The organism is Kitasatospora sp. NBC_01539 (genome assembly GCF_045040525.1).
Taxonomy (GTDB): Bacteria; Actinomycetota; Actinomycetes; order Streptomycetales; family Streptomycetaceae; genus Kitasatospora.
Genome location: NZ_CP109390.1, coordinates 686,099 through 743,769, shown reverse-complemented (window position 1 = coordinate 743,769; position 57,671 = coordinate 686,099). Strand labels below are relative to the sequence as shown.

Sequence of the window (57,671 nt, the reverse complement as noted above, 5' to 3'; positions counted from 1 at the left end):
CAGCGCGTCCGCTCACGTGCGAGGCCATCGCCTCCTCCCAGGGCATTCCGTTCCGGTTCCTGAAGTCCGTCGTCGGCGACCTGCGCCGGGCCGGGCTGGTGCGCAGCCAGCGCGGCTGCGAGGGTGGCTACTGGCTCGGGCGTGCCGCCGACCAGATCACCCTGCTCGACGTGGTGCAGGCCGTGGACGGCGAGGTCATCACCCTCAGGGGCGAGCCGCTCGGCGGCCTCGACTACCCGGGCCCCGCCGACGCGCTGCCCGCCGTCTGGCGCACCGTCGAGGAGCACGCCCGGGCGATTCTCGCCGACACCACGGTCGCCGGACTGGTGCACGCCACCGGCCCGGCCGCCGGCCGCCCCCGGGTGGGGGAGCCGGTGTGAGCGGGCCGCACGAGGGGACCGCCGGGCCCGCCGCGCCGCCTGGGCCCGCCGCGCCTCCGGCTCCCGCCGTGCCTGCCGGCCCTGCCGCGGCCGGCGAGGCCCTGGAAGTCGTCGAGTACACCGACCCGCTCTGTCCGTGGGCGTGGGGCTCCGAACCCGTGCTGCGCCGGCTGCGCCGCGCGCTGGCGGGCCGCGCCCGGCACCGCCGCGTCTTCGGCCTCCTCTTCGAGGACGAGGACGACCCGGCTCCCGATCCCGCCGCCGAGACGGCCTGGTACGCCGCCCGGCTCGACGGCATCGCCACCCACACCGGCGCCCCGCGCGCCGCGGAGCTGCGCTGGGTGGCGGCGAGCAGCGTGCCGTCCTCGCTCGCCGCGGCCGCCGCCGAACTCCAGGGGGAGCAGGTCGCGGAACGGGTGCTGCGTCGGCTGCGCGAGACGGTGTTCGTGCTCGGCGAGCCCGCCGACACGCCGGCCCGGGTGCGGGCCGCGCTGCGGGGCGTACCCGGGCTCGACCTCGACCGGCTGTGCGCCGACGCCGACGGCCCCGCCGCGCGTGCCCGGATCGCCCGGGACCGCGCCGAGACCCGCCGCCCGGTGCCCGAGGTCGTCGGGCTGCGGGCGGACGGCCCGCACCCGGGGGCGGCGAAGGAGACCGAGGACGGCCACCGGTACGCGCTGCCGACGCTGGTGTTCCACGGTCCCGCGGGCCGCCGGGCGGTGCCCGGTTGGCGACCGCTCCCGGCGTACCTGGCGGCGGCCGAGGCGGTGTGTCCGGGGCTGCGCGCCGCCGTGCCGGAGCCGTCCGTGCCGTCCGCCGGGGAACTCCTCGACCGGTACCGCAGCCTGACGGTGCAGGACCTGCCCGGGGGTGGCGGGGCCCGGCCGAGCGGTGCCGTCGAGGTGCCCACCGCCAACGGCCCGCTGTACCTGCACCCGGGGGAGGCAGCCGGCTCGCTGCTGCTCGCCGGCCGTGACCCGTCGCCGGTGCGGGGCTGACCGCCCGTGGGGAACGACCGTCCGTGGGGAACGACCGTCCGCACGTACGGTCCCGGCCTCCGTGCGGGACCGGCCGCGCGGCGCCGGTGCCCGGTGCGGCGCGGGTGCTCCGCGCGGTGCCGCGGCCCGCGGGGCGTCGCGTGTCCGTACGCCTCTGAGCAGCAAGGACCGTTCGCAGTCGGTGGATCGGGGCGGTGCGGGGCGGCCGTACCGCCCAATGAGACACCAATTGGTGTCCATTGACAGTCGGGCCCCGCACTGGCCAGGATGAGCGCATGCTCTCCACACACCCCAACGTGGTGTGCCGCTACGTGGACTTCCGGCGCACCAGCAGCGACCTCTGTCGCTGAGCGCCCTGCTCTCCCCGGCGGCCTCCTTGCCCGCCGCACCCGCCGACCCGCCTCGCCGCGCCTCTGAGCGCCGGGCCCCGTCGGCCGAAATTCCCGGCCCGGCCGTTCACCGCACCCTGCTCTGAGCAGGCCTGCGCCGGCCGCCGCCTCCCCAGACTCGGCCCAGAACCGTCGGTGCCCGCCGACGCCCGTGCCCAGACCCCTGCCCGTGGCCCCCGTGCCCCGGAGCGGAGGCCTGCCCCGGGCCTCCCCGGTGTGCCCGCGAAAGGTGACGCACGCTCATGAACCGACTTCCCGAGACCGCACCGAACCTCGCCAGACGCTCCTTCCTCGGCCTCGGCCTGGGCGCCGGGGCTGCGCTCGCGCTCGCCGCCTGCGGCAGCGCCGGCACGGTCGCCACCGGTGCCGGAGGCACCTCGGGAACGCTCAAGTGGGGCTGGGCGCTGCCCACTTCGTGGGACCCGGTGTTCTCCTCGGCCGGCTGGGACGTCCACGTGCTGTCGCTCGTCTACGCCGGTCTCACCAAGCTCGACGAGAAGGGCACCGCGGTGCCCGCCCTCGCCACCGGCTGGACGTACAGCCCCGACGGCACCTCGGTCACCTTCAAGCTCCGCGCCGGCCTCACCTTCAGCGACGGCACCCCGCTCGACGCCGCCGCCGTCAAGAAGAGCCTCGACCGCGGCCGCACCGCCGCCAAGTCGCTGGTCGCCCCGCAGCTCGTGCACGTGAAGGAGGTGTCCGCGCCGGACGCCACCACCGTCGTGCTCCAACTGACCCAGCCCGACTACCAGTTGCCCAACCTCCTGGCGGGCAAGACCGGACTCGTCGTCAACCCGAAGGCCTTCGAGGCCGACGCCGCCGGCATCGCCACCAAGCCCGCCGGCGCCGGACCCTTCACCCTCACCTCCTACACCCTCAACACCAAGGCCGTGCTGCGCCGCAACCCCGTCTACTGGGACGCCGCCGCCATCAAGGTCGAGAACTTCGAGGTGTACCCGCTGCCCGACGCGGCCACCGTCGTCGGCGGCCTGCAGTCCGGGCAGTTCGACGTCGCGCAGATCCCCGGCAGCCAGGTCGCCGCCGCCAAGGCCGCCGGCCTGGAGGTGCAGGTCATCCCGTCGCTGGTGGTCGCCGTGCTCGACGTCAACACCGCCAAGGCGCCGTTCGACAACCCCGACGTCGTCGCCGCGGTCAAGTACGCCATCGACCGCGAAGCCCTCGTCAAGACCCAGCTCTTCGGCTACGGCGAGGTCAACTACCAGCCCTTCCCGAAGGGTTACGTCGGACACGACCCCGGCTCGGAGGACCTCTTCGCGTACGACCCCGCCAAGGCCAAGGAGTTGCTCGCCCGCGCCGGCCACGCCGACGGGATCGACCTCACCATCACGACCTCCGCCGCGCAGGGCCTGCCCGAGCAGATCCAGGCCCAGCTCAAGGCCGTCGGCATCCGCGCCACCATCGAGGTCGTCCCGGCCGCGCAGGCCACCCAGATCATCTACATCCAGCACTCCAAGGCGCTGTTCACCGACCAGTTCGCCGGCCGCGACTCCGCCGCCCAGGCCTTCCAGGTGCTCTTCGGCGAGCAGGGCCTGATGAACCCCGGCCGCACCACCCCGCCCGACCTGAAGGCCGCCGTCGAGAAGGTCTCCCGCACCCCCCTCGACTCGCCCGACTACCCGAAGGTGCTGCAGGCCGCCACGGCCCTGGCCGTGCGCACCATGCCCAACGTCTTCCTCTACAGCGTGCCCCGGCTGCTCGCCCGCCGCCGCTCCATCTCGAAGATCCCCGAGTTCACCGTGGTGCAGCGCTTCGAAGGAGTGACCGCGTCATGAGCGCCGCGGTCGCCTCCCTCCCGGCCGCCCGGTGGACGGCGGCCGGGAGGCTCGCCCGGCGGGCCGCGCGGGCGCCCCGTTCGGCCGGCCGGGTGCTGGCCGGCACCGCCACCGTCTTCCTGCTCTCCTCCGTGCTCACCTTCGGCCTCGGCGCGGTCTCCGACGCCAATCCGGCGGCCGCCGTCCTCGGCGAGACCGCCACCCCCGCCGACATCGCCCGCCTCGACCACGAGTTCGGCCTCGACCGGTCGCTCGCCGCGCAGTACGGCAGCTGGCTGACGCACGCCCTCGGCGGCGACCTCGGCCGCTCCTGGTTCACCACCGTGCCGGTCTCCGACAGCATCGCCGCCGCGCTGCCCGTCGACCTCTCCATCGCCGGCCTGGCCCTGGTGTTCGCCGTACTGCTCGGCTCGGCGGCCGGCATCGCGGCCGCCCTCAGCAACGGCGGCCGCACCGACCGGGCGGTCACCGCCGTCTGCACCCTGCTCGGCACCCTGCCCGCCTTCGTCATCGCCATCGGCCTGATCACCCTGGTCTCCGTCCAGCTCGGCCTGCTGCCCTCCGGCGGGTACGTGCCGTTCGGCCAGGACCCGGGCCAGTGGCTGCAGTTCGCCCTGCTGCCGGCGCTGGCCCTCAGCCTGGACGCCGCAGCCGGCATCGCCCGGCAGCTGCGCACCTCGCTCGTCGGCGCCCTCCGCGAGAACTACGCCACCGGCGCCGTCATGCGCGGCCTCTCCCGGCGCCGCGTCCTCTTCGGCCACGTGCTGCGCAACGCGGCCGGACCGGCCGTCACCGTGCTCGGCATGAGCGTGCCGATGCTCATCGGCGGGGCCGTCGTCACGGAGCGGATCTTCAACCTGCCCGGCATCGCCCAACTCTCCCTGCGGGCGGCGGAACAGCACGACGTGCCGGTCATCCAGGGCACCCTGCTCGTCACCGTCGCCGTCGTGCTCGCCGCCAACCTCGCCGTCGACGCCGGCCTGTTCGCCCTCAACCCCGCCGCCCGCCGCCCTGCCGCCCGCACGGAGGTACGACCGTGAGTGCCACCCGCGCCGTCCTCCGGCAGCCCGTCGCCCGCGTCGCCCTCGCCGTGCTCGTCCTCATCGCCCTGCTCGCCGTCCTCGGCGGGGCGGTCGCCCCGTTCGACCCGCTCGCCCAGGACGTCGCGCACGTGCTGCAGGGCCCGGGCGGCGGCCACCTGCTCGGCACCGACTACCTCGGCCGCGACGTCCTCAGCCGACTGCTCTCCGGCACCGGCCTCTCCGTGCTCGCCGCGGTCGAGGCGGTCGGCGCGGCGATGCTCCTGGGCGTCGTGCCCGGCATCGTCTCCGTCCGCCTGGCACCCGCGCTCACCTGGGTGTCGCTGCGCGCCGTCGACGCCCTGATGACACTGCCGTTCACCCTGTTCGCGATCGCCGCCGTCGGCATTCTCGGCAACGGCCTGCACCAGGCGATGCTGGCCCTCGGAGTGCTCCTCGCCCCGCTGTTCTTCCGCGTCACCCGGGCCGCCTCACTCGGCCTCGACCGCGCCCAGTACGTGGAGGCCGCGGAGCTGATGGGCGCCACCCGGGCCCGCATCCTGCGCACCCACATCTGGCGCAAGGTGCTGCCGACCGTCGCCGTCACCACCGCCCACGCCCTCGCCACGGCGCTGCTCACCGTCGCCTCGCTGACCTTCCTCGGCATCGGCGTCCAGCCGCCCGCACCGACCTGGGGCGGCATGCTCGCCAGCGACCTGGGCTTCCTCGCCCAGCAGCCCTGGGCGCCCGCCCTGCCCGCCGCACTGATCATGCTCACCGTCGGCGCGCTCAACCTGCTCGCCGACGCCGTCCGCGACGCCGACCCGGCCGACGTCCGGCACCCCGGCACCGCGGCCACGGCCGACAACCCCGCAGCGATCACTCCCGGCGCCACCGCTCCCGGCAACAGCGCCACCGGAGCAGCGAAGGAGAAGGCCGATGCCCACGCCTGACCAGCCCGTGCTCGCCGTCGAGGGCCTCCACATCACCGTCGGCCACGGCCGCACCGAGGCCGTCCGCGACGTCTCCTTCGCCGTCCGCGCGGGCGAGGCCGTCGGCCTCGTCGGGGAGTCCGGCAGCGGCAAGACCCTGACCTGCCGTTCCGTGCTGGGCCTCCCGGCGCCCGGCACCGCGGTCTCGGCCGGCCGGATCACCCTCGGCGGCACCGAGCTCACCACGCTCGGCGAGCGCGGCTGGCAGCGCGTCCGCGGCGACCGGCTCGGCGCCGTCTTCCAGGACCCCGGCTCCTACCTCAACCCGTCGCTCACCGTCGGCCGGCAGCTCGCCGAGCCGCTGCGGCTGCGGCTCGGCCTCTCCCGGGCCGAGGCCCGCCGCCGTGCGGTCGCGCTGTTCGCCGCGGTCGGCCTGCACGACCCCGAGAGCGTCCACGACCGCTTCCCGCACGAGCTGTCCGGCGGCATGCTGCAGCGCGTCCTCATCGCGATCGCGGTCTCCGGCGAGCCCGAACTCCTCGTCGCCGACGAGGCCACCACCGCCCTCGACACCGTCGTCCAGGCCGAGGTCCTCGACCTCCTCGACCGGCTGCGCCGCGACCGGGGCCTCGCCCTGCTGCTCGTCACCCACGACCTCGCCGTCGTCGCCGAGGTGACCGACCGCCTCCTCGTCCTCTACGCCGGCGAGATCGTCGAGGACGGCCCCACCGCCGAGGTCATCGCCGCCCCGGCCCACCCCTACACCGAGGCGCTGCTGCGGGTCGCCTCGCTCGGCGACCGGCACCGGCGCGAGCTCGCGGTCATCCCCGGCCGCCCGCCCGAGCCCGGCACCGCGGGCGCCGGATGCCGCTTCGCCGACCGCTGCACGTACGCCACCGACGCGTGCACCGCGGCCCCGGTGCCGCTCACCGCCGTGCACAGTGCCGCCGACGGCACCCGCGCCGTGCGCTGCCTGCGCGCCGACGAACTCGCCCTGCAGGGAGCCCGATCCACCGACCGTACGGAGGTGCCCGCATGACCGTCACCACCGAGCTCCGCGCCGCAGCCCCCCTGGCCGTCGCGCCCGGCGCACCGCTGCTGCGGATCCGCGGCCTCGACGTCCGCCACCCCGGCGGGCCCCTCGTCCTCGACGGGATCGACCTCGACGCCCGGGCCGGCGAGATCCTCGGCGTGATCGGCGAGACCGGCTCCGGCAAGACCACCCTCGCCCGGGCCGTCGTGGGCCTCGCCCCCGTCACCGCGGGCCGCATCACCGTCGACGGCGAGGACCGCACCGCGCTGCGGGGCCGTGCCCTGCGCCTGACGCGGCGCGGCGGCGCCGTCCAGTACATGTTCCAGGACCCGCTGCGCTCCCTCGACCCCGACCTGACCGTGCGCCGACTCGTCGGCGAACCCCTCGCCGTCGCCCGGGTCGCGCGGGAGGAACGCGAACCCCGCGTGCTGGAGGCACTGGACCGGGTCGGCCTCGACCGGGCACTCGCCGACCGCACCCCCGGCCGGCTCTCCGGAGGCCAGCGCCAGCGCGTCGCCCTCGCTCGGGCCATCGTCACCCGCCCCCGGCTGCTCATCGCCGACGAACCCGTCAGCGCCCTGGACGCCTCCAACCGCAACCACGTGCTGCGGCTGCTCGACACCCTCCGCCGGGAGCTCGGCCTCGCCGTCGTCGTCATCTCCCACGACCTCGACTCGCTCGCGGGCATCGCCGACCGCATCGCCGTCCTCTACCGCGGCCGCCTCGTCGAGCACGGACCGGCGGAGGCCGTGCTGACCGACCCGCACCACCCGTACACCGCGCTGCTCACCGCCTCCGCGCCCAGCCTCGACCGGGCCCACCGTGCCGACCTCGCGCTGCTGCGCACCCCGGCGGCCCGGCCGCCGGCGGCCTCCGGCTGCGCCTTCGCGCACCGCTGCCCGTTCGCGGACGCCGCCTGCACCGGCCGTCCCGCCGTGCAGCCGGCCGGTGCCGACCGGGCCGTGGCCTGCGACCACGCACCGCACTGGCGGGCCCGCCTCTCCCGGCCCGCCGCCCGCTGACCCCGCAGGCCGGCCCGTCCGCGCCGCCGCCCCGAACCCCTCCCCGCTCAGCTGCACCGATCCCAGGAGCGCCCCCGTGTCCGTCGAGTTCATCGGCATCACCGCCACCCAGCCCGTCAGCGAGACGGGCAACGCCTCCGGCGCGGCCGACGCCGTCTCCACGCAGAGCGAGTCCGGAGCGCCGAGCGGCGCCGTCATCCAGCCCGGCTACCTGAAGGCGCTCGCCACCGCCCACGAGGAGGCCGGCTTCGACCGGGTGCTGGTGGCGCACACCTCCGCCAGCCCGGACGGCTTCACCGTCGCCGACCAGGTGCTCACGCACACCGAGCGGCTGGGCGTGCTGCTCGCGCACCGCCCCGGCTTCGTCGCCCCGACGCTGGCGGCCCGCAAGTTCGCCACCCTCGACGCCTTCCACCCCGGCCGCGTCGCCCTGCACGTGATCACCGGCGGCGACGACGCCGACCAGGCCCGCGACGGCGACCTCACCGACAAGCCCACCCGCTACCGGCGTACGGACGAGTTCCTGCAGATCGTCCGCCGCACCTGGGAGTCCGCCGAACCCTTCGACCACGAGGGCGAGTTCTACACCGTGCGCGGCGCCCTCTCCGGCGTCCGCCCGGCGGAGCCGATCCCCGTCTACTTCGGCGGCGCCTCCGACGACGCCGTCCGGGTCGGCGGCCGGCACGCCGACGTGTACGCCTTCTGGGGCGAGCCGCTCGCCGGCATCGCCGACCGTATCCGGCAGGTGCGCACCGCCGCCGCACCCCACGGCCGCGACCCGCGTTTCAGCGTGAGCCTGCGGCCGATCCCCGCCGCCACCGAGGCCGAGGCCTGGCAGCGGGCCGCCGAGATCCTGCGGCTCACCCGGGAGCGGGTCGGCGACCTCCGGAAGCAGTTCAACCTCGACCACTCCGCCCAGCAGGGCTCGCAGCGGCTGCTGGACTACGCCGACCAGGCGGAGGTGCACGACAAGCGGCTCTGGACGGCCATCGCCAAGGCCACCGGCGCCGCAGGCAACTCCACGGCACTCGTCGGCAGTTACGAGCAGGTCGCCGAGTCGCTGCTCGACTACACCGCGCTCGGCGTCTCCACCCTGCTGATCCGCGGCTTCAGCCCGCTGGAGGACGCCCGCGACTACGGGGCGCTCGTCCGCCTGGTGCGCGAGCAGAGCGCGGACACGGACGCGCTGGTCGGGGCCGGCCGGCCGTGACCACGCCCACGACCTCGCACTGGGGCGCCTTCCGGGTCCGCACCCGGCCCGGCGGCGCGCTCACGGTCGAGCCCCACCCCGCCGACCCCTCGCCGTCGCCACTGCTCGCCGGCGTGCCCGGGTCGCTCCGCCACCCGACCCGGGTCGCCCGCCCGGCCGTCCGGGCCGGCTGGCTGGAGCACGGGCCCGGGCCGTCCGCGCGGCGCGGCGACGAGCCCTTCGTCGAGGTCGACTGGGACACCGCACTCGACCTGGTCGCCGCCGAACTCGCCCGCGTCCGCGCCGAACACGGCCCGCAGGCCGTCTTCGGCGGCTCCTACGGCTGGGCCAGCGCCGGGCGGTTCCACCACGCGCAGAGCCAACTGCATCGGTTCCTGGCGCAGTTCGGCGGCTACACGGGCTCCCGCAACTCCTACAGCCTCGGCACCTCGCTCGTGCTGCTGCCGCACGTCGTCGGCGACGCCGAGACGGTGCTCCGCGCCTCCACCTCCTGGCCGGTCATCACCCGGCACACCCGGCTCATCGTCGCCTTCGGCGGCATCCCCGCCAAGAACGTGCACGTCACGCCGGGCGGGGTCACCCGCCACGGCACCCCCGGCCACCTCGCCGAACTCGCCGCCGCCGGGGTGGAGGTGGCACTCGTCAGCCCTCTCCGCGACGACCTGCCCGACGGCCCCGCCACCGACTGGCACCCCGTCGCCCCCGGCACCGACACCGCCCTCATGCTCGCCCTCACCCACACCCTGCTCACCGAGGGCCTGCACGACCGCGCCTTCCTCGACCGCTGCACCACCGGCTGGGACACCCTCGCCGCCTACCTCGACGGCAGCACCGACGGCACCCCCAAGAGCGCCGACTGGGCCGCCCCGATCTGCGGACTCGACGCCGACCGCATCCGCACCCTCGCCCGCCGGATGGCCGCCACCCGCACCCTGGTCACCGTCACCTGGTCGCTCCAGCGGGCCCGGTACGGCGAACAGCCCGTCTGGGCCGCCATCGCCCTCGCCGCCGCCCTCGGCCAGATCGGCCTGCCCGGCGGAGGCTTCGGCCACGGCTACGGCTCCATGGGCGACGTCGGCGACACCGGCCCCGCGCTGCGCCTGCCCTTCCTGCCCCAGGGCCCCAACCCCGTCGACGAGTTCATCCCCTGCGCACGCATCGCCGACCTGCTGCTGCACCCCGGCGAGACGTACGACTACGACGGCACCCGCCGCACCTACCCCGACATCAGGCTCGTCCACTGGGCCGGCGGCAACCCCTTCCACCACCACCAGGACCTCGGACGGCTGCGCCGCGCCTTCGCCCGCCCCGACACCGTCGTCGTGCACGAGCCGCACTGGACGGCCACCGCCCGCCACGCCGACATCGTGCTGCCCGTCACCACCGCCCTCGAACGCGAGGACCTCGGCGGCGGCCGCCGCGACACCCACCTGATCGCCATGCACCGCGCCGTGGCCCCGTTCGGCGAGGCCCGCGACGACCACGCCGTGCTCGCCGGCCTCGCCGAACGCCTCGGCTTCGCCGAGGAGTTCACCGAGGGCCGCAGCCCGCGCGAATGGCTCGAACACCTCTACGGCGGATGGGCCGACAGCCTGCGCGCCGAAGGCGCGGGCGACCCGCCGCCGTTCGCCGAGCTCTGGGCCGCGGGGGAGTGGCAGCTGCCCGAACAGGCCCAGGAGCGCACGTTGTTCGAGGCGTTCCGGGCCGACCCGGCCGGCCACCCGCTCGCCACTCCCAGCGGCCGGATCGAGCTCCACTCCGCCACCGTCGCGGCCCTCGGCCTGCCCGACTGCCCCGGCCACCCCACCTGGCTCGACCCGCCCGAACGGCTCGGCACCCGCGCCGCCGAACGCCACCCGCTGCTGCTCGTCGCCAACCAGCCCGCCACCCGGCTGCACAGCCAACTCGACGTCGGCGCACCGAGCCTGGCCGACAAGGTGGCCGACCGGGAGGCCGTCGAACTGCACCCGGCCGACGCCGCCGCCCGGTCGATCGCCGACGGCGACCTCGTCCGCGTCTTCAACGACCGCGGCGCCTGCCTCGCCGGCGCCCGGCTCACCGACCGGCTGCGCCCCGGCGTCGTCCGGCTGCCCACCGGCGCCTGGTTCGACCCCGTGCCCGGCACCGAACCGCCGCTCTGCGCGCACGGCAACCCCAACGTGCTGACCGCGGACGAGCCCAGCTCACGCCTCTCGCAGGGCTGCACCGGCCAGCACGCGCTCGTCGAGATCGAACGCTGGGCCGACGGCGAACCGCCACCCGTCACCGTCCGCCACGCGCCCGTACTGCTGCCGCACCGACCGCCGCCGCCCGTCCTGGAGAACACCCCGTGAACGCCCTCGCACCACCCCCGCCCGCACTCGCCCCGCCCGACCTCGACCGGCTGCCCGAGCTCACCGCGGCGCTCGCCGCCCGCGCCGCCGACCACGACCGGCACGCCACCTTCCCGTACGAGGGCGTCGAACTCGTCCACGGGGCAGGGCTGCTGACCGCCACCGTGGCCCGGCGCCACGGCGGCCCCGGCCGCGGCCTCGCCGACACCGCCCGCATCCTGCGCGCCCTGGGCGAGGGCGATCCGGCGGTGGCGCTGGTCACCGCGATGACCCTCTTCACGCACGCCGCCGAGGCCCGCGCCCCGCACTGGCCCCCGTCGGCGCTCACCGACCTGCTCCACGAGTCGGCCGAACGGCCGGTGCTGGTCAACGCGCTGCGGGTGGAACCGGAACTCGGCACGCCCGTCCGCGGCGGCCTGCCCGCCACCGTCGCCCACCGGCGCGGCGACCACTGGGAGCTGACCGGCCGCAAAATCTTCTCCACCGGCGCCGTCGCGCTGCGCTGGATGCTCGTCTGGGCGCGCACCGACGAACCCGAGCCGCGCGTCGGCTCGTTCCTCGTCCGCTCCGACAGCCCCGGCCTCACCGTGCTGCCCACCTGGGACCACCTCGGCCTGCGCGCCAGCCGCAGCGACGACGTGCTCCTCGACGCCGTACCCGTGCCGCTGGACCGCACCACGCACCTCGCCGTACCCGGCGCGGACGGCGGGCGCGACGCGACCGGCGGCGCCTGGAACTCCCTCGGCCTCACCGCCCTCTACCTGGGCGTCGCCCGCGCCGCCCAGCACTGGCTCACCGGCTTCCTGCACGAGCGCATCCCCACCGCGCTCGGCGCCCCGCTCGCCACCCTGCCGCGCTTCCAGAGCGCCGTCGGCGAGATCGACATCGCCCTCTCCGGGGCCGAACGCCTCGTCGGCGCCCTCGCCGCCGCCGTCGACGCCGACGAGCCCGGGGCGGCGGAGGAGTCGGCCGGCGCCAAGCTGCTCGGCACCCGGGCCGCGATCGACGCCGTGCAGCAGGCCGTCGCCCTGGTCGGCAACCACGGACTCACCCACCACCACCCGCTCCAGCGCCACCTGCGCGACGTGCTCTGCAGCCGCGTGCACACCCCGCAGGACGACATCGTCCTGCTCGCCCTCGGCCGAGCGGCCCTCGCCGCCGCCACCCCTTCCCACGAAAGAGGCTGACCCGTGCCCGTCGAATTCATCGGCATGATCTCCACCCACGACGTCTCCGAGACCCGCGCGGCCCACGGACCCGTCGTCGACGCCGACTACACCCGCCGCTTCGCGCAGGCCCACGAGGAGGCCGGCTTCGACCGCATCCTCGTCGCCCACTCCTCCGCGAGCCCCGACCCCAACCAGGTCGCCGCCTACGCCGCCGCGCACACCGAGCGCCTCGGCCTGCTCATCGCGCACCGGCCGGGCTTCATCTCCCCGACCGTCGCCGCCCGCACCTTCGCCACCCTCGACCAGTTCTCCGCCGGCCGGGTGGCCGTGCACATCATCACCGGCGGCCACGACGCCGAGCAGCGCCGCGACGGCGACTACCTCACCAAGGACGAGCGGTACGCCCGCACCGACGACTACCTCACCGTGCTGACCCGCGCGTGGACGGAGGAGAAGCCCTTCGACCACGAGGGCCCCTACTACCGCTTCGCCGACTTCCGCTCCGAGGTGCGGCCGTTCCAGCAGCCGCGCATCCCGCTCTTCTTCGGCGGCTCCTCCGAGGCCGCCTACCGCGTCGGCGGCAAGCACGCCGACACGTTCGCGCTGTGGGGCGAGCCGCTCGCCGAGACCGCCGAGCAGATCGGCCGCGTGCGGGCCGCCGCCGAGGCCGCGGGCCGCACCACCCCGCCGGGCTTCAGCGTCTCCTTCCGCCCGATCCTCGGCCGCACCGAGGACGAGGCGTGGGAGCGCGCGCACCGCATCCTCGAAACCATCCGCGGCCGGGCCGACGCCTTCGGCGGGCGCCGCGCGATCCTCCCCACCGGTCCCGGCGCCGCACCGCAGAACGTCGGCTCGCAGCGGCTGCTCGCCGCCGCGGCCAAGGGCGACCTCCACGACCGCGCCCTCTGGACGGCGCCCGCCGCCGCGACCGGCGCGGCCGGCAACTCCACCGCCCTGGTCGGCACCCCGGAGACCGTGGCGCAGGCCCTGCTCGACTACGTCGACCTCGGCGTCACCACCCTGCTCATCCGCGGCTACGACCCGCTGGAGGACGCCCTCGACTACGGCCGCGAGCTGCTGCCGCTGGTCCGGCAGGAGGTCGCCCGCCGCGACGCCGCCGCCGCACGTCCCGCCGCGCTCGCGGGCGGTGCCCGGTGACCGCCGCCCCCGCCCTGCGGTCCGCCGACACCTGGCACCCCGCCGAGGGCGTCGTCGTGCGCGGCACCGTGCTGCTGCTCCCCGGACGCGGCGAACACCCGGGCGTGTACGGCCGGTTCGGCCGACGCCTGGCGTACGACGGCTACCGCGTGCAGGCGTTCGCCGACGTCGGCGCGCTCGCCGACGCCACGCGCCTCGCCGAGCAGGTCGACACCGCCCGCGAGGCCGGCGCCCCGGTGGTGCTCGCGGGCTCCGACACCGGGGCGCTGCTCGCCCTGGCGGCGTCCGCGGGCGCCGCCCGCCCCGACGGCGTCCTGCTCGTCGGAGCCCCGGCCACCCTGCCCGCCGGCGGTGCGGCCGAGGAACGTCCCGTCTGGCACGACGAGTTGACCGCGCGGACGGCCTGCCCGGTGCACCGCGGACTGCTCGCCGCCGACCCCGACTTCCGCCCCGGCCGGCTCGGCGTGCCCGTACCGGCCGAACTCGCCGCCGCCGCCGAGGCCGCCACCCCCGACCTGCCGGTCCTCGTGCTGCACGGCCTGGCCGACCCGGTCGCCCCGCCGGCGGCCGCCCGCCGACTCGCCGCCCGCCTGAAGCGCGCCGAACTCGTGCTCGTCACCGACGGGTTGCACGACGTGCTCAACGACGCCGCGCACCGCAGCGTCGCCGCACAGATCGTCCAGTGGCTCGAACGGCTCCGCGCCGACCGCACCACGCTGCCCCACCTGCTCACCGCGTCCTCCTCCTGGGAAGGAACCACCTCATGACCGCCGTCGACGAACGCCCCGTCAGCGCACGCCCGGTGGAGGACACCGAGCGCGCCGACCTGCTGCGCCGCACCCTGCGCCGGCACGCGGCCGGGGTCACCGTCATCACCGTGCCAGGCCCGGCCGGATTCACCGCGACCTCCTTCACCTCGGTCAGCCTGGAACCGGCCCTGGTCTCCTTCTACCTCGCCGGCACCGCCTCGGCGGCCCCGGCCGTCCGTGCCGCGGAGGCGTTCACCGTGCACGTGCTGAGCCGCGAACAGGAGGCGCTGGCCCAGCGGTTCGCCACCAGCGGGATCGACCGCTTCGCGGGCACCGGCTGGCGGACAGGCCCGCACGGCACCCCGCTCCTCGACGGCGTCGCCGCCCGGCTGACCGCCCGGCCGGTGCTCCTCCAGCAGGTCGGCGACCACCTGCTGGTCGTCGGCGAGGTGCTCGACGCCGACGCGGACGGCGGCTCGCCGCTGCTCCACCACGACGGCGCCTTCGGCGGGTTCGTCGCCGGGGCGGCAGGCCGGGCCGCACGGTGACGGCGACCTTCCACTGGTTCCTGCCCACCACGGGCGACAGCCGCCACGTGGTGGGCGGCGGCCACGGCTCCACCCCGGGCGAGGCCGGTTCCGACCGGCAGCCGAGCATCGCCTACCTGGGCCAGATCGCGCGCGCCGCCGAGCAGTCGGGGTTCTCCGGTGCGCTGACCCCGACCGGTCCCTGGTGCGAGGACGCCTGGCTGACCACCGCGATGCTCACGCAGCAGACCGAACGCCTCCGCTACCTGGTGGCGTTCCGGCCCGGCCTGATCAGCCCGACCCTGGCCGCGCAGATGGCGACGAGCTACCAGCAGCAGTCCCGGGGACGGCTGCTGCTCAACGTCGTCACCGGCGGCGAGTCGGCCGAGCAGCGGGCGTACGGCGACTTCCTCGACAAGGACGGCCGGTACGCCCGGACGGGCGAGTTCCTCGACATCGTCGGACGCCTCTGGCGCGGGGAGACCGTCGACCACCACGGCCCGCACCTGCGGGTCGAGGGGGCCCGGCTCAACCGGCTGCCCGACCCGGTGCCGGAGGTGTACTTCGGCGGGTCGTCGCCCGCGGCCGAACAGGTCGCGGCCCGCCACGCCGACGTCTACCTCACCTGGGGCGAGCCGCCGCCGCAGGTCGCGGAGAAGATCGAGCGGATCCGCACCCTCGCCGCCCGGCACGGCCGCACCCCGCGCTTCGGGATCCGGCTGCACACCATCACCCGCGACACCTCCGAGGAGGCCTGGGGGGAGGCGGCCCGGCTGCTCGCCGGGATGGACCCGGAGCGCATCCGCACGACCCAGCGCGCCCTCGCGGAGAGCGAGTCGGAGGGCCAGCGCCGGATGCGGGAGCTGCACGGCGGGGCCACCGACAGGCTGGAGGTGTACCCGAACCTGTGGGCCGGCATCGGCCTCGTCCGCGGTGGCGCGGGCACGGCCCTGGTCGGCAGCCACACGGAGGTCGCCGACCGGATCGAGGAGTACCACCGCCTGGGCGTCGACGAGTTCGTGCTCTCCGGTGTCCCGCACCTGGAGGAGGCGTACCGGGTCGGGGAGGGCGTGCTGCCGTTGCTCGCCCGGCGCGGGCTGTGGCACCGGCCGGGGGCGGGCACCTGACACACCCGCTCGGCATCCCCGCTCCGGTGCCGGTGCCGGTGCTGTCGGGCCCGGCGTCCGGCGCGGCACCGGCCGGGCGGGGGGACGGTAACGGGCAGGATGGGAACGGGCGGGACGGGGGAGCCGCGGACGGGCGCGGGGCGGCTCAGCCGGTCCGGCGGCCGAGGCTGCCGACGCGGCCGAGCGAGCGGTCCGCGAGGGTGGTCGCGAGGAAGAGCGCGGAGACCCCGAGCAGCAGCACGGCGAGGTGGTGCAGGCCGCCGGTGTCGGCGCCCTGCCCGTAGAACGCGGCGGTGGCCGCGGAGGCGCCGAGCGCGCCGAGGTACATGAAGGTGCGGAGCAGGCCGGCGGAGGAGCCCATCCGGGCCGGGTCGGCCTGGGCGTAGAGGGCGTTCTGGTTGGCGAGGCCGTTGAGGCCCTGCGGGATGCCGACGAGCGCGCCGAGTGCCACGAGCAGCCAGACCGGGCTGCCCGGGCCGAGCAGCAGGAGCAGACCGCACGCGGCGAGCTGCGCGAGCCCGCCCACGAGGAGCTTGCCGCGGACGCCGGCCCGGCGGCCGGTGGCCGCGGTGACGGCGATCGCGCCCGCCGACATGGGCAGCAGGACGAGCCCGGCGGTGGAGGCACCGAGCGACCTGCCCTCCTCCAGCCACTGGGTGTAGCCGTAGAGGAAGGCGTACGAGGTGGTGTAGGCGAGGAACTGGCGGCCGTACGTCGCGAGCAGTGGTGGGTTGCCGCTCAGCACCCGCAGGTCGACGAACGGGCGGGCGGTGCGGAGCTCGCGGGCGGTGAAGCCGGTGCCGGCCGCGGCGCCGACCAGGAGCAGCGGCCGGTGGGCGGCCTGCGGCTCCATCAGGAACACCATGAGGGCGGTGAGGGCGGCGGCGAAGAGCAGCATGCCGGTGACGTCGACGCCGCCGGACCCGCCGTGGCTGTCGGTGCTGTCGGGGCGGACCGTCCGGGTGGCCCGCCGGGGCAGTCGGCGGGCGCCGAGTACGAGGCAGGCCGCGGAGAGCGGCACGTTGATCGCGAAGATCAGGTGCCAGCCGCCTGCGCCGATCAGCAGCCCGCCGAGGGTGGGGCCGACGACGGCGACGACCTGGTTGGCGATCGAGAGTGCGGCGAGCACCCCGGCGGGGCTGTCGGCGCCGGTGCGGTCGGACTCGCTGCGCAGCAGGTGCATGGAGGCCGGGTAGGCGGCGGAGGTGCCGAAGCCCAGCAGCACCCGGGAGAGCACCAGCACCCACAGGTTCGGGGCCAGCACGCCGGTGAGTCCGGCGACGCCGACCAGGGCGGTGCCGGTGAGGTAGAGCGGGCGCGGGCCGTACGCGTCGACGAGCCGGCCGATGACGGGCTGGCCGACGGCGGTCGCGAGGTAGAGGCCGGTGACGAGCCAGGCGGTCTGCGAGGGCGGTGCGCCGAAGGCGTGGCCGATGGGGACGAGGGCGACGGCGAGCATCGAGGAGTTGATCGGGTTGAGCACCGAGCCGAGCATCATCGGTGCGAGCAGCCGCCGGTCGAAGCCCGCGGCGCGGGTGCGCCGGCCGGGGCCGGCGGTGGCGAGTCCGGTCACGGCCGTGCCGCCGGGCTCCGTCCGTCGGCGCTCCGTCCGTCGCCCGCCGCCGCCTCGGTCGGGGGGGTCCTTCCGCTGCCGTGGTCGATGCCGTTCATGCCGCCCACCGTAGATCTCTTCAGCCGCATCTGTCCAGTTTGGCTGTACAGTTTGGCTGTGCGTCCCGGCCCGTCGAGGGCGCCGACTCAGCCCCCGTCCTCCCGGCGGGCCGCGCCGATGCCCGCGGCCACCACCAGGGCCGTCCCGGCCACCTGCACCACTGTCGGGGTCTGCGCGACCAGCACCACGCCCGCCAGCAGGCTCACCGCCGGTTCGAGGCCGGCCAGGGTGCCGTACGCCGTCGCGCCCAGCCGCTGCAGCGCCCGCATCTCCAGCAGGAACGGCACCAGCGGCATCAGCACCGCGATCCCCGCCACCGCGGCCACCGCACCCCACGTGAGGTGGCCGACGACCCCCGGCACGCCGAACGGCGCCGCGACCAGCGTGGCCACCGTCAGCGACATCGCCAGTCCGTGCGCGGCGGAGAACCTGCTGCCCACGTGCGCCGTGCCGAGCACGTACAGCGCCCAGCAGGCGCCGGCGCCGAGCCCGAACAGCACGCCCGCCAGGCCCGCGGTGCCCGTCCACGGCGAGGTGAGGAGCAGCACCCCGCCCGCCGCCAGAGCGAGCCAGCCGAGTTCCGCCCGCCGTTTCGACGCCGCCACGGCCACGGCCAGCGGCCCGAGGAACTCCAGCGCGGTCGCGGTGCCGAGCGGCAGTCGCGCCGCGGCCTCCGAGAAGAGCAGCATCATGCCCGCGCTCACCGCGCCCAGCAGCACCGTGGCCAGCACGTCCCGCCGGGATGCGGCCCGCAGCGTACGGCCCAGCGAGCGCCCGGTGAACGCGAGCAGGACCGCGGCGGCGAACGTCAGCCGCAGCCAGGTCGTGCCCGCCGGGCCGAGCGACCGGAACAGCTCGGTGGCGAGCGCACTGCCGGTGTGCAGCACCGCCATGGAGACGAGCAGCAGCACCGCCCCGGGCACCCGGCGCCGACCGGGCGCGGGCACGCCGGTCGGCGTGGACGTCGGCAAGGACGGTGGCGCAGGGACGGGAAGGACGGGAGGGGCGGCCGGGGCCGGTGCGGCGGTGGAGGTCACCCGGCCATTGGACCGGCCCGCACCCGTTTCCGTCCACGGGCCATCGGTGGACCGACCGTCCACCGATGGTGGATGATCCCGGGATGACCACCGACAGACCGACCCGATGACCGCGGACGGGCCGTCCCGCCTGCCCGACCCGGCGACCGGCGACGGGCCGTCCCGGCTGCCCGACCTCGGGCGGCTCCGCCTGCTCACCGAACTCCACCGGCTCGGCACGATGGCCGCCGTCGCCGCGAGCACCGGCTACGGCACCTCCGCCGTCTCCAAGCACCTCGCCGTGCTGGAGCAGGAGATGGGCGTGCGGCTGCTGCGCCCGGTCGGCCGCCGGGTGCGGCTGACGCCCGCGGGCGAGCGGCTCGCCGAGCACGCCGTCGGGGTCCTCGCCTCGGTGGAGGCGGTGCGGGCCGAGCTGCGCGGGGGCACCGAACCGGTCGGGCGGGTGCGCCTCGCGAGCTTCTTCACCGCCGTCGAGCCGGTCGTGCTGCCGGCGCTGGCCCGGCTCCGCACGCTGCACCCGCGGGTCTCCCTCGAACTCCACGAGCACGAGCCCGAGCACACCGTCGAGCTGCTGCGGGCCGGGGCCGTCGACCTGGGCGTGGTCTACGAGTACAGCCTGGTGCCGCGGGCCGTGCCCGAGGAACTGGACGCCCGGCTCTTCGCGGAGCAGCCGCTCTACCTCGCGGTGCCGGCGGGCTCGCCGGACTCGGGTCGGCCGGCGGCCCTCGCCGACCTGCGCGGCTTCGCGGACGTCGGCTGGATCGCCAACTCCCGCGGCAGCGACGACGACGAGCTCGTGCACCGGGTCTGTGCCGTCGCCGGGTTCACCCCGCGGATCGTGCACCGCATGGACAGCCTGCACCTGGTCAACAGCTTGGTCGGGGCGGGTCTCGGCGTCGCGCTCCTGGCGGAGTCCGGGATCGAACGCGACCGGACGGACGTCGCCTTCCGCCCGGTCGACCCGCTCGCGGGCACCCGCCGCAGCCTGCTGCTGGCGCGGACCGGCCAGTGGTCGTGGCCGCCGGTCGCGGCGGTCGCCGACCTGATCGCGCCGGGGGCGGGCGGCCCGGCGGGGCGGCAGCGCGGTGTCCGATTCCCGCCGGAGCCGCCGGCGCGGGCAGGGGAGACTGGCGGGTGAACGACGTGGGCGAAGGACCGAGGAGAAGACCGTGACCGTGTACACCGCCGTGGACAGCCCGCTGGGCGACCTCCTGCTGGTGGGCGAGGAGTCCGCCACCGCGCCGGGCGGCATCGCACTCGCCTCGGTGTCCATGACCGGGCAGCGCAACGCGGCCCTGGTGCGTGACGGCTGGCGGCACGCGCCGGAGCGGTTCGACGGCATCGCCCGGCAGCTCCGCGCGTACTTCTCCGGCTCGGCGGACTCCTTCGACCTGGAGCACACCGCCACGGGCACCGACTTCCAGCGCCGGGTGTGGCAGGCGCTGGACGCCCTCCCGTACGGCACGACCACCACCTACGGCGGGCTCGCCGAGCGGGCGGGCATCCCGCGGGCGGCGGTCCGGGCCCTGGGTGCGGCGATCGGCGCCAACCCGCTGCTCGTCGTGCGTCCCTGCCACCGGGTGATCGGCGCGGACGGCTCGCTGACCGGCTACGCCGGCGGGCTCGACCGCAAGCGGTGGCTGCTCGACCTGGAGGTCGGCGCCCGCCCCGCCCTCAGGTGATCGGGCGGAACTGCGGCCCGTAGGTGAGGCCGCTGCCGTCGGGCAGCGGGATCTCCATCAGGCGGACGGCCGGCCCCTCCAGTGCGCGCATCTCCTCGACGGCCGCCGACAGGGCGCGGGCGCTGCCGCGCGTCCAGGCCGACTGCAGCGCCCGGAGCGCCCGGGAGAAGGTGGCGTCGAACCGGCCGAGCAGCCGCCGGACCTCGGGGGAGGGGTCGGGCCAGCCGCCGGCGGGCACCGTGCCCATCGGACGGGCCTCCGGGAAGGGCAGCACGTCCCCGGTGTACTCGAAGCGGCCGCCCGCCTCCCGGATGCGGGCGCCGTGGAAGATCTCGCCGAACGCGTAGTAGTGCGACGGCGCCCCGTGACCGCCGTGCGGCGGTTCGGGGGAGACCGAACTGCCCTCGCCCTGCTCCTTGATGGTGTCGATCGCCTCCTCGACGTCGGCCGGGCCGAGCACCGGGCGCAGCGTGTTCGAGCCGATCCGGGTGCCGAGCTGGCGGTCCGGGGAGAGCACGGGGGCGAGGCCCTGGAACACCTCCAGCAGGGCGGTGTAGAAGGCGCCGATGGTGGGCGCGGCACCCGCGCGGACGAGCGGTGACTCGGGGGTCTCGATCCCCATGAGCACGTCCTGCACGTACGGGCGGGTCAGCCCGCCGAGGTACACCGTGAGGCCTTCGCGGACACCGCCCGGCAGCCCGGACGGGTAGGCGGGAACGGCGTCGTAGATGCGGGGCGTGCCGCCGACGGCCGCGAGCATGTTGCACGCCAGGCCCATGTGGAACATCTCGTCGTGCACGATGTCGGCGATGAGGGTGGCCGCCTCGCTCGTCCGGTCCCTGACGGACCACCAGGCGCACAGGTAGGGCGGGATGGTGGCGAGTTCGAGTTCCACGGCGATCTGCAGCGCCGACCTGAGCCACGTCAGGTCGCGCCCCTGGTCGGCCACCGCCATCAGCCGGGCGACCGCGCCGGGCGGGCCGGCGGCCGCCGCGGCCGGGGGGAGCGGAGCGGCGGCCGCCAGCCCGGCCGCGGTGGTGAGGATCGGCGCGGCGGTGGCCAGCGTGGCCGACCGGAGGAACCCCCGCCGGTCCCACGTACGCGGCGGACGCGCCTCCCCGGACGGCTCGGTCATGCCTGACTCCCTTCCCAGGAGCGGTGCAGCCCGGTACGGCAGCCGGTGTGCGCGGACATGTGCAGGAATGGTGACGGTAGCAAGCGTCCGGGCCGCGGCCGGGCCTCGACGCTTCAGGGTGGTCCGCCACCACCCGACCGGATCAACCGACGGCCGCGACCGGGCGGCGCCGCGCGCGCCACCGCCGGGTCCGCCGGCACCGGGCGGTCAGATCGCGGCGGCCAGGCGGGTGCCCTGGTCGATGGCGCGCTTGGCGTCGAGCTCGGCCGCGACGTCGGCGCCGCCGATCAGGTGCGGCGCGAGGCCGCGCGCGCGGAGCGCGTCGTACAGGTCGCGGCGGGGCTCCTGGCCGGTGCAGAGCACGACGGTGTCGACCGGCAGCACCTGCTTCTCGCCGTCGAGGGTGAGGTGCAGGCCGGCGTCGTCGACGAGGTCGTAGGCCGCGCCCGCGGTCATGGTGACGCCGCGGTGCTTCAGCTCGGTGCGGTGGATCCAGCCGGTCGTCTTGCCGAGGCCGGCGCCGACCTTGCCGGCCTTGCGCTGCAGCAGGTGCACGGTGCGCGGCGCCGGCGTCCGGACGGGCGCGGTGAGACCGCCCGGCGTGGTGTGGGCGGTGTCGACGCCCCACTGGGCGAAGAACACCGCGGGGTCGCGGTCCGGTCCGGTGCCCGGGTCGGTGAGGTACTCGGCGACGTCGAAGCCGATGCCGCCCGCCCCGATCACGGCGACCCGGCGGCCGACGGGCACCTCGTCGCGCAGCACGTCCAGGTAGCCGACGACGCTGGGGTGGTCGATGCCCGGGATGTCGGGCACGCGCGGGGTGACGCCGGTGGCGACGACGATCTCGTCGTGCCCGGCGTCGGCCAGGTCGTCGGCGGTGACCGTGGTGGAGAGGCGGACGTCGACGCCGTGCGCCTCCAACTGGTGGCGGTAGTACCGGATCGTCTCGTCGAACTCCTGCTTGCCGGGGATGCGCCGGGCGACGTTCAGCTGGCCGCCGATCGTGTCGGCCGCGTCGTACAGCGTGACGGCGTGGCCGCGCTCGGCCGCCGACACCGCGAAGGCCAGGCCCGCGGGGCCGGCGCCGACGACGCCGATCCGCTTGCGCAGCCGGGTCGGGGCGAGCACCAGCTCCGTCTCGTGGCAGGCGCGCGGGTTGACCAGGCAGGAGGTGATCCTGAGGCTGAAGGTGTGGTCGAGGCACGCCTGGTTGCAGCCGATGCAGGTGTTGACGGCCTCCGGCGTGCCCGCCGCGGCCTTGGCGACGAAGGCCGGATCCGCGAGCAGCGGGCGGGCCATCGAGACGAGGTCGGCGTGGCCGTCCGCGAGCAGCTGCTCGGCGAGCTCGGGGGTGTTGATGCGGTTGCTGGTCACCAGCGGGATGCCCACCGAGCCCATCAGCTTCTTCGTGACCCAGGTGTAGGCGCCCCGCGGCACCGAGGTGGCGATGGTGGGGATCCGCGCCTCGTGCCAGCCGATGCCGGTGTTGATGATGGTGGCGCCGGCCTCCTCGACGGCCTGCGCGAGCCGTACGACCTCCGGCAGGGTGGACCCGCCGGGGACGAGGTCGAGCATGGAGAGCCGGTAGATCAGCACGAAGTCGGGCCCGACCCGCTCCCGCACCCGGCGGACGATCTCGACGGGGAAGCGCATGCGGTTCTCGTACGTGCCGCCCCAGCGGTCGGTGCGGCGGTTGGTCGGCGCGGCGACGAACTCGTTGATCAGGTAGCCCTCCGAGCCCATGATCTCGACGCCGTCGTAGCCCGCGCTGCGGGCGAGCGCCGCACAGCGCACGAAGTCCTCGACGGTGCGCTCGACCTGCTCGTCGGTCAGCTCGTTCGGCACGAAGGGGCTGATGGGTGCCTGCAGCGGGCTCGGTGCGACGAGCCCGGCGTGGTACGCGTACCGGCCGAAGTGCAGGATCTGCATCGCGATGCGACCGCCGGCGGCGTGCACGGCGTCGGTGACCGGCCGGTGCCGGGCGGCCTCCTCCTCGGTGGTGAGCATCGACCCGCCCTCCCAGGGGCGGCCCTCCTCGTTGGGGGCGATGCCGCCGGTGACGATCAGGCCGACGCCGCCGCGGGCGCGTTCGGCGTAGAACTCCGCCATCCGCTCGAAGCCGTCGGGGGCCTCCTCCAGGCCGACGTGCATCGAGCCCATGATCACCCGGTTCGGCAGCGTGGTGAAGCCGAGGTCCAGCGGGCGCAGCAGGTGGGGGTACGCGGTCATCCGGGGTCTCCTCGGTCGCTCGTGACCAGCCCTTTGTAGACCGTCCCGGGCCTTCTTTGCAACTGGGTGCATAAACCTGGGGCGTGCCGTCGGACACCTGCGGGGGTGGCGCGGGCGGGTGCACCAACCACCCGGCCCGCCGCGGCCCACCACCGCTCACGTCGGGGCCGTCGCTGCTCCCGTCCGGGCCGCCGCTCAGTCGGTGCGCGCGAAGTCCCCCCACACCGAGGCGGTGCCCGCCGCCCCGCCGGTGTCCGCGCGGTACCAGTCGTCCTCCGCGTCGCGGCCGCCGGTCGCGTGGTCGTACTGCCCGGCGAAGACGTGCTCCCCGGCGGGGACCGTCCGTCCGGCCCTGAGCGTCCAGCGGTAGACCAGGTCGCCGTCCTCGACCCGCACGGTCGTCGTGAAGTCGGCGGTCGGCAGGGTCTGCCAGTGCCCCGCGTCCTTCGCCCCGGGGGTCCTCGCCACGTGCAGTTCCAGGGTCAGCGCGGTCAGCGGGTCGCGCGTCCTGAGCGTGACGTTGCTCTGCGCCCACGCGTCGGTGCTGTGCGGGTCGACGGAGCCGTCGGCCCACAACGGGCCGTCCTCGGTGTGGCTCCCGGCCGGCCGGGCGGCCGGGCGGTGGGTGGGCGACGCGCTCACCGACGGCCGGGCGGACGGGCTCCGGGTCGGCGACGCGCTCGGCCCCGGGGACGGCGGCACCACGGCCGCCGACGGGCTCGGGGCGGCCGACACCGAGGGACTCGCCGTCATCGTCGGCACCGGCTTCGGGTCCGGGCGCTGCGCGATCGCGGCCACGGCCAGGCCGCCCGCCGCCATCGCGCCGGCCGCCGCCACCGCGGCGAGCACCACCTTCGGCCATCCCAGCAGGCGGGTGCGCTCCCGGTGGCGGCCCGCCCGCCGGTCGGCGGGGCGTTCCATGCCGCGCTCGACCCGGGCGAGCATCCGCTCCCGGTCCGGGCGGTGGGCCTCCGCGGCTTCCCGCAGTCGGCCGTGCAGATCGTCCATCACCGCTTCCTCCCCGCCAGTTCACCGGCGGCGCGGCTGCCGAGCAGCCGTTGCAGTTCGGCCATGCCCTTGGAGGTCTGACTCTTGACCGTGCCGACCGAGACGCCCAGGGCGAGCGCCGTCTCCTTCTCCGACAGGTCGAAGGCGTGCCGCAGCACGACGCAGGCACGCTTGCGGAACGGCAGCCGCGCCAGCGCCGACTGGACGTCCACCACCGCGGCCACGTCGGGCCCGTCCGTCCGTTCCGACCGCTCGGACCAGAACAGCAGCACCCGGCGGCGCTCCCTGACCCGGCTGCGGATCCGGCTGCGCGCCATGTTGGCGACCACCCCGCGGGCGTACGCCACCGGATGGTCGGCGCCGCGCACGCGGTCCCACCGGTGCCAGAGCGCGACCATCGCGTCCGCCGCAAGGTCGTCGGCGGCGTCCGCCTCGCCCGTCACGAGGTGGGCGAAGCGCGCGAGTTCGGCGTGGTGGCGTTCGAAGAAGTCGTGGAACTCCGCGGACGCCTCGTCGACGATCATGTACGGGGCGAGCCCTCTCGATCCGATGTTAGCGTTCTCATCCCGATGGGAAGGCGGCAGCGTACCAACCGCGCGGACCGCCGCATCACGCGGAGCCGGGTGCGTGCCCGTCGCGGCGGCGCCGTGGAATCCGGCCGCCCTCCGGCCCCGGACCCGGCCGGACGCCGGCAGCACGTCCGCGGCCATCAGCCCGCGGACCGCGGGCGAAGGGCTGCACGGACCGGCGGGGCCGGGGCCTCGCACCGGCCCGGGGCGTGCGGGGGCACGGCCGCGCGTGAGCCGGGTGCGGGGCGCGGGCCTGACGGCCGGGCGGAGGCAGGGGCGGGCACGTGACGTCTCCTTCGGTGAGGACTGACACGTGCTGGTCGCCGCCGCCCGCCCGAAGGTTGCCGCCCGCCCGTCGGACGTCGGGCACCGGGCGCTCGTCGGGCCTCCGACGGTGGCCGTGCTCCGGACGGCCGCGACGGACGCGGGTCGCGGGCCGTGCGCCGCGGGGCCGGCCGGCGGGCGGACGCGCCGGCCCCGGCGGGCTGTCAGCCGACCTCCCAGAAGAAGCGGTGCGTGTGGATGCCGAAGTACGGGAACGACTGGACCAGCCGGATCCCCTCGATCGGCCGGACGACGTCGTTGACGAAGTCGAGGAGTTCGCGCGGCCCGGGGCAGACGACCTCGGCGAAGAGGTCGAAGCCGCCGGAGGTGAGCACCGAGTAGACGACCTCGCCGTGGTGGGCGAGCGCGTCGGCGACACCGCGCGGGTCGCCGTCCACGCCGATGCCGAGCATCGCCATGGCCTGCCCGCCCATCGCCATCGGGTCGGTCACCCCGACGACCTGGACGGCCTTGGCGTCGAGCAGGCGCTGGAGCCGCTGGCGGGCGGCCGATGCCGACAGGCCGACCTTCGGGCCGAGATCGGCGTACGCGATCCGGCCGTCGGTCTGCAGCTCGCGCAGGATCGCCCGGTCGATGTCGTCCACGTGTGCTCCTCGGTCCCGCCGCCCCGGCTCCGTGCCGACGGCCCCCGCCCTGCTGTCAGCCCCGAAGACTACTCGGGGCCGACGGTGCGGGGCGGGGGCCGTCCGCGGGCCGGCCGCGGCATTCGGGGCCGGGCGCCGGGCCGGGCGGGCTCGGGCGGCGTCAGGCGGCCAGCTGGGCGAGGGCCACGGAGAAGACGTCGGTGTGCGCGTCGACGTCCTCCTCGGTGGTCGCCGGGCACATCAGGGCCATGTTGTGGAACGGGGTCAGCAGGATGCCCCGGTTGGCGAGGTGGAGGTGCAGGTAGTCCTCCAGCTCGGTGTCGGCCGCCGCCGCGGACGCGCCGCCGGTGCGCGGCGCCGGGGAGGCGAAGCGGTACTCGACGCGTGCGCCGAGCCGGCTGACCGACCACGGCAGCCCGTGCGCGTCGACGGCCCGCTGCACGCCGGCCTCGAAGCGCTCGGCGAGCTTCGCCATGCCGGCGAAGGCGTCGTCGGTGAGGACGTGCTCCAGGGTGGCCCGCATCGCGGCGACGGAGAGTGCGTTGCCGGCCAGCGTGCCGCCGACACCGCCCATGTCGACGAGGTCGAGGTCGTTGCGGCCGAGCAGCCGGTCCGACAGCTCCGCGGAGAGCCCGTACGCGCCCGCGGGGATGCCGCCGCCGATCGCCTTGCCGATCGTCAGGATGTCGGGCTGGAGGTCCCAGGTGGCGGTGCAGCCGCCGGGCCCGGCGGAGAAGGTGTGCGTCTCGTCGTTGACGAGCAGCACGCCGTGGCGCCGGGTGAGCTCGCGGACCCCTGCGAGGTAGCCGGGCTCGGGCAACACGATGCCGATGTTGGTGAGGGCGGGCTCCATCAGCACGGCCGCCACGTCGCCGTGGGCGAGCTCCCGCTCCAACTGCTCCAGGTCGTTGAACTCGGCGACCCGGCTGGTGAGCGTGACGTCGCAGGGCGCCCCGACGTTGCCGGGCCGCGACATGCCCTGCCCGTCGGGGCCGACCACGATGAGCGACTCGTCGACACTGCCGTGGTAGCTGTAGCTGTTGACGAGGATCTTGGAACGTCCGGTGACGGCCCGGGCCAGCCGGATCGCCCACCGGTTGGCGTCGGTCGCGGTGAGCGAGAAGCTCCAGTGCGAGAGGCCGAAGCGCCGGGTGAGTTCGGCGCCGACCCACTCGGCGTCCTCGGTCGGCATCATCGCGGTCGCGCCGCCCTGTTCGGCGAAACGCCGGTGCACGGCCGCGGCGACGGGCTCCGGGGAGTGGCCGGCCATGGCGCCGGTGTCGCCGAGGCAGAAGTCGATGTACTCGTGGCCGTCGATGTCGGTGATGCGGGCGCCGTGCGCGGTGGCGAGGTAGCGGGGGAACGCACCTGCGGCCTTGTTCATCCAGGTCATCGGCACACGCCCGAAGAGGTGGTCGGCGCGGTCGAAGGCCGCCTTCGACCGGGGGTTGCGGCGCTCGGCCTCGGCGCTCTCACGGGCGAGGAGGTGCTGCAGGCGTGCTCGGTCCATGGGAGGTGCCTCACGTCGGGGCCGGGATGTGGCACGACTGTAGGTCGGATCATGCGCCTCGGCAACAAATGACGACCATTTCGATTGTTTCGACAATCGATTCGATTGTCCGAAGAAGTGTGGAGGTCGGAGACGGGGGGATCCGGTCCGGGTGTGGGGCCGCCGGACGCCCCCGAGTGCCCGGACCGACCGGCGTGTCCGGCATGACGAGGGCGCCCGGCATGACGAGGGCGCCCGGCGTTTCGAGGTCCGGGTGCCAGGGATGGCACTCCGACGGCACGGAGTGCCATCCCTGACGTGTGTGGAGTGCCGTCCGGTGCGTGAGTGGCGCGGCGTGCGGTGCTACCGTCCCAGCCATGAGCGACCTGCAGAAACGGGGGCGCGGCCAGGCCGCGGCCGCCGAGCGTCCGGCGATGCGCGAGGCCCTCGTCGCGGCTGCTTTCCGGCTGTTCGGCGAGCGGGGCTTCGAGCAGACCACCGTCGACGACATCGTCACGCTCGCCGGTGTCGGTCGGCGCTCCTTCTTCCGGCACTTCCCGTCGAAGGAGGACGTGGTCTTCCCCGACCACGAGGGCGGGCTCGCCGCGATGACGGCGTACCTGGAGGACGCGGACGACACCGGAGACCCGGTGGAGCAGGTGTGCGACGCCACCCGGCTGGTGCTCCGCACGTACGCCGCCAACCCGGCCTTCTCCGTCCAGCGCTACCGCCTCACCCGGCAGGTGCCCGGCCTCCGGGCGTACGAGCTCTCCGTGGTGTGGCGCTACGAGCGGGCCCTCGCCGACCACCTGCGGGCCCGGTTCGCGGTGCGCGCCGACGGCGCGCTGCGGGCGGACGTGATCGCTGCCGCGGTCGTCGCGGCCCACAACCACGCGCTCCGCACCTGGCTGCGCTCCGGCGGGGAGGGCGACGTGGAGGAGGCCGTCGACAGCGCGCTCGGCTACGCCGCGAAGACCTTCGGCGACGGTCCCGGTCCGGCGCAGGCGCCGGTGCGGGAGGAGGAGGTCGTGGTCGTCGTCGCCCGCCGCGGCACGCCGATGTGGCGGGTCGTCCAGGGCGTCGAGAGCGCGCTGGAGGCCTGACCGGCCGGCGGCGCCAGATATCGGCACTCAGTGCCTTTACGCGCTGACACTCGGTGCCATACGCTGGCGGCCTCAGGTCGGCCGGGCGCGGCACCGTCGCCGTACGCCCCGGCCCGGAGCGGGAGGAGCCGCCATGAACCCCGTCGCCACTGCCGTCCCCCACGGTTCCGTCGTCACCGTCGACGGCGCGTCCGCCGACGCCCAGGCCGACGGTGACCGCGGGCCCGCCCTGCACTTCCTGCGCTGCCAGTGGTGCCGCTCCGCGGCCGCACCGGTCCGGATGCTCTGCCCCGCCTGCGGCAGCACCGACCTCGTCGAGGAGCGCAGTGCCGGTGCCGGCACCGTCCGCCGCCTGCTGCCGCTGTCCCGCCGCGGCAGCGGCGAGCCGATGCCGTACGTCGTCGCCCTCGACGAGGGCTTCACCGTGCAGGCCGCCGTCGCCGGCACACTGCCCGGGGCCGTCCCGGCCGGCACCAGGGTCGAACTGACCGCGGCCACCGAGGGTCTGGTCGCCTTCCGCACCGCCCCCGGCCAGCCCGGTTCCTTCGACTCCGGCTTCTCCTACCGCTTCAACGGCGGCGCCCGCTGGTACGCGCACGAGCCCGGCGCCCGCCGCGCCGGCTGACCCCCGCCGCCGCACCGCCGCGCCACCGCCGTTCCGCCCGGATGCGGGTGTCGCGGTGTCGCGGTGGCACGGGCGGCGGGGTGCGCGTCGGCGGGCCGGGGGATCAGCCCGCGGCCGGTGCGTTCCGGCCGAGGAACGCCTGCACGTCCGGCAGCGCCCCGTCCGTCAGCACGGCCGCCCCGTGGTTCGCGCCGGGGTAGACCTTCAGCTCCTTCACCCGGGCGACGGCGGCCGTGTGCAACTGCTGCGTGAACTCGGGGTACCGGCCGTCCCGGGCCTCCACCGCGAAGAGGGTCGGCACCGTGGAGGCGGCCACCGCGTGTTCGGCGTTCGACTCGCCCGGGTGTCCCAGCGGCGAGCTGAGCGACACCACGGCGGCGACCGGCAGCGGGCTGGTGGCGGGCCCGGCCGCGACCTCCAGCGAGGCGCTGGCGCCCTTCGAGGCCCCGACCAGGGCGACCCTGGTGACGCCCTTGGTCTTCAGGTGCCCGATCGCGGCGCGGACGTCGGCCGGTCCGCCGCCGCTCACCATGTAGCCGAGCACGGCGTAGCCCGCCGCGGTGAACGCGGCGTAGTGCGGGGACCAGTCGCAGAGCGACCCGCCGGCCTGCGGCGCGAAGACCACGCCGACCGTGGCGTTCCCGGCGTCGGAGTCCCGGAAGTAGGCCCCGACCGTGACGTCCTGGGTGCGCAGGTCGAACGAGCCGGCCTTCGCCTGTCCGGGCGTCAGGCAGCCGTAGGTCGCGGCGGTCGGAGCCGGCGCCGCCGAGGGCGCCCCCGACGACCCGCACCCGGCGAGAAGGAGGACGGCCCCCGCGGATGCGGCGGTCGACAGAACGGTGCGGTTCATCGCTGGATCTCCCCCGTGCAGCGGCATGCGTGTGCCCCGACGCTAGGGACGGTCCCGAACCGGCGTCAATGGTCTGTACCAATCTGTTGGATCCTGTTCGGACGGCCGCGGGCGGTGCGGGTGGCGGCCTGCCACGGTTCCACGGGGTGGGGTGCCGTCCGGCGTCGCCCCGGGAGGCGGCCGTTCGTGGCGGCCGCGCCGTGGGTTGCGGTTCAGGGGGTGGCGGTTCAGGGGATGGCGGCGGGCCGGTGGACGAAGCCGGTCAGCGGCGCGTGGACCTTCCAGCCGAGCGTTTCGTAGAGCGCCCGGCCCTGGACGGTCGCGCCCAGGATGCCGGTGGCGGCGCCGTGCCGGACGGCCGCGTCGGTGAGTGCGCCCATCACCACCGTCCCGAGGCCGCGGCGCCGGTGGGCCTCCTCGGTGACGATCTGGTCGAAGACGCAGGCGGCACCCGTCAGGCCGATCCGGCCGCGCGCGGCGAGTGCGCCGTCGGCGGTCAGGATGCGCACGCTGACGACATCGTCGGCGGTCTCGGCGGTGGCCGTGTAGCCGTCGGGCGCGCGCGTGACGGACGGGCGCAGGTCGACGGCCATCAGGAAGCCGGGATCGGTCGGTTCCCACGCGGGCGAGAACCACGGCTCCATGACGTCCGGTTCCAGGAAGGCCTTGATCCAGGTGGCCGGTTCGGTGATCGCGTCGACGAGCCCGCGGGCAGTCTCGACATCGGCGTCGAGCAGGACGTGACGGACCGCCTGGGTCGGCAGTCCGACCTGGATGCTCAGCCCCCACGGCTCGTCCACCGGCTTCGGTGCCCGCCGCGAGACCGTCCATCCGTCGACCCACGAGCGCATGAGCTCCATCATCCGGACACCCCTCCGAGTAATGACTGAAGTCTGGCTTCGAATATTACATAAGCGTGGTGACAGCCATCGACGGATCGGCACGCACGTCCAGGGGATCCCTGCGGACACGAGGGGAGGGAGCCTGCGGCCGATACGTGAGTACCGATCCGGACCGTCGTGTTGCCGAGCGGCGGGTCAGGACCGGTGGCGTGTGGGTGGTGGCGCCGACCGCCGTCGACCGGCCGCCCCCGGAACCGCCCGAACCGCCCGAAGCGGCCAGAGCCGCGGGCGCGTTGGCGGCCGTCCGTCGGCGACCGCGCGGCTACACTCCGGCCGGTGGCCCGGCGACGGGACGCAGGGGCGGAGCCGCAGGCCGTGGTCGGCGGCCCGACCCGGCGGCCCGATCCGGCGGCCGCCGTACCCGATCGCCGTCCGAGGGAGCTGCGATGCGTGTCGCGTTGTTCGTCACCTGTGTCAACGATGCCCTCTTCCCGGGTACGGGCAGGGCGGTGGTGGCGTTGCTGGAGCGGCTGGGGGTGGAGGTGGACTTCCCGGCTGCGCAGACGTGTTGCGGGCAGCCGCAGTTCAACACCGGGTACCGGCGGGGGACGGAGCCGCTGGTGCGCCGGATGGGTGAGGCGTTCGCGGGCTACGACTTCGTGGTGACGCCGTCGGGCTCGTGTGCGGCGATGGTGCGGGAGAACTATCCGCGGATCGGGGCGAAGGCGGCGGCGGAGGGCCGGGGGAGTGAACTCGCCTCGGTGGCTGATGTCTTGGTGCCGCGGGTGTTCGAGCTGACGGAGTTCCTGGTGGACGTGCTCGGCGTGGTCGATGTGGGGGCGTACTTCCCGCACACGGTGACGTACCACCCGTCCTGTCACGGGTTGCGGGTGCTGGGGCTGGGGGAGCGGCCGCGCAGGTTGCTGGAGGCGGTGAAGGGGCTGGAGTTGCGGGAGTTGCCGGGTGCGCAGGAGTGCTGCGGGTTCGGTGGCACGTTCGCGGTGAAGAATCCGGATGTGTCTGCGGCGATGGGTGCGGACAAGGTTCGCAACGCGCTCGCCACTGGTGCGGAGGTGTTGTGCGGGGCGGACAACTCCTGCCTGCTGCACGTCGGTGGCACCCTGCGCCGGCAGGGCGCGCCGGTCCGTGCGGTGCACCTCGCGGAGATCCTTGCTTCCACCGAAGGGGAGTTGTTCGCATGAGTGGCACCTACCTGGGCATGCCCGCTTTTCCTGAGGCTGCCAGGGTCTCCACGAAGAACGAGCGGTTGCGGGCGAATCTGACCCGGGCGACGCGGACGATCCGTGACAAGCGGGCCGTGGCGGTCGGTGAACTCGACGACTGGGCGCAGCTGCGGCAGGCGGGCAAGGACATCAAGGACCGCACGCTGGCCCGCCTGGACGAGTATCTGCTGCAGGCGGAGGCGGCGGTGCAGGCGGCCGGCGGCATCGTGCACTGGGCGGCGGATGCGGCGGAGGCCAACCGGATCGTGGCCGGTCTGGTGAAGGCGAAGGGCGAGCGGGAGGTGGTGAAGGTCAAGTCGATGGCGACGCAGGAGATCGGGTTGAACGAGGCGCTGGCCGCGGAGGGCATCACCGCCTACGAGACCGACCTCGCGGAGCTGATCGTGCAGCTGGGGGACGATCTGCCCTCGCACATCCTGGTGCCTGCGATCCACCGCAACCGCGGGGAGATCCGGGACATCTTCACCGAGGCGATGGGCCGCTGGGGCCGGCCTGCGCCGGAGGGGCTGAGCGACCGTCCGGCGGATCTGGCGGAGGCGGCGCGGCTGCATCTGCGGGAGAAGTTCCTGCGGGCGAAGGTCGCGGTCTCCGGCGCGAACTTCCTCATCGCCGAGACCGGCACGCTGGTGGTGGTGGAGTCCGAGGGCAACGGCCGGATGTGTCTGACCCTCCCGGAGACGCTGATCTCGGTGGTCGGCATCGAGAAGGTCATCCCGACCTGGCGTGACCTGGAGGTGTTCCTGCAACTCCTGCCGCGCTCCTCGACCGCGGAGCGGATGAACCCCTACACCTCGACCTGGACGGGCACCACCGACGGCGACGGCCCCGCAGAGTTCCACCTGGTGCTGCTGGACAACGGCCGCACGGCCACGCTCGCGGACGAGGTCGGGCGGCAGGCGCTGCGCTGCATCCGCTGCTCGGCGTGCTTGAACGTGTGCCCGGTCTACGAGCGGGCGGGTGGTCACGCGTACGGCTCGCCCTATCCGGGGCCGATCGGGGCGATCCTCAGCCCGCAGTTGCGGGGCCTGGCCTCCGAGGTGGACGCTTCGCTGCCGTTCGCGTCCACGCTGTGCGGGGCGTGCTACGAGGTGTGCCCGGTGGCGATCGACATTCCCGAGGTGCTGGTGCACCTGCGCGAACAGGTTGTCGAACAGAGCTCCGGCCACCGTGTGGAGCGGGCCGCGATGAAGGCCGCGACCTGGCTGCTGGACCACCCCGCCGCGTTCGGCGCCGCCGAACGCGTCGCCGCGAAGACCCGCGCCCTGCACCCCGGGAAGCTGCCGCTGCCGGGCCCGGCGAAGGCCTGGACCGACACCCGCGACCTGCCGCAGCTGCCCGCCGAGCCCTTCCGCGACTGGTGGAAGAAGAACCGCACTCCCGAGGTGGACCGATGAGCTCCCGCGAGCAGATCCTCGCCCGCATCCGCACCGCCCTCACCGACGTCCCCGACCGGGAGCAGGACAGGTCCGGCGGCATCGAGCGCACCTACCGCACCGCCCACACCCCCGACGGGCCTGCCCTCCTGGACCTGCTCGCGGAGAACCTCACCGACTACCGCGCGCACCTCCACCGCACCACGGACGACGCGTTGCCCGCCGTCCTCGCCCGCCTGTTCGCGGACCGCGGCACCCGTACCCTCGCGGTGCCGGCCGGTCTGCCGTCGCACTGGCTCGCCGGGGCCGCCGGGGTCGAACAGCTCCACGACGACGGCGCCCTGACGCCCCGCCGCCTCGACACCGTGGACAGTGTGGTGACCGGTTGCGCGCTCGCCGTCGCCGAGACCGGCACGATCGTCCTCGACGCGGGGCCCGCCCAGGGCCGTCGCCTGCTGACCCTGGTGCCCGACCACCACGTCTGCGTGGTCCGTGCCGACCAGGTGGTCGCCTCCCTTCCCCAGGCCCTGCCGTTGCTGGACCCGGCCCGACCGCAGACCTGGATCTCCGGACCGTCCGCCACCAGCGACATCGAACTCGACCGCGTCGAGGGCGTGCACGGCCCGCGCACCCTTGATGTCGTGATCGTCGGGCCGGGCCCGTCCGACGGCGATCGGTCGTAGCCGCAGCCTCCGGAGGCAGCGCCGGGCCGGAACCCCGACGGGCCGGAACCCCGACGGCCCGGGCCGCTCACGGCGGTCACCCGCCGTGAGCGGCGGCCGTCCCCGCCTGCCGCGCCGCCGGACGGGGCCAGGCAGGCGGGGACGGCGGTGGTGGCTCAGTGCAGCGCCGGGGCGTGCACGGGGTCGGTGCCCTTCGTGTTGTGCCGTCCGGCCCAGTCCTGCAGGGCCGTCCGGCAGGCGTGGTCGAGGTGGCGCAGTGCGGCCAGGTCGAGTTCGATGGCGCGGTCGCGGGGGAGGGCCTCCAGGGTGTCGAGGATGCGGGGCAGCCGGAGGAAGGTGGCGTTGCCCGAGATCATCACCCGGACGGCGCCGCCGGGCCGGTCGTCGACCTCCAGGTGCACGGAGGAGGTCTCCCACGCGGTCTTCAGCACGGCGAGCAGCAGGCCGATCAGTACGCCCTCGAACATGTTGGTCACCACAATGGCCACCGCGGTCGCCACCAGGACGACCGCTTCGCCGCGGTGCGACCGCCACAGCGGCCGGAGGGTGCTCACCGGCAGCAGCTTGGTGCCCGCGTGCACCAGCACGCCGGCCAGCGCCGCGAGCGGGATGACGCCCAGCGCGGCCGGGAGCAGGGCCGCGAAGAGGAGCAGCCACCCGCCGTGCATCACCCGGGAGGCCTTCGTACGGGCGCCGGCCTGTACGTTCGCGGCGCTGCGGACGATGACGGCGGTCATGGGCAGGGCGCCGAGGAGCCCGCACACGGTGTTCCCGGCGCCCTGGGCGATGAGTTCCCGGTCGTAGTCGGTGCGCCTGCCGTCGTGCAGCCGGTCGACGGCCGCCGCGCTGAAGAGGCTCTCCGCGGAGGCGATGAGGGTGAACGCGACGACGGTGGCCAGGGCGCCGACCTCGGTGAGCACGTCGAAGGCCGAGGTGCCCGGCGGCTGGACGACGCCGAGCAGGCCCCTCACCTCGACCCGGCCGACCGGGAGGTCGAGCGTGGCGACGGCGAGGGTCGCCAGCGCCACCGCGGCGAGCTGCGCGGGTACGACGCGGACGCGGGCGGGCAGTCTCTTCCACAGCACGAGCACGGCGACGGTGCCGGCGCCGACGGCGAGCGAGGCCCGGCCGGCGGCGGATCCGGCGGTGTCGGCGACCAGGCCGGGCAGTCCGGCGATGTTGGCGGGCCCGTTGCCGGGCGCCTTCGCCCCGGCTGCCGCGTAGAGCTGTCCGGCGACGAGGACGAGGCCGATGCCGGCGAGCATGCCCTGCACCACGGAGACGGAGATGGCGCGGAAGAGGCGGCCGAGGCGCAGTGCGCCCATCAGCAGCTGGAGCAGGCCGGCGGCGAGCACGATGACGCCGAGTGCGGGCAGGCCGTACTCGGTGACGGCCTCGTACACGAGCACCGTGAGTCCGGCGGCGGGGCCGGACACCTGGAGGCTGCTGCCGGGCAGCATGCCGGTGAGGAGGCCGCCGACGATGCCGGTGACGAGGCCGAGTTCGGCGGGCACGCCGGAGGCGACGGCCACGCCGACGCAGAGCGGCAGGGCGACGAGGAAGACGACGAGGGAGGCGGCGAAGTCCGCCCGCAGTGCGGGGACGGAGGGGGTTCTACGGAACATCAGGTCCTCTTGGGGTCGGTCGTGGAACGGCCGGCTGGAGGGCCGCTCAGAGCGGGAGGAAGGCATCGGGGCCGGGTCGGTGGGCCAGGACGAGTCCGGTGTGGACCTCGTAGAACCAGGCGTGCAGGCGCAGTCGGCCCTGGGCGGTGCGCCGGGCGATGCCGGGGTAGCCGCGGAGGCGGTCGAGCTGGGCGAGCACGTGGCGCTGCACCGGTCCGGCGACGGTGGGGTCGAAGACGTCGGAGGGGGCCGGTGCGAGGGCCGCCGGGTCGCTGTGCGCGAGCCAGTCGCGGACGGCGGGCACGGCGCTGAGGTCGTCGCCGCGGACGAGGGCGCCGACCGCGCCGCAGTGGGAGTGGCCGCACACGACGATGTCGCGGACCTCGAGCACCTCGACGGCGTACTCGACGGTGGCGGCCTCGCCGCTCGGCCGGTCGGCCCGGTACGGCGGCACGATGTTGCCGGCGGTGCGGAGTTCGAACAGGTCGCCGGGGTCGGCGCCGGTGATGAGCGACGGCACGACGCGTGAGTCGGAGCAGGTGACGAAGAGTGCCTGCGGCTGCTGGCCGGCGGCGAGTCCGGCGAACTCGCGGCCGTCGCGGGCGGCGCGGTCGCGGAACGACCGGGCGCGGTCCCTCAAGGGATCCATCGGGGCATACCTCCATGGCCCCGGCGCGGTGCGCGCGGGGGCGGACGGTGGACCAGGGGTCTTGTGCGCCGTTCCGCCGGAGGGCGGGCGGCGGTGCTGGGCTGCGGGGGGTGTGCCGCGGCGGCCGGGCGCCGGCGTGGTGCGGCGCGCAGGGGCGGTGGACCCGGGGCGGTGCGCGGGCGCACCGCCTGCCGGGGTGCCGGGCGGGCCCGGGTCAGCTCAGCAGCGGAAGACCTGGAACACGGAGGCGGTGGCGCCGCCGGTGGGTCTCGACGGGTAGGTCGGGGCCCCGGCGGAGCCGGCCGGCGGCGGGCACGGCGACCGGCCGGGCGCGGCGGCGGTGTGGTCGGGACGGGCGGGCCGCAGGGCGGCGGCCGTGCCGGGGAGGGGGCGTGCGGTGGCGTGCGGCCCGTGCCGCTGGGAGAGCCCGGTGGGCAGGTCCTTCTCGTCGTCGGACCGTTCGGCGGGTGCGACGACGCCTGCCGACTGGACGGCCTGACGGGGTTTCAGCGCGTCCGAGGCCTCGGCGCCCGCGAACAGCAGGACGGCGCCGAGCAGTGCGGACAGCAGGGCCCTGATGGTGCCGTGCGTTCGCACCGGTGCCCTCCCTCCGCCGACCGGCCGGTGTACATGCTCATGGTGATAAACGAATCTGATGCCAGATCAGTTTCCGATGGATGTACCCCGTGTGAGGGAATGCGGGGGATCGGTTTGTGTCCGAGCGGTCCCCCGCCTGGGAGCAACGGTGACGGAGAGTGAGGGGGAGCAGGAAGGGCGCACGGGAGTGGTGTCCCCGTCCGGGTGAGCGCCGGGCTGCGGTGCCGTGCCGGGGCGGAGCCGGTGCCGGGCCCGTCCGTCCCGCTGGTGCCGTCACGGCACGGCCGTCCCGTGCGCCGCATGCGTGCGCGCGCACGGGGTAGGTGAGAGTGGGGTTCCGGGACCGGGCCCCGGCCGGGCCGCGCGCCCGGCCACGTCGAGGAGGAGAGCGAAGAGATGGTGCACGTACGAGCCGGGGAGCCCGCCGCCCCGCAGGACCTGGTGGACGTGGCCCGGCTGGTGACGTCCTACTACACGCTGCACCCCGACCCGGCCGAGCCGGGCCAGCGGGTCGCGTTCGGCACCTCGGGGCACCGCGGTTCCTCGCTCGCCACCGCCTTCAACGAGGACCACATCGCCGCGACCACCCAGGCGATCTGCGAGTACCGGGCCGCCCAGGGCACCACCGGGCCGCTCTTCCTCGGCATCGACACCCACGCGCTCTCCGAGCCCGCCCGCGCCACCGCGCTGGAGGTGCTCGCCGCGAACGGCGTCACCGTGCTGCTCGACACCTCAGACGGTTACACGCCCACCCCGGCGGTCTCGCACGCGATCCTCGCCCACAACCGCTCCGCGCCGAAGCGGCTGGCGGACGGCATCGTGGTGACCCCCTCGCACAACCCGCCGGCCGACGGCGGCTTCAAGTACAACCCGCCGAACGGCGGCCCGGCCGGGTCCGAGGCGACCGGCTGGATCCAGGACCGCGCCAACGCCCTCATCGAGGCCGGCCTCAAGGGCGTGCACCGGGTGCCGTACGCGCGGGCACTGGCCGCGGACACCACCGGCCGGTACGACTTCCTCGGCACCTACACCGACGACCTCCCGGCCGTGCTCGACCTCGACGCCGTCCGGGCGGCCGGCGTGCGCATCGGCGCCGACCCGCTCGGCGGCGCCTCCGTCGCGTACTGGGGCCGGATCGCGGAGACGCACCGCCTCGACCTCACCGTCGTCAACCCCGCCACCGACCCGGCGTGGCGCTTCATGACGCTCGACTGGGACGGCAAGATCCGGATGGACTGCTCGTCGCCGTACGCGATGGCCTCCCTGATCGGCCGCAAGGACGCCTACACGGTGTCCACCGGCAACGACGCCGACGCGGACCGGCACGGCATCGTCACCCCCGACGGCGGGCTGATGAACCCCAACCACTACCTCGCCGTCGCCATCGACTACCTCTACCGGCACCGCCGCGACTGGCCCGCCGAGGCGGGGATCGGCAAGACCCTGGTCTCCTCCTCGATGATCGACCGGGTCGCCGGTGACCTGAAGCGGGAGCTCGTCGAGGTGCCCGTCGGCTTCAAGTGGTTCGTCGACGGCCTGCTCTCCGGCACCGTCGCCTTCGGCGGCGAGGAGTCGGCCGGCGCGTCGTTCCTGCGCCGCGACGGCGGCGTCTGGACGACGGACAAGGACGGCATCCTGCTGGCCCTGCTCGCCTCCGAGATCACCGCCGTCACCGGCCGCACCCCGTCCGAGCTGTACGGCGAGCTCACCGGCCGCTTCGGCGCCCCCGCCTACGCCCGCGTCGACGCTCCCGCCGACCGCGCGCAGAAGGCCGTCCTCGCGAAGCTCTCGCCGAGCCGGGTGCGCGCCGACAGCCTCGCCGGCGAGCCCATCACCGCCGTCCTCACCGAGGCCCCCGGCAACGGCGCCGCCATCGGCGGCCTCAAGGTCTGCACCGAGAACGCGTGGTTCGCCGCACGTCCCTCCGGCACCGAGGACGTCTACAAGATCTACGCGGAGAGCTTCCACGGCGAGGCGCACCTCGCCCGGGTGCAGGAGGAGGCCCGCGCCCTGGTGGGGGAGGCCCTGGACTCCTGAGCGGAGGACGCGCCGGAGGGCCGCGCGCCGCGCCCTAGGATCGACCCCATGTCGCTGCCGCACGCCATCCTCACCGCCCTGCTGGAGAAGCCGTCCTCGGGGCTGGAGCTGACACGGCGCTTCGACAAGTCGATCCGCTACTTCTGGTCCGCCACGCACCAGCAGATCTACCGCGAGCTCGGGCGGCTGGAGACGGACGGCCTGATCAGGGCCGTCCCCCAGCCGCCCAGCCGCGGCCGCCGCAAGGAGTACGAGGTGCTCCCCGCGGGCCGCACCGCGCTCGCCGCGTGGATCACCGAACCGCAGGACCCCAAGCCCGCCCGCGACCCCCTCCTGCTGCGGCTGCGGGCCGCCGCCGCCACCGGCACCGGCGGCGCCCTGACCGGCGAGCTCCGCCGCCACCTCGACCTGCACCGGGCGCAGCTGGAGGAGTACCGCGCCATCGAGCTCCGCGACTTCCCGCCCGGGCGGACCGACGAGGCGAGCCGGCTCCACCACGTCGTGCTGCAGGCCGGGCTCGGGCTGGAGAGCCACTGGATCGACTGGCTGGAAGCCGCCCTGGCCGCGCTGCCCGGCCCCGGCGGCACCGCGCCGGACCGCCCCGCCCCGGCGCCCGGCGGCCCCTGACCGGCGGGCCCCGGCGCCGCGCCTCCGCCCGGCGCACGCCACGCCCCCGGGTGTTCAATGGTGTCCGGGGGCGGGCAGCGGGGGGACTCCGGCCGGTGGAGGATCCGCGGATGCACAACGGCTCACAGCACACGGCCCCGCCGTCGCACGGCGAGGCCACCCTGGTGGTCGACGAAGGCGCCCGGATCACGGCCTGCAGCCCCGCCGCCGGCGCGCTGCTCGGCCGCGCCCCCGCCGAGCTGTGCGGGCGCCCCGTCCAGGACCTGCTCCTCCCGCCCGGCACCCCGTGGCCGCCGCCCGCCGACGACACCGCCCGGACGGGTGCCGACGCCGTCCTGCGCCACCGCGACGGCTTCGCCGTGGCCGTCCGGCTCCGCATCCGGCCGCTGCACGGCCCCGACGGCGCCCTCGCCCTCGTGCACCTCGCCCCCACCGCCGCCGCCCGCCACCGGGAGCACGAGCGGGCGCTGCTCGCCGCGCTGTTCGGCCAGACCCGGATCGGCCTGCTCGTCCTCGACACCGACCTGCGCCTCGTCCGCGCCAACCTGACCCCGCAGCCCGACCCGGCCCGCCCCGGGGCCGGGCTCGACAGCGTGCTGCTGCCCGCCGACGCGGCCGGGATCCAGGCCCGGGTGGCGGCCGTCGTCGCGACCGGCGAGCCCTTCAACGACTGGGTGCGGCCCGTCCGGCTGCGGCGCGACCCCGGCGACGAACGCATCCTGTCCCTGTCGGCCATGCCCATGCGCGACCCGGCGGGCCGCATCGTCGGCGCCCTCCTGAGCTTCGCCGACGTCACCGCCCAGCACACCGCCCAGCGCCGCATCGACGTCATCGACGAGGCGGCCCGGGGCATCGGCCGCTCCCTCGACGTCACCCGCTGCGCGGAGGAACTCGTCGCGGCGCTCGTCCCCGCCGTCGCCGACCTGGCCTCGGTCGACCTCACCGAGGTCGTGCTGCGCGGCGAGGAGCCCGGCGAGTTCCTCATCGACGCGCCGCTGCGCCGGGCCGCCGTCGCCTCCGCGGACGGCACCTGGCCGGAGGAGGTGCACCCGCCGGGCGCCACCATCCGGGTCCGCGCCCGCGAGAGCGACTACCTGCGCAGCGGCCTGCCGCGGATCGCCGACATGGGCGAGCTCCGCCGTGCCGTCGCCGGGCAGACCGACCGGGAGCGGCTCCTGCTGCCCGACGGCGCCAGCAGCTTCCTCGTGCTGCCGCTGCAGGCCCGGGGCCTGGTGCTGGGCGCGCTCGGCCTCTGGCGCACCGCGGACCGCCCCGCGTTCGACGCGGACGACGCCACCCTGGTCGGCGAGATCGGCTCACGCGCCTCCCTCAGCATCGACAACGCCCGCCGCTACACCCGCGAGCACCAGCTCGTGCAGAACCTCCAGGAGAGCCTGCTGCCCCGCCCGCTGCTGGACGTCGGCGCGGCGCAGACCGCCGGCACCTACGTGCCCGCCGGCACGTCCGCGCAGATCTCCGGCGTCTGGTTCGACGCGATCCCGCTGTCGTCCGCCCGGGTCGCCTTCGTGGTCGGCGACGCCCGCAGCAACGGACTCGACGCGACCGCCACCATGGGCCGCCTGCGCACCGCCGTCCGCACCCTCGCCGACCTCGACCTGCCGCCGGAGGAACTCCTCACCCACCTCGACGACCTCGCCCTGCACCTGCGCGCCGACGGGCTGCCGCAGCCGGTCGACGGACCCACCTGCCTGTACGCCGTCTACGACCCCTCCGACGGCACCTGCACCGCGGCCTCCGCGGGCCACCGGCCGCCCGTCGTCGCCACCCCCGACGGGCCCGCCGCCCCGCTCGCCCTGCGGCCCGGACCGCCGCTCGGTGCCGGCGCGGCCCCGTTCGAGCCCGTGAGCGTCGACGTGCCGCCCGGCACGCTGCTCGCGCTCTTCACCGACGGCCTGCTGGAACGCGCCGGGGCGGACGAGGACAAGGCCGTGCGGATGCTCGGTGACGCCCTGCGGGACGCCGCGCAGCCCGCCGCCCCCGTCGCCGGCCTCGGCCGCGAGGTGCTCACCCGGATCCTCACCGACCCGCCCGGCACCGACCTCGCCCTGCTGCTGGCCCGGGTGCGCACCCTGCCCGAGGGCTCCGTCCTGAGCCGGGAGTTCCCGGTCGACCCGGCCGCCGTCGCCGACGCCCGCTCCACCGCCGCCGCGCAGCTCACCGCCTGGGGCCTCGACGACCTGGTCTTCACCACCGAGCTCATCGTCAGCGAGCTCGTCACCAACGCCATCCGCTACGCCGGCGGGCCGATCGTGCTGCGCCTCATCAGGGACGAGCGGCTGATCTGCGAGGTCTCCGACCCCAGCCAGACCCAGCCGCGGCTGCGTCGCGCCCGGCCCACCGACGAGGGCGGCCGCGGACTCTTCCTCATCGCCCAGCTCACCAGCCGCTGGGGCAGCCGCTACACCCCCGACGGCAAGGTGATCTGGACGGAGCAGGAGATCACCGCGGCGGAGGGCCCGCCCCCGGCGTGAGCCCGGCCGCCGGGCGGCCGCGCCCCGACGTGCGCCGCCACTGGCGGAACCGCCACACCACGCAGGAGATCAGTGAGACGGCCACCAGCCCGGCGCCGACGGCCAGCCACCGGTGTCCGGCGACCCGGCCGCCGCTCACCACCAGCAGGACGGCGGCCGCGAACGGCAGGAGCAGCGCGGCGAGCGTCCGCAGCGCCACCAGCAGGGCGAGCGGCCGCACCCGGCCGCGCCGGGGCCGTCCGCCCTCCGCGGCGTCGGCTGCGTCCTCGTCCTCGTCCCCGGGGGAGGCGCCGAAGTGCGTGATGGCGCGTTCGGCGAGCCGCAGCGTCGCCGAACGGTAGGCGAACCCCAGCACCGGCACCCAGACGAACGGCAGCAGGACCCCCACGGCGACCAGCAGGGCGACGGCCACCCAGCGCAGGTACCGGCCCGGGCGCGGCCCGGGCGCGGGGCCCGGGGCGGAGGGCGTGACGACGCCCAGCACGTACGCCATCCGCACGACCACCCGCCCCCACTCCCGCAGGGACAGCCGCGGTGGCTCCTCGGGCGGTCCGGGCGGTTCGGCTGCTCTGGGCGGTCCGGGCGGTCCGGGCGGTCCGGCTGGTCCGTCGTCCGGCGGCAGGGCGTCGAGCGCCCGCCGCGCCTCCTCGACCGTCGGGTACACGCCCTGCAGGAACAGCAGGTCGGCGGCCCGCGCCGGATCGGTGGCGGGACGGCCCGACAGCTCGCCGATCTCCATCACCATCCGGCCCTGCGCGAGCAGCGCCGCGCAGAAGGCCGTGGGCACCAGCGCGATGAACGGTCCGCCGACGAAGGCGCCGTCGACCACGGCCGTCCGGACCCCGTGGGCGACGACCGTCTCCAGGACCTCCCGCCGGGGACTCCCGGAGCGCCGCAGCCGGGCGAGCCGCTCGGACGACTCCGCGCCGATCCGGTCGACGGCGAAGAGCGCGGCCCGTTCGGGCATGTGGCGGGGATCGCGCCGGATCCTGGCGAGCAGGTCGATCGGCGGCCAGGGCGCGCGGCCGGACGGCGGCGTGCCGGGTGCCGCGGTGGTCTCGGGCCCGCCGCCGTCCATCGCCACCGCCTTCGCCGTGCCGTCCTCGCGGGCTCCCGGCCCTACTGACAGCCTGCGCCCGCGAGGGCGCGCGGGCCCGGCGGACCCGCGCGGAGGTCCGCCGTCAGAGGTGCGGCTCGATGGCGGGGATGACGTCCTGGAACGTCCGCCCGTCGGCGGGGGCGCCGATCGCCGTCATCTGCCAGCCGCCGTTCGACCGGTGCACCTTCGCCATGATCTGCGCCGTGCTGGTGCCCCCGCCGGTCAGGGTGTAGCGGGCGAGCTCCTGGCCGGTGGAGTCGTCGACCAGCCGGCAGAAGGCGTTCTGCACGTCCTGGAAGGTCTGGCCGGTGAAGGAGTTCACGGTGAAGACGATCTGGTCGACCTTCTTCGGCACGCGGGTCAGGTTCACCGTGATCGTCTCGTCGTCGGCGCCCTGGCCGGCGCCGCCGGTCAGGTTGTCGCCGCTGTGCCGCACCGAGCCGTCGGAGCTCGTCAGGTGCTGGAAGTAGACGACGTCCACCGGCTCGCGCCCGGCGAAGAGCACCGCGGACGCGTCCAGGTCGATGTCGCGGGCCATGAGCTTCGCGAAGAAGCCCTTCCGGGGAGCGGCCTGCCAGCCGAGGCCCATCCGGACCACCTCCAGCGTGCCCCCTCCGGGCTTGCCGAGGTCGACCTTCTGGCCCTTGCCGAGGTTCACCGTCATCGGGTGCGTCACCCTTCCGCTCTGTGCGTGCCGTGCTGCGCCGGGCGGCCGGTGGTCGCCGGCCGACGAGTACGGCGTTCCCCTCCGGGACCGCGACGACTCCCGGCAGCGCGTGCCCGTTGCCCGGCGCCCGGTTCTTTGCCCGGACTTTACCCGCCGGGGGCCGGTCCCGAACCCCCGGGCGCCGCGGACGGACCACCCCGTCCACCCGCGCCCGCCTGCACGGACGCCGCCCGGCGCCCGCCACGGCACCGGCGGCGGCGCCCGCTACGGCCCGCGCTGCGCGTCGTGCGCGAGCAGCGCCACGTACAGCGAGGTCAGCTGCTCCAGGTCGGCCAGGTCGATGCCGAGCAGGGCCTCGATGCTCTGCAGCCGCCGGTAGAGCGCCGGGCGGCTCACGTGCTGCTCCTGCGCGGCCAGCGACTTGTTGCGGCCGGTCCGCAGGTAGGTGCGCAGCACGTCCAGCAGCTCCGTGTGCCGCAGCAGCGGCCCCAGCTCCCGGCCGATGAACGCCTGCAGCTCGGGCTCGTCCCGCAGCAGCCGCACCAGGCCGCGCAGCCGTACGTCCCGCAGGCGCGCCACCGGACCCGACGGCGGACCCGCCACCGCGGCGTCCGCGACGTGCACCGCCTCCAGGAACGACCTGCGCACCTCGTCCAGCACCAGGCAGCCGAAACCGGCCCCGATCACCGCCCCCGGCGCCCGCTCCTGCAGGCGCACGGCGAGCCGGTCCACCTCCGTGTCGGCGTTCCGCCCCGGCGGCACGCCGACCAGTACCGCGACCGTGCCGTCCGGTCCGATCCGGGCGACCAGCCCGGCCAGCGACTCCTCCTCCAGCGCCCGCCGCGCCGCACCGCACACCGTGCCGCCCGCCGCGCCGTCACCGGACGGCAGCCGCAGCACCACCGGCACCAGCGTGCGGCGCTCGGTGGGCAGCCCGGCCGCCCGGAGCCTCGGCAGCAACTGCTCGGGGTGCACCGTGCCCGAGGCGAGGTCGCTCAGCAGGGCCTCCGCCGCCTGGTCCTCCCAGCCGCGCTGCCGGCCGATCTCCCGGTCGCCGAGCAACCGGTGCACCGCCAGCGCCTCCGCCGCCCGCCGCCCGAGCACCCGGCCGGTCTCCTCGCCGCCCTGGTGGCCGAAGAGCACCAGATGCCCCCACTGGCGCCCGCGCGCCTCCAGCCGCGCCGTGATCCAGCCGTCCGGGCCGAGCGTCACCGGACCGTTGCCCCGCAGCTCGGACACCTGCCGCGAGACCCGCTCCCAGTCGCGCAGGAGGTCGCCGAGCGCCGCGGCCTCACCCGCCGACGCCAGCACCCGGTGCGCCAGGTTCACCACCACCGCCGGGCAGCCCGCGTACCCGGCGATCTCGTCGAGGAGCCGCTGCAACGGCACCCCCGACAGGTTCAGCGCCGACAGCGAGCCGCCGAGCCGGTCCGACAGGTCGAGCGCGGCGTACCGGCCGTGCAGCAGCCTCGCGTGCACCTCCTCGGTGAGCCGCGCGAACGACGCCGGGCGGTGCAGCACCACCAGCGGCACCCCGCACCGCTGCGCCGCCCGCCGCATCGCCTCCGGAGTGGTCGAGAACGCCCGGCCCAGCCCCAGCACCACGGCCGCCGCGCCGGCCTCCCGCATCGACTCGACGTACGCGGTCTGCGCCTGCTCGTCACCCGCCAGCAGCAGACCCGTCGTCAGCACCATCTCCCCGCCGGTCAGCATCACCGCGACGTCCGCGGCCTCCGCCACGTGCAGCCACCGCACCGGCCGGTCCAGCAGGGCCGGGCAGGCCGCCACCTCCGCCCCCCACGGCGCGACGAGTTCCAGCGCCAGCACGTCCCGCACCGTCAGGCGGCCGTCGTCCACCAGGTCTCCCTCCACCGGCCGGGCCCCACCGGCCGGGCACCGCCCGCCCGGCCCCGCCGGTCGGGGGAGTCTACGCGCGCACCCCGCACCGGCGCCGCGTGTGCGCAGGCGCACGTTGCCGCCCCTCGCCGGCGCATGCCAGAGTGCGGCCATGGTCCACCCCACCGCGCCGCAGCCGACCCGCACGCCGACCGCCGTCTTCGACTGGCTGGACGAGGCCGCCGACCTCCGCGCCCGCGCCGGACTCACCCGCACCCTGCGCAGCCGCCCCGCCGACGACCCCGTGCTCGACCTCGCGAGCAACGACTACCTCGGACTCGTCCGCCACCCCGCCGTCACCCGCGCCGCCGCCGACGCCGCGCTGCGCTGGGGCGGCGGCGCCACCGGCTCCCGCCTGGTCACCGGAACCACCGCGCTGCACACCGAACTCGAGGACGAGCTCGCCGCGTTCTGCGGATTCGAGGCCGCCCTCGTGCTCTCCTCCGGCTACGCCGCCAACCTCGCCGCACTGACCGCGCTCACCGACCCCGACACCCTGATCGTCTCCGACGCGTACAACCACGCCTCGCTCATCGACGGCTGCCGCCTCGCCCGCAGCGACGTGCACCGCGCGCCGCACGCCGACCCCGACGCCGTCCGCGCCGTGCTGGCCGATCGCCGGCATCCGCGCGCCCTGGTCGTCTCCGACTCGGTCTTCTCCGTCGACGGCAACGCCGCGCCGATCGCCGACCTCTCCGCCGCCGCCCGCGCCCACGGGGCCGCGCTGCTCGTCGACGACGCGCACGGCCTCGGCGTCGTCGGCCCTGGCGGGCGCGGCGCGCTCGCCGCGGCAGGCCTCGCGGGGGAGCCCGACACCGTCGCGACCGTCACCCTCTCCAAGTCGCTCGGCGCACAGGGCGGCGCCGTCCTCGGCCCCCGACGCGTCATCAGGCACCTCGCCGAGACGGCCCGCACCTTCATCTTCGACACCGGACTCGCCCCGGCCGCCGCCGGCGCCGCCCTCGGCGCGCTGCGCCTGCTGCGCGCCGAGCCCGGCCGCGCCGACCGCGCCCGCGAGGTCGCGCACCGGCTCTCCGCGCTGCTCACCGCCGCCGGGCTGCACGCCTCCACCCCGGACGCCGCCGTGGTCTCCGTCCGTGCCCCGGGCCCCGAGGCCGCCGTCCGCTGGGCCGCGGACTGCCGTACCGCGGGCCTCGCGGTCGGCTGCTTCCGGCCGCCGTCGGTGCCGGACGGCATCTCCCGGCTGCGCCTCACCGCCCGCGGCGACCTGACCGACGCGCAGATCGCCGACGCCGTACGCATCATCGCGGCGACCCGACCGCAGGGCTGACCCGGCCGCCGAACGGCCCGGGCCGCGACGGGGCACGGCCCGTGACCGGTCACCGCCATGACGGGTCACGGCCCGGTGGGCGCCTCCACGGCGGGGCCCAGCAGCGGGGCCAGCGCCGCCCGGAGGTCGGCCGGGCCGTGGTAGTGCACCGTGGCCATCCCGAGCGCGGCGGCGGCCCGCACGTTCTCCGCCCGGTCGTCGACGAACAGGCAGCGGGCCGGGTCGACCCCCGCCCGCGCCGCGGCGATCAGGTAGATCCCGGGGTCCGGCTTGGCGACGCCCACCCGGGAGCTGTTGACGACGTCGTCCGCGAGGCCGTCCAGGCCCACCCGGGCCAGGTCCTCGTCCAGCCACGGCGTGCCGTTCGTGACCAGCAGCACCGGGCAGTGCTCGCGCGCACGGCGCAGCAGGCCGACCGCCCCGGGTTCGGCGCGGAACGGCGCCCCGGCGAACGCCGCGGCCAGCTCGACGGCCCGGTCGTGCGGCACCCGGTCGGCGAGCGCGGCGGCCGTCGCCCCCACCCACGCGTCCTTCGTCAGCCGGCCGAGCACCAGCGGGCGGCCCCGCTCCGGCGCGAAGCCCGCCGCCGCCGTGCTGCCGACCGGCAGGCCCGCGGCGTGCTCCAGCCGGGTCACCTCCGTGACGTCGTAGAAGCGGATCACGTCGTCGATGTCGCACAGCACGGCATCGAAGGGTGCCGCGTCCGGCCCGGAGATCGTCATCCTGCCTGGATACCACGGCCGCCGCCCGGCCCGGCAGGGCGGGGCGGCCGCTGCGGGCCCGACGGCCCCGGCCGTCCGGACGGGCTCGGCAGGCCCGGCCCCGGTGGACCGTCCCGGCCGCCGCATCAGCCCATGACCGTACCGGAGTTGCCCGCACCGCCCGGCCTCAGCCGGGAGAACGCCGACAGGTCGATCTCCGCTCCGGTGTACGGGCCCCGGAGGTGCACCGGATCGGTGTCGTGGTCCTTGCCGTCCTCCGCGTGGTCGACCAGGGCGCGCAGGAAGGCCCCCACGAGCGGCGCGTTCTTGAACTGGTTGCCGCTCGTGCCGATCGCCACGAAGAAGCCCGGCAGATCGGTCCGGTCGTAGACCGGTGTCCAGTCGTCGGCCACGTCGTAGACCCCGACGACGCCGCTCGGCCGGTTCGGCACGGACAGGCCGGTGAGCCGCCGGGCCGCCCGGGTCACCTGCGCCTCGAACACCGCTCCCGTGACCCGGTGGTCGACCGCGTCCGGGTCGTCCACCCAGTGCAGCGGGTCGCACTCCGGTTCCGTGCCGCCGACCAGCAGGCCGCCGCCGGAGTCGCCCCGCAGGTAGACGCCGAGGTCGACGTCGGCGAGCGCGATGCCGTTCCAGCCGGGTGGCGCCGCGACCCGGTGCACCTCCTGCCGCAGCGGACGCAGCCCGACGGCGAAGTCGCCTCCGACACCGGCCAGTTCGTTGACCCGGGTGGACCACGGGCCGGCCGCGTTCACCACGACGGGAGTGGCGATCACGCTGCCGTCGTCGAGCCGGACGGCGCGGACCCGGTCGCCGGTCCGGTCGATCGCGGTGACCGTGCGCCGCAGGCGGAACTCCGCGCCGAGGCGCCGGGCGGCGTCCGCGAGGTTCGCGGCGGCGAGCTGGGGGTCGGTGACGTAGCCCGCGTCGGGGGTGAACACCGCGCCCAGCGACGCCTCCGGCTCCGCCCAGAACCTCTCGTCGGAGAGCCGCCGGGGCGGCCAGTGCCGGCCGGGGTCCAGACCCGGTACCCGGCGGGCGAGCCCGGCGGCGTCCCACTCCTCGTACGGCACCCCGGCGCGGTCGAAGGACGGCAGGAAGCGGTCGCGCGGCAGCACGTCGACGTCCAGCAGCGCGAGGCCGCACGGCACGAGGCGGGCGAGCCCGTCCGTGCCGGCCGGCACGCCCAGGTGCTCGCGCCAGTGCACCCAGTGCGACCGCGCCTCCCACGAGGTCGCCACCCCGGCCCAGGTCGAGTAGTTGAAGCGCACCACGGCGCTGGATGCCGAGGTCGACCCGTGGCCGATCCCGCCGGCCTTGTCGACCACCACCACCCGGCGGCCCGACCGGGCCAGCTCCAGGGCGATCGAGGCACCCATCACTCCGGCACCGACCACGACGGCGTCTGCGGACAACGCGAGCACCTCTCCCTCGGACCACGGGCGGCCGACACGCCGCCCCCGAGGAATCCTTCCACCCCCCGGAGGGCTTCGTCATGATGGGGCGTCAGCCGGACGACCGAGGAGCCCGCCGTGCCCGAACCCCGCGTCCTCCTCGACGGCCTCGTCCTCGGCGAATCGCCCCGCTGGCACGACGGGCGCCTCTGGGTCTGCGACTGGGGCGCCCGGGAGCTCCTCACCGTCACCGCGGACGGCACCCGCGAGACGGCCGGCGGCATCGACTCCTTCCCGTTCTGCATCGACCCGCTGCCCGACGGCCGCCTGCTGCTCCTCGCCGGCGGCGACCGCCGCCTCCTGCACCGCGGGCCCGACGGCACCCTCACCCCGTTCGCGGAGCTCCGGGCCCTGTGCGACCGCCCGTGGAACGAGGTCGCGGCGGACGGCCGCGGCAACGCGTACGCCAACTGCATCGGCTTCGACCTGATGTCCGGCGAGGCCCCGGCCGCCGGTCTCGTCGCCCGGATCGCCGCGGACGGCACCGCCCGCACCGTCGCCCGTGACGTCGCCTTCCCCAACGGCATGGCCGTCACGCCGGACGGCGCCGTGCTGCTCCTCGCCGAGTCGTACGCGGCCTGCATCACCGCCTTCGACATCGCCGCCGACGGCGGCCTGGTGAACCGCCGCACGTGGGCGCGGATCGAGGGCTCCGCACCCGACGGCGTCGCCCTCGACGCCGAGGGTGCGCTCTGGTACGCGGACGTGCCCAACCGCCGCTGCGTCCGCGTGCGGGAGGGCGGGGAGGTGCTGCAGACCGTCGAGGTCGACCGCGGCTGCTTCTCGTGCGCCCTCGGCGGCCCGGACGGCAGCCCGACGCTGTACATCACCGCCGCCGAGTGGAACGGCCCGGCCGCCGCCGGTGCCGCCCGCACCGGGCAGGTCCTCGCGGTGCCCGCTCCCGCTCCGGCGGCCGCGCGGCCGTAGGGCCACGGCCGCCGGTCGCGGCGGATGCGGGGACGGCCGGCACGCGCCCGCGGGCTCGCGGTGCCGGACACCGACGAGCAGCGGGCCTGGGTGGTGCGCCTCGCGGGCGCCCGGTGCTGACGCGGCACGGGCGGGTCGGCCGGTCCGACATGCCGCGTTCGGACCAAGCTCTCCGGTTCGTCCGCGCGGAGGCCGCAGACTGCGGGGACGGTACACCCCGGAGGCGGAGGTCAGGACGTGAGCGGGATCGAGGAGTTCGACGCGTGGGACGTGCACGAGTACGGTCCCGCCGACGCCCCGCACCGGGTGCTGCTCCTGCCCGGCGCGCTGTGCAGCACCGCGGTGTTCGACGACATGGCGGCCGACCCGGCGCTGGCCGACGCGCCCGTGCGGATGGTGGCGGTGACCGTCCCGGGGTTCGCCGGCACCACGGCCCCGCAGGACCTCGGCATGGAGAACTACGCGGCGCTGCTGGGCCGGTTCGGCGCGGAGCGGGGCTGCACGACGGTGGTCGGCCACAGCCTGGGCGCGAACATCGCGCTGGAGATGGCGGCCGCCGGGCACGCCCCCGGGCCGGTGGTGCTGCTGTCGCCCTCGATCTCCCGGCCGGACGAGGCGCGTGACCTCACGGTCATCGACCGCCTGGGGCGGATTCCCGGGCTGGGCGGCGCGACCTGGGCGGCTGCGATGCGGCTGACCCCGCGGATGATGGAGGGCGAACTGCCCGAGGGACGGCGGGAGGCGTTCATCGCCGACCTGCGGAAGAACGATCCGGCGGTCTGCCGCAGGATCGTCCAGCACTTCTTCGACCACCTCGACCGCTACGGTTCGCTCGCCCCCCGGCTGCGGGCGTCCGGCGTGCCCGCCTGGGTGGTCCGCGGCGACCGCGACGAGATCGGGCTGACGGACGAGGAGCGGGCCGAGCTGGCGGCCGGGCCGCAGATCACCCTGGTCACCGTGCCGGACGCCGGTCACATGCTGATGATCGACCAGCCTGCGGCGCTTGCCAAGCTGGTCGCCGGGGTGGTGCTGGGGGCGTAGCCGGGCCCCGGCGGCCCGGCCCCGCACACTCTCCGGCCATGCGCACCCCCACGCCCCGCCGCCCCGGGCCGCGCCCCGGCGTGCCGGAAGCAGGCCGGGCCGCCACCCCCGACCTGCCGGTCTGGTACGCCGCGTACGGCTCCAACCTGCGGCGTGCCCGCCTCGGCCTCTACCTCTCCGGCGGCCGGCTGCCCGGCAGCACCCGGGTCCACCCGGGCTGTCGCGACGCCCGCCCGCCCGCGGCCGACCTGCCCGTCCTGCTGCCCGGGGCGCTCTACTTCGCCCGCCGGTCCCGGGTCTGGGGTGGGGGCATGGCGTTCCTCGACCCGGCCGCGGCCGGAGAACTACCGGCCAGGGCCTATCTCCTGACGTACGGTCAACTCCTCGACATCGCCGCGCAGGAGATGCACCGCACCCCCGGGGACGGCCCCGCGCCGGATCCCCTCCCCGATCTCGCGACGGCCTACCGCGACGGCCGGTTGCGGCTCGGGCCGGGCCGCTACGAGACCCTGCTCTGCGCCGGCACCCTGGACGGCCACCCGGTGCTCACCCTCACCGCTCCCGGCGGCTCCGCCACGGCCGAACTCGGCGCGCCCACCGCCGTCTACTGTCGCGCCATCGCCGCCGGCCTCGCCGAGTCCCACGGCTGGCCGGCCGAGCGGGCCGCCGCCTACCTGAGCAGCCGCCCGGGCGCCACCGGACACTGGACCGCCGAGGCGCTCCTCGCCGCGATCCGCGGATGAACGGGCCCCGGGCCGGGCGCACCACCCGGCGGGCCGACCGGGCCGACCGCCGGCCGGTGCGCCCCGCGGTCAGTCCTTCTTCGCCCGGCTCGGCTGCACCCGCATCGGCTCGCCCGGCATCTTCGGGTGGTCGGGCGGGTAGGGCAGGTCGCCGGAGTCCTGCTGCGCGTACAGCTCCATCAGGGGCGTCAGGTCGAACGCGTGGTCGTCCATGTCGGCGTGCAGATCGCCGAGTTCGGCGAACCGCTTGGGCACCGTCCGCAGGTCGAAGTCGAGCGGCACCACGTCGTCGAGCTCCTCCCAGCGCAGCGGCGCGGACGCCGTCGCCTCGGGGCGGGCGCGCAGCGAGTACGGCGAGGCGATGGTGCGGTCCCGCGCCATCTGGTTGTAGTCGACGAAGATCTGCTCGCCGCGCTCCTCCTTCCACCACGCGGTGGTGACCCGGCCCGGCATGCGGCGCTCCAGCTCCCGGCCGAGCGCGATGACGGCGTGCCGGCAGTCGGTGAACGTCCAGCGCGGCTCCACCGGTACGTACACGTGCAGCCCGCGGCCGCCCGAGGTCTTCGGCCAGCCGCGCAGCCCGAGCTCCTCCAGCAGCGCCCGCAGCTCGTGCGCGGCCCGGACGGCGTCGTGGAAGTCGGTGCCCGGCTGCGGGTCGAGGTCGATGCGCAGCTCGTCCGGGTGCTCCGTGTCGGTGCGCCGCACCGGCCACGGGTGGAACGTCAGACAGCCCAGGTTGGCGGCCCACAGCACGGCGGCCGGCTCGGCCGGGCAGATCTCGTCGGCGCTCCGGCCGCTGGGGAAGGAGATCCGGGCGGTCTCCAGCCACTCCGGCAGGCCCCGGGGGGCGCGCTTCTGGTAGAAGAACTCGCCCTCCACCCCGTCCGGGAAGCGCTGCAGGGTCGTCGGCCGGTCACGCAGGCCGCGCAGCACGCCCGGCGCGACCGCCAGGTAGTACTCGGCGACGTCGCGCTTGGTGTAGCCGCGTGCCGGGAAGTACACCTTGTCCGGGCTGGAGAGGCGCACGGCCCTGCCGTCCACGTCCAGTTCCACTGCTGAGCCCATGGCCCCACGCTAGGCGGGGCCGAGGCATCCGGCGCGCGGGCCGCGGGGCCTGCGGCGAGGATCGCACCATGGACCTTCCCATGATGCCGCCCGTCCGGCCGATGCTCGCGAAGCCCGTGGCCGAGATCCCGCCGGGCATGCAGTACGAGGCCAAGTGGGACGGCTTCCGCGCGATCGTCTTCCGCGACGGCGACGAGATCGAGATCGGCAGCCGCACCACCAGATCCCTCACCCGGTACTTCCCCGAGCTGGTGGAGGCCTTCCGCCGCGAGCTGCCCGCCCGCTGCGTGGTGGACGGCGAGATCGTGATCGCCAGGGACGGCCGGCTGCGCTTCGAGGAACTGCTGGAGCGCATCCACCCCGCGGCCTCGCGGGTCCGCGCCCTCGCGGAGCGCACCCCGGCGGCCTTCGTCGCCTTCGACCTGCTCGCCCTCGACGGCACCGCGCTCGCGGACCTCCCGCTGGGCGAGCGCCGAGCCGCCCTGGAGACGGCCCTCGCCGGCGCCGGCGCGCCGGTGCACGTGGCCCCGGCCTCCACGGACATCGACGTCGCCCGCACCTGGTTCGCGCAGTACGAGGGCGCCGGACTGGACGGCGTCGTCGCCAAGCCCCTGGACGCGCCCTACGCGCCGAACGAACGCACCCTCTTCAAGATCAAGCACCTGCGGACGGCCGACTGCGTGCTCGCCGGCTACCGCGAGCACAAGAGCGGGCCGGTCGTCGGCTCCCTGCTGCTCGGCCTCCACGACGACGACGGCCGGCTCCAGCACGTCGGGGTGTGCGCGTCCTTCCCCATGGCCCGCCGCCGGGAACTCGTCGAGGAGCTGGCCCCGCTGCGCCTCGACGACCTGGCCGGCCACCCGTGGGCGGCCTGGGCGGACGAGAGCGCCCAGGCCTCCTCCCGGCTGCCCGGCGCGGTCAGCCGCTGGACGGGCACCAAGGACCTCTCCTGGGTGCCGCTGCGCCCCGAGCGGGTGGTCGAGGTGGCGTACGACCACATGGAGGGCACGCGCTTCCGGCACACGACGCAGTTCCGCCGGTGGCGGCCAGACCGGGAGCCGTCCGACTGCGGTTACGGGCAGCTGGAGGAGCCGCTCTCGTACGACCTCGCGGAGGTCCTCCGCTGAGCCGGCGCCGGCCGCCCGCCACCGCGGGCGGCCGGAGCGGCGGGCGCAACTCCGTGATTCCGGTGCTGCGTTCCTCATTGACACGGCCACGCCCCCGCCGCGACCATGGACCGCACCGCCCGACCGTCCGAAGGCGCACTCTCCCGTACCGAAGTGGGAGCGCTCCCACGATGTTTGGGCAGGTAGACCGGCTGCTCCCACCCCCGTGGCAGCCGGCCGCCCCGTTGTGCCGTCACCCGTACGCCCCCCACCCCCCGTACGGCCCCACCCCCTGCCCGGCCCGTCCGGCATGCCCGGACACCCCCCTGCCCCCACCCCCACCGCACCCCGCGCAACCCCCCTGCGCCCGCACCACTTCACCCCGTACCCCCACCGCTGCATCCCCCACTGCTGCATCCCCCACCGCCGCACCCACGTGCCCCACCACCGCCCGGCGCCGCGAGCCGCGTCCCTCCGCCGGGCGCTCCCGCCCCCGCCGTCCCGGAAGGACGCCATGTCGTACCCCGCCGCACCCCCACCCGGCCGGTCCGTCCCGGCCCGCCTGCTGTCCGAGCAGCCCGCCGCGCCCCGGCGCGGCAGGGTGCACCGCGGCGTGGCCGGGTTCGCCCTCGCGGGGGCGCTCGCCGCGGGCCTCCTGCTGCCGCTCCACTCCGCAGCGCAGGCGGCCACCCCCGCCTTCAACTACGCGGAGGCGCTGCAGAAGTCGGTGCTCTTCTACGAGGCCCAGCAGTCGGGAACGCTCCCCGCCACCAACCGGGTCTCCTGGCGCGGCAATTCCGCGCTCGACGACGGCAAGGACGCCGGCCTCGACCTGACCGGCGGCTGGTACGACGCCGGCGACCACGTCAAGTTCGGCCTGCCGATGGCCGCTTCGACCACCATGCTGGCGTGGGGCGGCATCTCCCAGAAGCAGGGCTACACCGCCTCCGGGCAGATGCAGTACCTCAAGAACAACCTGCGCTTCGTCAACGACTACTTCATCAAGGCGCACCCCGCCCCCAACGTCCTCTACGGCCAGGTGGGCAACGGCACCAAGGACCACGCCTGGTGGGGACCGGCCGAGGTGCTGCCGATGGCCCGGCCGTCGTACAAGATCGACGCCTCCTGCCCCGGCTCCGACCTCGCCGGCGAGACGGCCGCCGCGATGGCCTCCTCGTCCATGGTCTTCGCCGACAGCGACCCGGCGTACGCAGCCACCCTGCTGACGCACGCCAAGCAGCTCTACACCTTCGCCGACACCTACCGCGGCAAGTACTCGGACTGCATCACCGACGCCAAGGACTACTACAACTCCTGGAGCGGCTACAACGACGAGCTGGTCTGGGGCGCGATCTGGCTCTACAAGGCCACGGGGGACGCGAGTTACCTCGCCAAGGCAGAGGCGGCCTACGCCGGCCTCTCCACCGAGCCGCAGTCGACCACCCGCTCCTACAAGTGGACCATCGCGTGGGACGACAAGTCGTACGGCGCGTACGTCCTGCTGGCCCAGCTCACCGGCAAGCAGCAGTACATCGACGACACCAACCGCTGGCTCGACTGGTGGACCGTCGGCGTCGACGGCGCGAAGGTGCGGTACTCGCCCGGCGGCGAGGCCGTCCTCGACTCGTGGGGCTCGCTGCGCTACGCCGCCAACACGGCCTTCGCCGCGCTCGTCTACTCCGACGGCCTGACCGGTGACGCCACCCGCAAGGCCCGGTACCACGACTTCGCCGTCCGGCAGATCAACTACGCGCTCGGCGACAACCCGCGCAAGTCCAGCTACCTGATCGGCTTCGGCGACAACTCCCCGAAGAACCCGCACCACCGCACCGCGCACGGCTCCTGGACGGACCAGCTCACCAGCCCCGTCAACAGCCGCCACCTGCTCGTCGGCGCCCTCGTCGGGGGCCCGAGCTCGCCGGACGACACCTACACCGACGACCGCGGCAACTACACCAACAACGAGGTCGCGACCGACTACAACGCGGCCTTCACCGGGGCGCTGGCCCGCCTCTACACCGAGTACGGCGGCACCACGCTGGCGTCGTTCCCGACGAAGGAGGCCCCGGACGGGCCCGAGATGTCCGTGCAGGCGTCGCTGAACACCACCGGGACGACCTTCACCGAGGTCAAGGCGTACCTCATCAACAAGTCGGCGTGGCCGGCCCGTGCGATGAAGCGCGCCGAACTGCGCTACTACTTCACGCTCGAACCCGGTGTCAGCCCGAGCCAGCTCACCGTGACCACCAACTACAACCAGTGCGGGGCCGTCAGCGGGCCCACCCAGTACGCGGGTTCGGTCTACTACGTGTCGATCGACTGCTCCAACACGGTGATCGCACCGGCGGGCCAGTCGGCGTACCGCAAGGAGGTGCAGTTCCGGATCGCCTCCTCCGGCGCGTGGGACCCCACCAACGACTGGTCGTACCAGGGCATCGAGACCAACCCGAGCTCCCCGCCCGTCGACACCACGCACCTCGTGCTGCTCGACGGCGGTGTGAAGCAGTGGGGCGCCCTGCCGGACGGTTCCACGCCGTCCCCGTCGCCGTCGGCCTCGCCCTCGTCCTCCCCGTCCTCCTCGCCGTCGCCCTCGCCTTCGCCGTCCCCTTCGCCTTCGCCCAGCCCGTCCTCCTCGCCGTCGCCGAGCCCCAGCGTTCCGGTCGGTGGCTGCGCCGTCACCTATGCGATCGCGAGCAGTTGGGGCACCGGCTACACCGCGAACGTCACGGTGAAGAACACCGGGTCCGCGCCGGTCTCCGGCTGGACGCTGGCCTGGACGTTCCAGGGCGCCGAGAAGATCACCAACGCCTGGAGCGCGACGGTGGCCCAGACAGGCAGCGCCGTCACCGCCAAGGACGCCGGCTACAACGCCGGCATCGCCGCAGGGGCCTCCACCTCCTTCGGGTTCCAGGCGTCCGGTGCGCCCGCCGCCGTACCGGCCTTCACCCTCAACGGGAAGGCCTGCACGGCAGCCTGACGCACCCCACCCCGAGCCGCGGTCCGGCCTGCTTGAGGGGGCAGGCCGGACCGCATTTCCCGCTGCCTGCCGCCCCGCCGGGGCGGCAGGCTTCGGGCATGCCGCGCGTCCGGGCGGCCGCCCCTCGGACCCCGGGCTCAGGGCCCACTACCGCGGCGCGCACCCCGCCGGGGATCTTTCCCGCATCAATCCTCCGGAGGGATCCGGATACGGGAGGATGCTCGGCGACGGTCCGCGGCAACGGTGCGGCGGACAACGGCATTTCGAGGGGGCGCAGGTGTGGCAGGCAGTGGTGCGGGACGGGCGGGGGGCACTGCTGCTGGTGTGTGCGTGCTATCAGGGCTTCG

The 57,671-nt window shown here is 75.6% G+C and carries 50 protein-coding genes (2 of these 50 running past the window's edge); 31 read left to right on the top strand and 19 right to left on the bottom strand.

Annotation, left to right across the window (positions count from 1 at the left end; all coding sequences use genetic code 11):
- From OG335_RS03225 to OG335_RS03160, 14 genes are all read left to right on the top strand, one after another.
- A protein-coding gene (locus tag OG335_RS03225) for an RrF2 family transcriptional regulator (protein WP_405009433.1) crosses the window boundary here: on the top strand, positions 1-380 show its 3' portion. It extends 61 nt beyond the left edge of the window; the window shows 380 of its 441 coding nt (coding positions 62-441); its start codon lies off the left edge, out of view; it ends in the stop codon at positions 378-380.
- 68 nt (positions 381-448) lie between these two features.
- Positions 449-1,378 carry a DsbA family protein gene (locus tag OG335_RS03220; RefSeq protein WP_405009432.1) on the top strand — a complete coding sequence of 310 codons (930 nt, stop codon included), beginning with the start codon at positions 449-451 and terminating at the stop codon, positions 1,376-1,378.
- Between the two features lie 631 nt (positions 1,379-2,009).
- A complete protein-coding gene (locus tag OG335_RS03215; protein WP_405009431.1) occupies positions 2,010-3,560 on the top strand; it encodes an ABC transporter substrate-binding protein in 1,551 nt (516 codons plus the stop codon).
- Complete coding sequence (locus OG335_RS03210; RefSeq protein WP_405009430.1) at positions 3,557-4,600, top strand: ABC transporter permease; 1,044 nt, start codon at positions 3,557-3,559, stop codon at positions 4,598-4,600. The genes OG335_RS03215 and OG335_RS03210 overlap by 4 nt, the downstream gene beginning before the upstream one ends.
- A complete protein-coding gene (locus OG335_RS03205; protein WP_405009429.1) occupies positions 4,597-5,532 on the top strand; it encodes an ABC transporter permease in 936 nt (311 codons plus the stop codon). The genes OG335_RS03210 and OG335_RS03205 overlap by 4 nt, the downstream gene beginning before the upstream one ends.
- Entirely contained in the window at positions 5,519-6,550 is a 1,032-nt protein-coding gene (locus OG335_RS03200; protein ID WP_405009428.1) for an ABC transporter ATP-binding protein, read from the top strand. Before OG335_RS03205 ends, OG335_RS03200 begins: the two co-directional genes overlap by 14 nt.
- The gene (locus tag OG335_RS03195) at positions 6,547-7,566 is read left to right on the top strand and encodes an ABC transporter ATP-binding protein (protein ID WP_405009427.1); all 1,020 of its coding nucleotides are present in this window, start codon (positions 6,547-6,549) and stop codon (positions 7,564-7,566) included. Before OG335_RS03200 ends, OG335_RS03195 begins: the two co-directional genes overlap by 4 nt.
- A gap of 76 nt (positions 7,567-7,642) precedes the next feature.
- Entirely contained in the window at positions 7,643-8,776 is a 1,134-nt protein-coding gene (locus OG335_RS03190) for an LLM class flavin-dependent oxidoreductase (protein WP_405009426.1), read from the top strand.
- The gene (locus tag OG335_RS03185) at positions 8,773-11,109 is read left to right on the top strand and encodes a molybdopterin-dependent oxidoreductase (RefSeq protein ID WP_405009425.1); all 2,337 of its coding nucleotides are present in this window, start codon (positions 8,773-8,775) and stop codon (positions 11,107-11,109) included. The genes OG335_RS03190 and OG335_RS03185 overlap by 4 nt, the downstream gene beginning before the upstream one ends.
- A complete protein-coding gene (locus tag OG335_RS03180; RefSeq protein WP_405009424.1) occupies positions 11,106-12,296 on the top strand; it encodes an acyl-CoA dehydrogenase family protein in 1,191 nt (396 codons plus the stop codon). Before OG335_RS03185 ends, OG335_RS03180 begins: the two co-directional genes overlap by 4 nt.
- A gap of 3 nt (positions 12,297-12,299) precedes the next feature.
- Positions 12,300-13,436, top strand: a complete 1,137-nt coding sequence (locus OG335_RS03175; protein WP_405009423.1) for an LLM class flavin-dependent oxidoreductase — start codon at positions 12,300-12,302, stop codon at positions 13,434-13,436.
- Positions 13,433-14,203: a serine aminopeptidase domain-containing protein gene (locus OG335_RS03170; RefSeq protein WP_405009422.1), complete on the top strand. Its 771-nt coding sequence runs from the start codon at positions 13,433-13,435 to the stop codon at positions 14,201-14,203. The genes OG335_RS03175 and OG335_RS03170 overlap by 4 nt, the downstream gene beginning before the upstream one ends.
- A complete protein-coding gene (locus tag OG335_RS03165) occupies positions 14,200-14,733 on the top strand; it encodes a flavin reductase family protein (RefSeq protein WP_405009421.1) in 534 nt (177 codons plus the stop codon). The genes OG335_RS03170 and OG335_RS03165 overlap by 4 nt, the downstream gene beginning before the upstream one ends.
- A complete protein-coding gene (locus OG335_RS03160) occupies positions 14,730-15,839 on the top strand; it encodes an LLM class flavin-dependent oxidoreductase (protein WP_405009420.1) in 1,110 nt (369 codons plus the stop codon). The genes OG335_RS03165 and OG335_RS03160 overlap by 4 nt, the downstream gene beginning before the upstream one ends.
- A 145-nt stretch (positions 15,840-15,984) precedes the next feature.
- Here OG335_RS03160 and OG335_RS03155 read toward each other — a convergent pair whose 3' ends face one another.
- Positions 15,985-17,337: an MFS transporter gene (locus OG335_RS03155; RefSeq protein ID WP_405015294.1), complete on the bottom strand. Its 1,353-nt coding sequence runs from the start codon at positions 17,335-17,337 to the stop codon at positions 15,985-15,987.
- A gap of 260 nt (positions 17,338-17,597) precedes the next feature.
- Entirely contained in the window at positions 17,598-18,458 is an 861-nt protein-coding gene (locus OG335_RS03150) for an EamA family transporter (RefSeq protein WP_405009419.1), read from the bottom strand.
- A 196-nt stretch (positions 18,459-18,654) separates the two neighbouring features.
- Here OG335_RS03150 and OG335_RS03145 point away from each other — a divergent pair, with 196 nt between their 5' ends.
- Both OG335_RS03145 and OG335_RS03140 read left to right on the top strand, forming a co-directional pair.
- Positions 18,655-19,686 (top strand): LysR family transcriptional regulator, encoded by a 1,032-nt coding sequence (locus OG335_RS03145; RefSeq protein WP_405009418.1) that lies wholly within the window; start codon positions 18,655-18,657, stop codon positions 19,684-19,686.
- A 31-nt stretch (positions 19,687-19,717) separates the two neighbouring features.
- Positions 19,718-20,230 (top strand): methylated-DNA--[protein]-cysteine S-methyltransferase, encoded by a 513-nt coding sequence (locus OG335_RS03140; RefSeq protein ID WP_405009417.1) that lies wholly within the window; start codon positions 19,718-19,720, stop codon positions 20,228-20,230.
- Here the strand turns inward: OG335_RS03140 and OG335_RS03135 are convergent.
- The 6 genes from OG335_RS03135 to OG335_RS03110 form a co-directional block, all read right to left on the bottom strand.
- Positions 20,223-21,365 (bottom strand): ferritin-like protein, encoded by a 1,143-nt coding sequence (locus tag OG335_RS03135; protein ID WP_405009416.1) that lies wholly within the window; start codon positions 21,363-21,365, stop codon positions 20,223-20,225. The genes OG335_RS03140 and OG335_RS03135 overlap by 8 nt on opposite strands.
- Positions 21,366-21,572: 207 nt before the next feature.
- Positions 21,573-23,594, bottom strand: coding sequence for an FAD-dependent oxidoreductase (locus tag OG335_RS03130; protein ID WP_405009415.1), 2,022 nt, complete (start codon positions 23,592-23,594; stop codon positions 21,573-21,575).
- Between the two features lie 195 nt (positions 23,595-23,789).
- Positions 23,790-24,602, bottom strand: a complete 813-nt coding sequence (locus tag OG335_RS03125) for a hypothetical protein (RefSeq protein WP_405009414.1) — start codon at positions 24,600-24,602, stop codon at positions 23,790-23,792.
- Positions 24,602-25,126: a SigE family RNA polymerase sigma factor gene (locus OG335_RS03120; RefSeq protein WP_405009413.1), complete on the bottom strand. Its 525-nt coding sequence runs from the start codon at positions 25,124-25,126 to the stop codon at positions 24,602-24,604. The genes OG335_RS03125 and OG335_RS03120 overlap by 1 nt, the downstream gene beginning before the upstream one ends.
- Positions 25,127-25,659: 533 nt before the next feature.
- Complete coding sequence (locus tag OG335_RS03115) at positions 25,660-26,100, bottom strand: Lrp/AsnC family transcriptional regulator (protein WP_405009412.1); 441 nt, start codon at positions 26,098-26,100, stop codon at positions 25,660-25,662.
- A 160-nt stretch (positions 26,101-26,260) separates the two neighbouring features.
- The gene (locus OG335_RS03110) at positions 26,261-27,610 is read right to left on the bottom strand and encodes a transaminase (protein WP_405009411.1); all 1,350 of its coding nucleotides are present in this window, start codon (positions 27,608-27,610) and stop codon (positions 26,261-26,263) included.
- A 356-nt stretch (positions 27,611-27,966) separates the two neighbouring features.
- Here OG335_RS03110 and OG335_RS03105 point away from each other — a divergent pair, with 356 nt between their 5' ends.
- On the top strand, positions 27,967-28,692 hold the full coding sequence (locus OG335_RS03105; protein ID WP_405009410.1) for a TetR family transcriptional regulator: 726 nt from the start codon (positions 27,967-27,969) through the stop codon (positions 28,690-28,692).
- A 133-nt stretch (positions 28,693-28,825) separates the two neighbouring features.
- On the top strand, positions 28,826-29,317 hold the full coding sequence (locus OG335_RS03100; RefSeq protein WP_405009409.1) for a Zn-ribbon domain-containing OB-fold protein: 492 nt from the start codon (positions 28,826-28,828) through the stop codon (positions 29,315-29,317).
- Between the two features lie 103 nt (positions 29,318-29,420).
- Here OG335_RS03100 and OG335_RS03095 read toward each other — a convergent pair whose 3' ends face one another.
- Together OG335_RS03095 and OG335_RS03090 are read right to left on the bottom strand one after the other, a co-directional pair.
- Positions 29,421-30,167 carry an alpha/beta hydrolase family protein gene (locus OG335_RS03095; RefSeq protein ID WP_405009408.1) on the bottom strand — a complete coding sequence of 249 codons (747 nt, stop codon included), beginning with the start codon at positions 30,165-30,167 and terminating at the stop codon, positions 29,421-29,423.
- Positions 30,168-30,394: 227 nt separating this feature from the next.
- Complete coding sequence (locus OG335_RS03090) at positions 30,395-31,030, bottom strand: GNAT family N-acetyltransferase (protein WP_405009407.1); 636 nt, start codon at positions 31,028-31,030, stop codon at positions 30,395-30,397.
- A 425-nt stretch (positions 31,031-31,455) separates the two neighbouring features.
- Here OG335_RS03090 and OG335_RS03085 point away from each other — a divergent pair, with 425 nt between their 5' ends.
- Genes OG335_RS03085 through OG335_RS03075 form a run of 3 tightly spaced genes read left to right on the top strand, consistent with a single transcriptional unit; the run spans position 31,456 to position 34,309 of the window.
- On the top strand, positions 31,456-32,211 hold the full coding sequence (locus tag OG335_RS03085) for a (Fe-S)-binding protein (RefSeq protein ID WP_405009406.1): 756 nt from the start codon (positions 31,456-31,458) through the stop codon (positions 32,209-32,211).
- Entirely contained in the window at positions 32,208-33,647 is a 1,440-nt protein-coding gene (locus OG335_RS03080; protein ID WP_405009405.1) for a lactate utilization protein B, read from the top strand. The genes OG335_RS03085 and OG335_RS03080 overlap by 4 nt, the downstream gene beginning before the upstream one ends.
- Complete coding sequence (locus OG335_RS03075) at positions 33,644-34,309, top strand: lactate utilization protein C (RefSeq protein WP_405009404.1); 666 nt, start codon at positions 33,644-33,646, stop codon at positions 34,307-34,309. Before OG335_RS03080 ends, OG335_RS03075 begins: the two co-directional genes overlap by 4 nt.
- Before the next feature lie 155 nt (positions 34,310-34,464).
- Here the strand turns inward: OG335_RS03075 and OG335_RS03070 are convergent, their stop codons facing one another.
- The 3 genes from OG335_RS03070 to OG335_RS03060 form a co-directional block, all read right to left on the bottom strand.
- A complete protein-coding gene (locus tag OG335_RS03070; RefSeq protein ID WP_405009403.1) occupies positions 34,465-35,934 on the bottom strand; it encodes a SulP family inorganic anion transporter in 1,470 nt (489 codons plus the stop codon).
- Between the two features lie 46 nt (positions 35,935-35,980).
- A complete protein-coding gene (locus tag OG335_RS03065; protein WP_405009402.1) occupies positions 35,981-36,583 on the bottom strand; it encodes a carbonic anhydrase in 603 nt (200 codons plus the stop codon).
- A 219-nt stretch (positions 36,584-36,802) separates the two neighbouring features.
- Positions 36,803-37,180, bottom strand: coding sequence for a hypothetical protein (locus OG335_RS03060; RefSeq protein ID WP_405009401.1), 378 nt, complete (start codon positions 37,178-37,180; stop codon positions 36,803-36,805).
- A 396-nt stretch (positions 37,181-37,576) separates the two neighbouring features.
- On the opposite strand from OG335_RS03060, the gene pgm reads away from it, so the two are divergent.
- The 3 genes from pgm (at position 37,577) to OG335_RS03045 (ending at position 42,336) form a co-directional block, all read left to right on the top strand.
- On the top strand, positions 37,577-39,217 hold the full coding sequence (gene pgm / locus OG335_RS03055) for a phosphoglucomutase (alpha-D-glucose-1,6-bisphosphate-dependent) (protein WP_405009400.1): 1,641 nt from the start codon (positions 37,577-37,579) through the stop codon (positions 39,215-39,217).
- A 48-nt stretch (positions 39,218-39,265) separates the two neighbouring features.
- Positions 39,266-39,844 (top strand): PadR family transcriptional regulator, encoded by a 579-nt coding sequence (locus OG335_RS03050; RefSeq protein ID WP_405009399.1) that lies wholly within the window; start codon positions 39,266-39,268, stop codon positions 39,842-39,844.
- A 110-nt stretch (positions 39,845-39,954) separates the two neighbouring features.
- Positions 39,955-42,336 carry a SpoIIE family protein phosphatase gene (locus OG335_RS03045; protein ID WP_405009398.1) on the top strand — a complete coding sequence of 794 codons (2,382 nt, stop codon included), beginning with the start codon at positions 39,955-39,957 and terminating at the stop codon, positions 42,334-42,336.
- On the opposite strand, the gene OG335_RS03040 is transcribed toward OG335_RS03045, so the two are convergent.
- From OG335_RS03040 to OG335_RS03030, 3 genes are all read right to left on the bottom strand, one after another.
- Positions 42,305-43,414: a hypothetical protein gene (locus tag OG335_RS03040; RefSeq protein WP_405009397.1), complete on the bottom strand. Its 1,110-nt coding sequence runs from the start codon at positions 43,412-43,414 to the stop codon at positions 42,305-42,307. The genes OG335_RS03045 and OG335_RS03040 overlap by 32 nt on opposite strands.
- A 103-nt stretch (positions 43,415-43,517) precedes the next feature.
- Complete coding sequence (locus tag OG335_RS03035; protein WP_405009396.1) at positions 43,518-44,099, bottom strand: TerD family protein; 582 nt, start codon at positions 44,097-44,099, stop codon at positions 43,518-43,520.
- A gap of 267 nt (positions 44,100-44,366) precedes the next feature.
- Positions 44,367-45,959, bottom strand: coding sequence for a PucR family transcriptional regulator (locus OG335_RS03030; protein WP_405009395.1), 1,593 nt, complete (start codon positions 45,957-45,959; stop codon positions 44,367-44,369).
- A 151-nt stretch (positions 45,960-46,110) separates the two neighbouring features.
- Here OG335_RS03030 and OG335_RS03025 point away from each other — a divergent pair, with 151 nt between their 5' ends.
- Positions 46,111-47,289: an 8-amino-7-oxononanoate synthase gene (locus OG335_RS03025; RefSeq protein WP_405009394.1), complete on the top strand. Its 1,179-nt coding sequence runs from the start codon at positions 46,111-46,113 to the stop codon at positions 47,287-47,289.
- A gap of 65 nt (positions 47,290-47,354) precedes the next feature.
- Here OG335_RS03025 and OG335_RS03020 read toward each other — a convergent pair whose 3' ends face one another.
- Both OG335_RS03020 and OG335_RS03015 read right to left on the bottom strand, forming a co-directional pair.
- Positions 47,355-48,011, bottom strand: a complete 657-nt coding sequence (locus OG335_RS03020) for an HAD family hydrolase (protein WP_405009393.1) — start codon at positions 48,009-48,011, stop codon at positions 47,355-47,357.
- A gap of 125 nt (positions 48,012-48,136) precedes the next feature.
- Complete coding sequence (locus OG335_RS03015; protein WP_405009392.1) at positions 48,137-49,435, bottom strand: NAD(P)/FAD-dependent oxidoreductase; 1,299 nt, start codon at positions 49,433-49,435, stop codon at positions 48,137-48,139.
- Between the two features lie 108 nt (positions 49,436-49,543).
- On the opposite strand from OG335_RS03015, the gene OG335_RS03010 reads away from it, so the two are divergent.
- From OG335_RS03010 to OG335_RS03000, 3 genes are all read left to right on the top strand, one after another.
- On the top strand, positions 49,544-50,392 hold the full coding sequence (locus OG335_RS03010; RefSeq protein WP_405009391.1) for an SMP-30/gluconolactonase/LRE family protein: 849 nt from the start codon (positions 49,544-49,546) through the stop codon (positions 50,390-50,392).
- Between the two features lie 237 nt (positions 50,393-50,629).
- Positions 50,630-51,433 carry an alpha/beta fold hydrolase gene (locus OG335_RS03005; RefSeq protein WP_405009390.1) on the top strand — a complete coding sequence of 268 codons (804 nt, stop codon included), beginning with the start codon at positions 50,630-50,632 and terminating at the stop codon, positions 51,431-51,433.
- 38 nt (positions 51,434-51,471) lie between these two features.
- Positions 51,472-52,176, top strand: coding sequence for a histone deacetylase (locus OG335_RS03000; protein ID WP_405009389.1), 705 nt, complete (start codon positions 51,472-51,474; stop codon positions 52,174-52,176).
- A gap of 69 nt (positions 52,177-52,245) precedes the next feature.
- On the opposite strand, the gene ligD is transcribed toward OG335_RS03000, so the two are convergent.
- Complete coding sequence (ligD, locus tag OG335_RS02995) at positions 52,246-53,229, bottom strand: non-homologous end-joining DNA ligase (protein ID WP_405015293.1); 984 nt, start codon at positions 53,227-53,229, stop codon at positions 52,246-52,248.
- A gap of 80 nt (positions 53,230-53,309) precedes the next feature.
- Here ligD and OG335_RS02990 point away from each other — a divergent pair, with 80 nt between their 5' ends.
- The 3 genes from OG335_RS02990 to OG335_RS02980 form a co-directional block, all read left to right on the top strand.
- A complete protein-coding gene (locus OG335_RS02990; RefSeq protein ID WP_405009388.1) occupies positions 53,310-54,368 on the top strand; it encodes an ATP-dependent DNA ligase in 1,059 nt (352 codons plus the stop codon).
- Positions 54,369-54,861: 493 nt separating this feature from the next.
- Entirely contained in the window at positions 54,862-57,324 is a 2,463-nt protein-coding gene (locus OG335_RS02985) for a glycoside hydrolase family 9 protein (RefSeq protein ID WP_405009387.1), read from the top strand.
- A gap of 277 nt (positions 57,325-57,601) precedes the next feature.
- Positions 57,602-57,671 carry the beginning of a hypothetical protein gene (locus OG335_RS02980; RefSeq protein WP_405009386.1) on the top strand. 998 nt of this gene lie beyond the right edge of the window, so the window shows 70 of its 1,068 coding nt (coding positions 1-70); the start codon lies at positions 57,602-57,604; its stop codon lies beyond the right edge, outside the window.

Coding starts and splice junctions, on each gene's coding strand:
- OG335_RS03215 (WP_405009431.1), top strand. CDS start 2,010: ATGAACCGACTTCCCGAGACCGCACCGAACCTCGCCAGACGCTCCTTC.
- OG335_RS03210 (WP_405009430.1), top strand. CDS start 3,557: ATGAGCGCCGCGGTCGCCTCCCTCCCGGCCGCCCGGTGGACGGCGGCC.
- OG335_RS03200 (WP_405009428.1), top strand. CDS start 5,519: ATGCCCACGCCTGACCAGCCCGTGCTCGCCGTCGAGGGCCTCCACATC.
- OG335_RS03195 (WP_405009427.1), top strand. CDS start 6,547: ATGACCGTCACCACCGAGCTCCGCGCCGCAGCCCCCCTGGCCGTCGCG.
- OG335_RS03165 (WP_405009421.1), top strand. CDS start 14,200: ATGACCGCCGTCGACGAACGCCCCGTCAGCGCACGCCCGGTGGAGGAC.
- OG335_RS03155 (WP_405015294.1), bottom strand. CDS start 17,337: ATGATGCTCGGCTCGGTGCTCAACCCGATCAACTCCTCGATGCTCGCC.
- OG335_RS03145 (WP_405009418.1), top strand. CDS start 18,655: ATGACCGCGGACGGGCCGTCCCGCCTGCCCGACCCGGCGACCGGCGAC.
- OG335_RS03135 (WP_405009416.1), bottom strand. CDS start 21,365: ATGACCGAGCCGTCCGGGGAGGCGCGTCCGCCGCGTACGTGGGACCGG.
- OG335_RS03130 (WP_405009415.1), bottom strand. CDS start 23,594: ATGACCGCGTACCCCCACCTGCTGCGCCCGCTGGACCTCGGCTTCACC.
- OG335_RS03125 (WP_405009414.1), bottom strand. CDS start 24,602: ATGGACGATCTGCACGGCCGACTGCGGGAAGCCGCGGAGGCCCACCGC.
- OG335_RS03120 (WP_405009413.1), bottom strand. CDS start 25,126: ATGATCGTCGACGAGGCGTCCGCGGAGTTCCACGACTTCTTCGAACGC.
- OG335_RS03110 (WP_405009411.1), bottom strand. CDS start 27,610: ATGGACCGAGCACGCCTGCAGCACCTCCTCGCCCGTGAGAGCGCCGAG.
- OG335_RS03105 (WP_405009410.1), top strand. CDS start 27,967: ATGAGCGACCTGCAGAAACGGGGGCGCGGCCAGGCCGCGGCCGCCGAG.
- OG335_RS03100 (WP_405009409.1), top strand. CDS start 28,826: ATGAACCCCGTCGCCACTGCCGTCCCCCACGGTTCCGTCGTCACCGTC.
- OG335_RS03095 (WP_405009408.1), bottom strand. CDS start 30,167: ATGAACCGCACCGTTCTGTCGACCGCCGCATCCGCGGGGGCCGTCCTC.
- OG335_RS03090 (WP_405009407.1), bottom strand. CDS start 31,030: ATGATGGAGCTCATGCGCTCGTGGGTCGACGGATGGACGGTCTCGCGG.
- OG335_RS03085 (WP_405009406.1), top strand. CDS start 31,456: ATGCGTGTCGCGTTGTTCGTCACCTGTGTCAACGATGCCCTCTTCCCG.
- OG335_RS03080 (WP_405009405.1), top strand. CDS start 32,208: ATGAGTGGCACCTACCTGGGCATGCCCGCTTTTCCTGAGGCTGCCAGG.
- OG335_RS03075 (WP_405009404.1), top strand. CDS start 33,644: ATGAGCTCCCGCGAGCAGATCCTCGCCCGCATCCGCACCGCCCTCACC.
- OG335_RS03070 (WP_405009403.1), bottom strand. CDS start 35,934: ATGTTCCGTAGAACCCCCTCCGTCCCCGCACTGCGGGCGGACTTCGCC.
- OG335_RS03065 (WP_405009402.1), bottom strand. CDS start 36,583: ATGGATCCCTTGAGGGACCGCGCCCGGTCGTTCCGCGACCGCGCCGCC.
- pgm (WP_405009400.1), top strand. CDS start 37,577: ATGGTGCACGTACGAGCCGGGGAGCCCGCCGCCCCGCAGGACCTGGTG.
- OG335_RS03050 (WP_405009399.1), top strand. CDS start 39,266: ATGTCGCTGCCGCACGCCATCCTCACCGCCCTGCTGGAGAAGCCGTCC.
- OG335_RS03045 (WP_405009398.1), top strand. CDS start 39,955: ATGCACAACGGCTCACAGCACACGGCCCCGCCGTCGCACGGCGAGGCC.
- OG335_RS03040 (WP_405009397.1), bottom strand. CDS start 43,414: ATGGACGGCGGCGGGCCCGAGACCACCGCGGCACCCGGCACGCCGCCG.
- OG335_RS03035 (WP_405009396.1), bottom strand. CDS start 44,099: ATGACGGTGAACCTCGGCAAGGGCCAGAAGGTCGACCTCGGCAAGCCC.
- OG335_RS03025 (WP_405009394.1), top strand. CDS start 46,111: ATGGTCCACCCCACCGCGCCGCAGCCGACCCGCACGCCGACCGCCGTC.
- OG335_RS03020 (WP_405009393.1), bottom strand. CDS start 48,011: ATGACGATCTCCGGGCCGGACGCGGCACCCTTCGATGCCGTGCTGTGC.
- OG335_RS03000 (WP_405009389.1), top strand. CDS start 51,472: ATGCGCACCCCCACGCCCCGCCGCCCCGGGCCGCGCCCCGGCGTGCCG.
- OG335_RS02990 (WP_405009388.1), top strand. CDS start 53,310: ATGGACCTTCCCATGATGCCGCCCGTCCGGCCGATGCTCGCGAAGCCC.
- OG335_RS02985 (WP_405009387.1), top strand. CDS start 54,862: ATGTCGTACCCCGCCGCACCCCCACCCGGCCGGTCCGTCCCGGCCCGC.